This window comes from Sphaerotilus sp. (assembly GCF_034519685.1).
Lineage (GTDB): Bacteria > Pseudomonadota > Gammaproteobacteria > Burkholderiales > Burkholderiaceae_C > Sphaerotilus.
In genome coordinates this window covers 2,108,967-2,166,637 of sequence record NZ_JAXHOF010000006.1, presented here as the reverse complement: position 1 = coordinate 2,166,637, position 57,671 = coordinate 2,108,967, and the positions used below count along the sequence as shown (strand labels likewise).

At 67.7% G+C, this 57,671-nt stretch carries 43 protein-coding genes and 2 tRNA genes (1 of these 45 only partly in view); 22 read left to right on the top strand and 23 right to left on the bottom strand.

What is annotated here, in order from left to right:
* Positions 1 to 96 precede the first annotated feature (96 nt).
* A complete protein-coding gene (gene lexA, locus U5O44_RS20750; RefSeq protein WP_322590279.1) occupies positions 97 to 789 on the top strand; it encodes a transcriptional repressor LexA in 693 nt (230 codons plus the stop codon).
* A 161-nt stretch (positions 790 to 950) separates the two neighbouring features.
* Complete coding sequence (locus tag U5O44_RS20745; protein ID WP_322590278.1) at positions 951 to 1,385, top strand: hypothetical protein; 435 nt, start codon at positions 951 to 953, stop codon at positions 1,383 to 1,385.
* Positions 1,386 to 1,448: 63 nt separating this feature from the next.
* Here U5O44_RS20745 and phbB read toward each other — a convergent pair whose 3' ends face one another.
* From phbB to phaC, 3 genes are all read right to left on the bottom strand, one after another.
* On the bottom strand, positions 1,449 to 2,186 hold the full coding sequence (gene phbB, locus U5O44_RS20740) for an acetoacetyl-CoA reductase (RefSeq protein ID WP_322590277.1): 738 nt from the start codon (positions 2,184 to 2,186) through the stop codon (positions 1,449 to 1,451).
* 89 nt (positions 2,187 to 2,275) lie between these two features.
* A complete protein-coding gene (locus tag U5O44_RS20735; protein WP_322590276.1) occupies positions 2,276 to 3,454 on the bottom strand; it encodes an acetyl-CoA C-acetyltransferase in 1,179 nt (392 codons plus the stop codon).
* 99 nt (positions 3,455 to 3,553) lie between these two features.
* Positions 3,554 to 5,221 (bottom strand): class I poly(R)-hydroxyalkanoic acid synthase, encoded by a 1,668-nt coding sequence (gene phaC / locus U5O44_RS20730; protein ID WP_416222206.1) that lies wholly within the window; start codon positions 5,219 to 5,221, stop codon positions 3,554 to 3,556.
* 113 nt (positions 5,222 to 5,334) lie between these two features.
* Here phaC and U5O44_RS20725 point away from each other — a divergent pair, with 113 nt between their 5' ends.
* Positions 5,335 to 5,571, top strand: coding sequence for a hypothetical protein (locus U5O44_RS20725; RefSeq protein ID WP_322590275.1), 237 nt, complete (start codon positions 5,335 to 5,337; stop codon positions 5,569 to 5,571).
* A 49-nt stretch (positions 5,572 to 5,620) separates the two neighbouring features.
* Here the strand turns inward: U5O44_RS20725 and pgeF are convergent, their stop codons facing one another.
* The gene (gene pgeF, locus U5O44_RS20720; protein ID WP_322590274.1) at positions 5,621 to 6,418 is read right to left on the bottom strand and encodes a peptidoglycan editing factor PgeF; all 798 of its coding nucleotides are present in this window, start codon (positions 6,416 to 6,418) and stop codon (positions 5,621 to 5,623) included.
* Positions 6,405 to 7,046 carry a maleylacetoacetate isomerase gene (maiA, locus tag U5O44_RS20715; protein ID WP_322590273.1) on the bottom strand — a complete coding sequence of 214 codons (642 nt, stop codon included), beginning with the start codon at positions 7,044 to 7,046 and terminating at the stop codon, positions 6,405 to 6,407. The genes pgeF and maiA overlap by 14 nt, the downstream gene beginning before the upstream one ends.
* A gap of 73 nt (positions 7,047 to 7,119) precedes the next feature.
* Here maiA and U5O44_RS20710 point away from each other — a divergent pair, with 73 nt between their 5' ends.
* From U5O44_RS20710 to U5O44_RS20695, 4 genes are all read left to right on the top strand, one after another.
* Positions 7,120 to 7,665 carry an NUDIX hydrolase gene (locus U5O44_RS20710; protein ID WP_322590272.1) on the top strand — a complete coding sequence of 182 codons (546 nt, stop codon included), beginning with the start codon at positions 7,120 to 7,122 and terminating at the stop codon, positions 7,663 to 7,665.
* A gap of 36 nt (positions 7,666 to 7,701) precedes the next feature.
* Entirely contained in the window at positions 7,702 to 9,882 is a 2,181-nt protein-coding gene (locus U5O44_RS20705) for a type I secretion system permease/ATPase (RefSeq protein ID WP_322590271.1), read from the top strand.
* Positions 9,879 to 11,321, top strand: coding sequence for an HlyD family type I secretion periplasmic adaptor subunit (locus U5O44_RS20700; RefSeq protein ID WP_322590270.1), 1,443 nt, complete (start codon positions 9,879 to 9,881; stop codon positions 11,319 to 11,321). The genes U5O44_RS20705 and U5O44_RS20700 overlap by 4 nt, the downstream gene beginning before the upstream one ends.
* A gap of 207 nt (positions 11,322 to 11,528) precedes the next feature.
* The gene (locus tag U5O44_RS20695) at positions 11,529 to 17,738 is read left to right on the top strand and encodes a Calx-beta domain-containing protein (RefSeq protein WP_322590269.1); all 6,210 of its coding nucleotides are present in this window, start codon (positions 11,529 to 11,531) and stop codon (positions 17,736 to 17,738) included.
* A gap of 102 nt (positions 17,739 to 17,840) precedes the next feature.
* Here U5O44_RS20695 and U5O44_RS20690 read toward each other — a convergent pair whose 3' ends face one another.
* Complete coding sequence (locus U5O44_RS20690) at positions 17,841 to 19,742, bottom strand: EAL domain-containing protein (protein WP_322590268.1); 1,902 nt, start codon at positions 19,740 to 19,742, stop codon at positions 17,841 to 17,843.
* A gap of 22 nt (positions 19,743 to 19,764) precedes the next feature.
* The gene (locus tag U5O44_RS20685; RefSeq protein WP_322590267.1) at positions 19,765 to 20,505 is read right to left on the bottom strand and encodes a transglutaminase-like cysteine peptidase; all 741 of its coding nucleotides are present in this window, start codon (positions 20,503 to 20,505) and stop codon (positions 19,765 to 19,767) included.
* A gap of 283 nt (positions 20,506 to 20,788) precedes the next feature.
* Here U5O44_RS20685 and U5O44_RS20680 point away from each other — a divergent pair, with 283 nt between their 5' ends.
* Positions 20,789 to 22,660, top strand: a complete 1,872-nt coding sequence (locus tag U5O44_RS20680) for a TolC family outer membrane protein (protein WP_322590266.1) — start codon at positions 20,789 to 20,791, stop codon at positions 22,658 to 22,660.
* Positions 22,661 to 22,781: 121 nt separating this feature from the next.
* Here the strand turns inward: U5O44_RS20680 and U5O44_RS20675 are convergent.
* A tRNA-Gly gene (locus U5O44_RS20675) sits at positions 22,782 to 22,855 on the bottom strand.
* Positions 22,856 to 22,881: 26 nt separating this feature from the next.
* On the bottom strand, positions 22,882 to 24,396 hold the full coding sequence (gene dacB, locus U5O44_RS20670; protein ID WP_322590265.1) for a D-alanyl-D-alanine carboxypeptidase/D-alanyl-D-alanine endopeptidase: 1,515 nt from the start codon (positions 24,394 to 24,396) through the stop codon (positions 22,882 to 22,884).
* A 195-nt stretch (positions 24,397 to 24,591) separates the two neighbouring features.
* Here dacB and trmB point away from each other — a divergent pair, with 195 nt between their 5' ends.
* The gene (gene trmB / locus U5O44_RS20665) at positions 24,592 to 25,386 is read left to right on the top strand and encodes a tRNA (guanosine(46)-N7)-methyltransferase TrmB (protein ID WP_322590264.1); all 795 of its coding nucleotides are present in this window, start codon (positions 24,592 to 24,594) and stop codon (positions 25,384 to 25,386) included.
* Here the strand turns inward: trmB and U5O44_RS20660 are convergent.
* Positions 25,370 to 26,206 (bottom strand): undecaprenyl-diphosphate phosphatase, encoded by an 837-nt coding sequence (locus tag U5O44_RS20660; protein WP_322590263.1) that lies wholly within the window; start codon positions 26,204 to 26,206, stop codon positions 25,370 to 25,372. The genes trmB and U5O44_RS20660 overlap by 17 nt on opposite strands.
* Positions 26,207 to 26,746: 540 nt before the next feature.
* Between U5O44_RS20660 and U5O44_RS20655 the strand changes: the two genes are divergently transcribed.
* Both U5O44_RS20655 and U5O44_RS20650 read left to right on the top strand, forming a co-directional pair.
* Positions 26,747 to 27,553 (top strand): pseudouridine synthase, encoded by an 807-nt coding sequence (locus U5O44_RS20655; RefSeq protein WP_322590262.1) that lies wholly within the window; start codon positions 26,747 to 26,749, stop codon positions 27,551 to 27,553.
* A 245-nt stretch (positions 27,554 to 27,798) separates the two neighbouring features.
* Positions 27,799 to 28,428, top strand: coding sequence for a TetR/AcrR family transcriptional regulator (locus U5O44_RS20650; RefSeq protein WP_322590261.1), 630 nt, complete (start codon positions 27,799 to 27,801; stop codon positions 28,426 to 28,428).
* Positions 28,429 to 28,536: 108 nt separating this feature from the next.
* Here U5O44_RS20650 and purL read toward each other — a convergent pair whose 3' ends face one another.
* Both purL and U5O44_RS20640 read right to left on the bottom strand, forming a co-directional pair.
* On the bottom strand, positions 28,537 to 32,562 hold the full coding sequence (purL, locus tag U5O44_RS20645) for a phosphoribosylformylglycinamidine synthase (protein ID WP_322590260.1): 4,026 nt from the start codon (positions 32,560 to 32,562) through the stop codon (positions 28,537 to 28,539).
* A 58-nt stretch (positions 32,563 to 32,620) separates the two neighbouring features.
* Positions 32,621 to 33,751: an NAD(P)/FAD-dependent oxidoreductase gene (locus U5O44_RS20640; protein ID WP_322590259.1), complete on the bottom strand. Its 1,131-nt coding sequence runs from the start codon at positions 33,749 to 33,751 to the stop codon at positions 32,621 to 32,623.
* A gap of 40 nt (positions 33,752 to 33,791) precedes the next feature.
* On the opposite strand from U5O44_RS20640, the gene map reads away from it, so the two are divergent.
* On the top strand, positions 33,792 to 34,604 hold the full coding sequence (gene map / locus U5O44_RS20635; protein WP_322590258.1) for a type I methionyl aminopeptidase: 813 nt from the start codon (positions 33,792 to 33,794) through the stop codon (positions 34,602 to 34,604).
* Positions 34,605 to 34,638: 34 nt separating this feature from the next.
* Positions 34,639 to 37,272, top strand: coding sequence for a [protein-PII] uridylyltransferase (locus U5O44_RS20630; RefSeq protein WP_322590257.1), 2,634 nt, complete (start codon positions 34,639 to 34,641; stop codon positions 37,270 to 37,272).
* Between the two features lie 79 nt (positions 37,273 to 37,351).
* Here the strand turns inward: U5O44_RS20630 and U5O44_RS20625 are convergent.
* The 5 genes from U5O44_RS20625 to U5O44_RS20605 all read right to left on the bottom strand — a co-directional run bounded on the left by U5O44_RS20625 (position 37,352) and on the right by U5O44_RS20605 (position 41,046).
* Positions 37,352 to 37,441 (bottom strand) — tRNA-Ser (locus U5O44_RS20625).
* 47 nt (positions 37,442 to 37,488) lie between these two features.
* Positions 37,489 to 38,628 carry a branched-chain amino acid ABC transporter substrate-binding protein gene (locus U5O44_RS20620; protein WP_322590256.1) on the bottom strand — a complete coding sequence of 380 codons (1,140 nt, stop codon included), beginning with the start codon at positions 38,626 to 38,628 and terminating at the stop codon, positions 37,489 to 37,491.
* 181 nt (positions 38,629 to 38,809) lie between these two features.
* Positions 38,810 to 39,145, bottom strand: a complete 336-nt coding sequence (locus tag U5O44_RS20615) for a hypothetical protein (RefSeq protein WP_322590255.1) — start codon at positions 39,143 to 39,145, stop codon at positions 38,810 to 38,812.
* Complete coding sequence (locus U5O44_RS20610; protein ID WP_322590254.1) at positions 39,142 to 39,573, bottom strand: DNA polymerase III subunit chi; 432 nt, start codon at positions 39,571 to 39,573, stop codon at positions 39,142 to 39,144. Before U5O44_RS20610 ends, U5O44_RS20615 begins: the two co-directional genes overlap by 4 nt.
* Positions 39,574 to 39,582: 9 nt before the next feature.
* Positions 39,583 to 41,046 (bottom strand): leucyl aminopeptidase, encoded by a 1,464-nt coding sequence (locus U5O44_RS20605; RefSeq protein WP_322590253.1) that lies wholly within the window; start codon positions 41,044 to 41,046, stop codon positions 39,583 to 39,585.
* Between the two features lie 27 nt (positions 41,047 to 41,073).
* On the opposite strand from U5O44_RS20605, the gene lptF reads away from it, so the two are divergent.
* The 5 genes from lptF (at position 41,074) to U5O44_RS20580 (ending at position 45,862) form a co-directional block, all read left to right on the top strand.
* Positions 41,074 to 42,129 carry an LPS export ABC transporter permease LptF gene (gene lptF, locus U5O44_RS20600; RefSeq protein ID WP_322590252.1) on the top strand — a complete coding sequence of 352 codons (1,056 nt, stop codon included), beginning with the start codon at positions 41,074 to 41,076 and terminating at the stop codon, positions 42,127 to 42,129.
* Positions 42,130 to 42,145: 16 nt separating this feature from the next.
* Positions 42,146 to 43,252: an LPS export ABC transporter permease LptG gene (lptG, locus tag U5O44_RS20595; RefSeq protein ID WP_322590251.1), complete on the top strand. Its 1,107-nt coding sequence runs from the start codon at positions 42,146 to 42,148 to the stop codon at positions 43,250 to 43,252.
* A gap of 17 nt (positions 43,253 to 43,269) precedes the next feature.
* Positions 43,270 to 43,656: a sirohydrochlorin chelatase gene (locus tag U5O44_RS20590; RefSeq protein ID WP_322590250.1), complete on the top strand. Its 387-nt coding sequence runs from the start codon at positions 43,270 to 43,272 to the stop codon at positions 43,654 to 43,656.
* Positions 43,653 to 44,618, top strand: coding sequence for a CysB family HTH-type transcriptional regulator (locus tag U5O44_RS20585; RefSeq protein WP_322590249.1), 966 nt, complete (start codon positions 43,653 to 43,655; stop codon positions 44,616 to 44,618). Before U5O44_RS20590 ends, U5O44_RS20585 begins: the two co-directional genes overlap by 4 nt.
* Before the next feature lie 62 nt (positions 44,619 to 44,680).
* Positions 44,681 to 45,862 carry a pyridoxal phosphate-dependent aminotransferase gene (locus U5O44_RS20580; RefSeq protein ID WP_322590248.1) on the top strand — a complete coding sequence of 394 codons (1,182 nt, stop codon included), beginning with the start codon at positions 44,681 to 44,683 and terminating at the stop codon, positions 45,860 to 45,862.
* Here the strand turns inward: U5O44_RS20580 and U5O44_RS20575 are convergent, their stop codons facing one another.
* Positions 45,863 to 46,489, bottom strand: coding sequence for a GTP-binding protein (locus U5O44_RS20575; protein ID WP_322590247.1), 627 nt, complete (start codon positions 46,487 to 46,489; stop codon positions 45,863 to 45,865). It lies immediately after the preceding gene.
* Positions 46,490 to 46,680: 191 nt separating this feature from the next.
* On the opposite strand from U5O44_RS20575, the gene U5O44_RS20570 reads away from it, so the two are divergent.
* The 4 genes from U5O44_RS20570 to U5O44_RS20555 are packed head-to-tail and all read left to right on the top strand — an operon-like array spanning position 46,681 to position 50,127.
* On the top strand, positions 46,681 to 47,481 hold the full coding sequence (locus tag U5O44_RS20570; protein WP_322590246.1) for an oxepin-CoA hydrolase, alternative type: 801 nt from the start codon (positions 46,681 to 46,683) through the stop codon (positions 47,479 to 47,481).
* A 47-nt stretch (positions 47,482 to 47,528) separates the two neighbouring features.
* Positions 47,529 to 48,236 carry a histidine phosphatase family protein gene (locus U5O44_RS20565; protein ID WP_322590245.1) on the top strand — a complete coding sequence of 236 codons (708 nt, stop codon included), beginning with the start codon at positions 47,529 to 47,531 and terminating at the stop codon, positions 48,234 to 48,236.
* Between the two features lie 35 nt (positions 48,237 to 48,271).
* A complete protein-coding gene (locus tag U5O44_RS20560; protein ID WP_322590244.1) occupies positions 48,272 to 48,976 on the top strand; it encodes a Crp/Fnr family transcriptional regulator in 705 nt (234 codons plus the stop codon).
* 41 nt (positions 48,977 to 49,017) lie between these two features.
* Positions 49,018 to 50,127, top strand: a complete 1,110-nt coding sequence (locus tag U5O44_RS20555) for a phosphotransferase (protein WP_322590243.1) — start codon at positions 49,018 to 49,020, stop codon at positions 50,125 to 50,127.
* Between the two features lie 24 nt (positions 50,128 to 50,151).
* On the opposite strand, the gene U5O44_RS20550 is transcribed toward U5O44_RS20555, so the two are convergent.
* The 5 genes from U5O44_RS20550 to U5O44_RS20530 all read right to left on the bottom strand — a co-directional run.
* Positions 50,152 to 51,000: a hypothetical protein gene (locus U5O44_RS20550; protein WP_322590242.1), complete on the bottom strand. Its 849-nt coding sequence runs from the start codon at positions 50,998 to 51,000 to the stop codon at positions 50,152 to 50,154.
* 43 nt (positions 51,001 to 51,043) lie between these two features.
* Positions 51,044 to 51,841 (bottom strand): transglutaminase family protein, encoded by a 798-nt coding sequence (locus tag U5O44_RS20545; protein ID WP_322590241.1) that lies wholly within the window; start codon positions 51,839 to 51,841, stop codon positions 51,044 to 51,046.
* A gap of 61 nt (positions 51,842 to 51,902) precedes the next feature.
* A complete protein-coding gene (locus tag U5O44_RS20540; protein ID WP_322590240.1) occupies positions 51,903 to 52,934 on the bottom strand; it encodes a transglutaminase family protein in 1,032 nt (343 codons plus the stop codon).
* On the bottom strand, positions 52,925 to 55,576 hold the full coding sequence (locus U5O44_RS20535; RefSeq protein ID WP_416222205.1) for a circularly permuted type 2 ATP-grasp protein: 2,652 nt from the start codon (positions 55,574 to 55,576) through the stop codon (positions 52,925 to 52,927). Before U5O44_RS20535 ends, U5O44_RS20540 begins: the two co-directional genes overlap by 10 nt.
* Before the next feature lie 34 nt (positions 55,577 to 55,610).
* A protein-coding gene (locus tag U5O44_RS20530) for a transglutaminase family protein (protein ID WP_322590238.1) crosses the window boundary here: on the bottom strand, positions 55,611 to 57,671 show its 3' portion. The gene runs 1,554 nt beyond the window's last position; only the last 2,061 of its 3,615 coding nucleotides appear in the window; its start codon lies off the right edge, out of view; its stop codon occupies positions 55,611 to 55,613.

Sequence of the window (57,671 nt, the reverse complement as noted above, 5' to 3'; positions counted from 1 at the left end):
CAGAGCTTGTCATTTGCGAATGGCTGGATAAAAATACAGGTACTGGACGTTTTCTCAGGCACCGTCCAAGCACCGTCACCGTCTAGCGAGGAACCCGTGGACGAAAGCCCCAAGCTCACCACCCGACAGCAGCAGATTCTGGAGCTGATCCAGCGCGCGATCGAACGCACGGGCGCGCCGCCGACACGGGCAGAGATCGCCGCTGAACTGGGCTACCGCTCCCCCAATGCGGCGGAAGAACACCTCAAGGCGCTGGCCCGCAAGGGGGTCATCGACCTCGTCAGCGGCACCTCCCGGGGCATCCGGGTGAAGTCTGACACATTGCGCCGGCTCAATGCCGCGCGCCGGCAGGGGGTCGACGCCATGCCCTTCGAGTCAGCTCCCGCTGGCCTGCTCTCCCTGCAGTTGCCCTTGGTAGGCCGAGTGGCCGCAGGCAGCCCGATCCTGGCGCAGGAGCACATTGAGCGCACCTTCGCAGTCGAGTCCTACCTGTTTGCCCGCAAGCCGGACTACCTGCTCAAGGTCCGCGGCATGAGCATGCGCGACGCGGGCATCCTGGACGGCGACCTGCTGGCGGTCCAGAAGGCCAGCGATGCCAAGAACGGTCAGATCGTCGTGGCCCGACTGGGCGACGAGGTCACCGTGAAACGCTTTCGACGCACCGCTGCAGGCGTCGAACTCATCCCGGAAAACCCGGACTTCAAGACCATCCAGGTCGCCACGGACAGCGCCGACTTCAGCCTCGAAGGGCTGGCGGTCGGCCTGATCCGGAACACGCTGCTGAGCTAGCCAGGCCACCCCGGCCTTTCTCCACACCAGCAGAACAAGCCGTTTCGGGTCGCCAGACCCGGGTGGCTCGGTAGCGCGCGTCAGTGCGCGGTCAAGTCGTTCCCAAGCCGGTCGATAGACCTGGACATGCGCCAGCTCTGCCGACCTCCAGGAGGTCACCCATGCACCCACTGTTTGCCCAGTTGCCCCAGCTGCTGCTGCGGCGACGCGCAGCGCGGCACGAGCCTGTCCCCGTCCACATCCTGCGCACGACGCTGCCACCCTCGCGCGAGATGGGCATCCGGCGCGCGACCGGTGTCAGCCGATCCAGCGGCGGCATGGTGCTGCCCATGAAACCGCCACCACGTCCGCCGCTGTCCACGCCCTGCCCGCCGCCGGCGACGACGACAGCAGCGGCCATCGACATCGTGCTGGATGCGCTGCAAGCGCTGACACCGATCGAGGCATGCGATGCGGGGCCTGTGCCCACCACACGCGCAGCCGAAACCGACGGCGTCCATTTGCGCATCGACCCGCAGGACCACCAGCGCGTGCGCATCAGCGGCAGCATGCGCGAGGTTTGCGCCGCACTGGATGCGCTGATCGCGGTGCAATGAAAAAACCGGGCAAGCCCGGTTTTCTGGATCGGTCGACGCGACTGGCCAGCCGCAGGGGACCGGTCAGCCCATGTGCAGACCGCCGTTGCAGCTGAAGTCTGCGCCGGTCGTGAAGCCCGAGTCCTCGCCCGCCAGCCAAGCGACGATGGAGCCGATTTCTTCGGGCGTGCCCAGACGCTTCACCGGAATGGTGGCCACGATCTTTTCGAGCACTTCCGGCTTGATCGCGCGGACCATGTCGGTGCCGATATAGCCAGGGCTGACGGTGTTGACCGTGACACCCTTGTTGGCCATTTCCTGGGCCAGGGCCATCGTGAAGCCGTGCATGCCGGCCTTGGCAGCCGAGTAGTTGGTCTGGCCCGACTGGCCCTTTTCACCGTTGACCGAGCTTATCTGGATGATCCGGCCCCAGCCCTTGGCCACCATGTCCGCCACCACTTGCTTGGTGACGTTGAACATGCTGTTCAGGTTGGTGTCGATGACGGCGTCCCAATCGTCGCGGGTCATCTTCAGGAACATGCGGTCCTTGGTGATGCCGGCGTTGTTGACCAGCACGTCGATGATGCCGTGCTCGGCCTTGGCCCGCTCGAAAGCTTCGACCGTCGAGTCCCAGCTCGCCACGTTGCCCACCGAGGCGTAGAACGAGTAGCCAGCCGCAGCTTGCTCGTCGAGCCATTTCTGGGCGTCACGGGTCGGGCCGCAGCCGGCGATGACCTTGAAGCCTTCCTTGTGCAGGCGACGGCAGATCGACGTTCCAATGCCGCCCATGCCCCCGGTGACGTACGCAACTTTCTGAGTCATTTGTCTCTCCTTCTCGTTTGAGCCAGTCCCCGATGGACCGGCTTCGGGCCTGAATGTGGCCGCGGGAACAGTTCGTCAGGGATCGCGGATCAGCGCTCGACCGTGAGCGCCACACCCATGCCACCGCCGATGCACAGCGAGGCGATGCCCTTCTTGGCGTCGCGGCGCTGCATCTCGTGCAGCAGCGTCACCAGGATGCGGCAGCCGGACGCACCGATCGGGTGGCCGATGGCGATCGCGCCGCCGTTGACGTTGACCTTGCTGGTGTCCCAGCCCATTTCCTGGTGCACAGCGCAGGCTTGCGCGGCAAAGGCTTCGTTGATTTCGAGCAGGTCGAGGTCGGCGGGCGACCAGCCCGCACGCGCCAGCGCCTTGCGAGCAGCGGGCACCGGTCCCATGCCCATGTAGGCGGGATCGAGACCGGCGCTGGCATAGCTGGCGATGCGGGCCAGCGGGGTCAGGCCGAGGGCTGCCGCCTTGGCTGCCGACATCAGCACGACACCGGCCGCACCATCGTTCAGACCAGACGCATTGCCGGCGGTGACGCTGCCCGCCTTGTCGAAGGCGGGACGCAGGCCGGCCAGCGCATCCGCGTTGGTCTTGCGGTTGATGAACTCGTCGCTGTCGAACACGACTGGGTCACCCTTGCGCTGCGGGATCGACACGGCGGCGATCTCGTCCTTGAACTTGCCGGCTTCCTGCGCCGCTGTAGCCTTCTGCTGCGACGCCAGCGCCAGCGCATCCTGCATCTCGCGGGTGATGCCGTACTTCTTAGCGATGTTCTCGGCGGTCGTGCCCATGTGGTACTGGTTGTACACATCCCACAGGCCGTCCACGATCATGGAGTCGACCATCTTCCAGTCGCCCATGCGCTGGCCGTCGCGCGAGCCGGCCAGCACGTGCGGGCTCATGCTCATGTTTTCCTGGCCGCCGGCGATGATGATTTCGCTGTCGCCGTCGCGGATGGCCTGTGCCCCCAGCATCACGGCTTTCAGGCCGGAGCCGCAGACCTTGTTGATGGTCATGGCCGGCACGCCCTGGGGCAGACCCGACTTGATGACGGTCTGGCGCGCCGGGTTCTGGCCAGAGCCAGCGGTCAGCACCTGCCCGAAGATCAGCTCACCGATCTGCTCACCCGAAAGACCCGAGCGCTGCAGCAGCGCACGCACCACGGTGGCGCCCAGTTCAGGTGCGGCAGTCTTGGCCAGGCTTCCGCCAAATTTGCCAACGGCCGTGCGCGCGGCTGCCACGATGACGATGTCGATCATGCAATTCTCCAAATACAAAAGCTGGTAGTCGATTGAAGTGTCCGGGGACGGCGACACTCTATCGCAGACTGTCGCCGAGCCGACAGTCTCGGCCAACAATCAGACCTTGGCTTTGACGTAACGACCAGGTGCTGGCTCGATCGCCTTGTACTTGCGGCTGCCGTAGGACTTGGGCGCGGCCTTTTTCTTGCCGGCGTGCTGCACCAGCCAGTCGGACCAATCGGTCCACCAGCTGCCTGGATGGCTGGTCGCCGACTCCAGCCAGGCCTCGGCCGCATCAACCTTGGCCTCGTTGGTCCAGTAGTTGCGCTTTTTCTTGGCCGGCGGGTTGACGACACCCGCGATATGGCCGGATGCGCCGAGCACGAAGCGGTACGGGCTCTTGAAGATGCGCGTGCTCATGAACGCCGAGTCCCAGGGGACGATGTGGTCTTCACGCGACGCATAGAGGTAGACCGGCGCCTTGATCGCGCCCAGGTCCACCTTTTCTCCGCACACCGTCAGCGCACCGGGCACCTTGAGCTGGTCCTGCAGGTAGGTGTGCCGCAGGTACCAGCAATACATCGCGCCGGGCAGGTTGGTGCTGTCGGAATTCCAGTACAGCAGGTCGAACGGTGGCGGCGTTTCGCCCTTCAGGTAATTGCCGACCACATAGTTCCAGACCAGATCGTTCGGGCGCAGGAAACTGAAGGTGCTCGCCAGTTCCTTGCCCTTGAGCATGCCGGGGCCCTGTGGTGCATCCGGCCCGATCGTCATCTCGCGCAGGCGCACGGACGCCTCGTCGACGAAGATGTCCAGGATGCCCGTGCTGCTGAAGTCCAGCAGCGTGGTCAACAGGGTCAGGCTGGCCGCGGGATGCTCGCCACGCGCCGCCAGCACGGCCAGCGCGGTGGAGAGGATCGTGCCGCCGACACAGAAGCCCAGCATGTCGAGCGTCTCGGCGCCGGTGAGTTCCTGCGTGACGCTGATGGCCTTGAGGACCGCGTTCTCGATGTAGTCGTCCCACGTCGTGGCCGCCATGTCATCGGTCGGATTGCGCCAGCTCACGACGAACAGGCGGTGCCCCTGCTCGACCGTGTAGCGGATGACCGAGTTGTCGGGCTGCAGGTCGAGGATGTAGAACTTGTTGATGCACGGCGGCACGAACAGCATCGGCTTGTCGTACACCTGCGCCGTCAGCGGCTTGTATTCGATCAGCTGGAACAGCTCGTTCTCGAACACCACGGCGCCTTCGGTGGTGGCCACGTTGCGGCCCACCTCGAACAGCGACTCGTCGGTCTGCGACACATGGCCTTGCTTCAGGTCGCCGAGCAGGTGGTTCATGCCCTGCGTCAGGCTCTCGCCCTTGGTGTCGACGGCCTTCTTCAGCGCTTCGGGATTGAGCGCCAGAAAGTTGGACGGTGCGGCGGCGTCCACCCACTGCTGCACGGCGAAACGGATCCGGGCACGGGTCTTCTCGTCACCCTGCACCGCTTCGGACAGCTCCATCAGCGTGCGCGCGTTGAGCAGATACGTGGCCGCGGCAAACCCTGCCATCGGATTTTCGCTCCACTCGGGTGCGGAAAAGCGCCGGTCCTTGGGCAGCGTGACCTTGCCACCGGCACTGAGGCTGCTGTTCCAGATCTCGCCGGCGCTGCGCAGGTATTCACCCTGGATGCGCGCCAGCTCTGCAGGCGGAATCTGCAACTGGGAAAGGGTCTTGAAGAGACCTGCGACGTCCTGCCCCAGATCGGGTGCATTGAACATGGGATTGCCAAACGGGTTCATTCGTCTCCTCCGGTGCATGGATACTGCATTCCGAGGCATTATGCATGCTGCATCCATACAGCCACCTTGCGATGACGCCGCCAGGGGGATGAAAGAGATAACGGGAAATCCCCATGTACTTGGTCGCAATTGCGTGGCTTTATGTCACTTTGATGATGGCGCTGGCAGAAGCCACCAGCCCCCAGGGCACGGTGCTCGGGGCCATCTTCACCTTCGCGCTGTATGGCGCCTTGCCGCTGGGACTCGTGCTGTACCTGCTGGGCACGCCCATGCGCCGCAGGAAGCGTCTGGCCGAAGAACGGGCGCTGGACGCCGAGACCCGCAGCACCGACCAGCCGCCGGCGGTCTGAGCCTGTCTGGGCCTGATCGGCGGGCTCTGCAGGCCCTTGCAGCGACGGGTCAATCCAGCCAGATCAGCGCGGCCATGCGCCCCGTGCGGCCAGCATGCGCATGCCGGTAGGAAAAATAGCGCTGCGGCTGGCTCAGCGTGCACCACACCTGTGTGCCGTCATTGCCATGGAGGTGCGCGACCCCGGTCGCATGCAGCCGCTGGCGGGCGAGTGCGGGCAGGTCGGCGAGCCATTTGCCAGGCAGATCCGCCTGGAAGCCGCTCCCGGGCGCCTCTGGCGTCGCCCCGAATGCCCGCAGCACGTCAGCCCCCACCTCGAAGCGTGCAGGCCCGATGCACGGACCCAGCCAGCATTCAATGTCGCCCGGGGGGGCATCCGCCAGACGGCAGACATGGGCCAGCGTGGCCTCCAGCACACCACCTGCCAGCCCGCGCCAGCCGGCGTGTGCGGCGCCCACCGCCCGTCCGCCAACATGGGCGAACAGCACCGGCAGGCAATCTGCCACCTGGATCTCGCAGGCGGCACAGGACGCCTCGGTGACCACCGCATCGGCCACGGGCAAGTCCTCGTCCGTGGCCGCAACCCTGTCCAGCACATGGACAGCCACCCCATGGACCTGCACGAGGAGCTGGGTCGGACGGCCGACGATGGCGTGCAGGCGTGCCCGGTTTTCCTGCACCGCGGCAGGCGCATCGCCGAGCCCGGTGCGCAAGTTGAAGCGGTCGAAGGGCGCGGCGCTGACGCCACCGGCGCGGCCGGTCATGAGCGCACGGACACGGGGATGCGAGAACTCCGGTACCCACCAGTCGGCAGGAACGCGGGCGCGCAGGGATTCAGGCGTCGGCATCGGGGCAGGCGGAGGGTTGCGCAGCCTGGAAGGCGGGCAAGGCCATGCAGGTCTCGAAGATGCGCATCACCGTGGGCACATGGTCCAGGCGGCACTCGAAGCGTTGCGCATTGAAGATCTGCGGCACGAGCAGGCAGTCGGCCATCGTCGGCGTGTCGCCATGGCAGAACCTGCCGGTCGCGGACTGGTCGCAGAGCTGCCGCTCCACCGCCTCCAGCCCCACCTCGACCCAGTGCCGGTACCAGGCGTTCTTGGCGTCTTCGCTGGCCCCGAGTTCCTTCACCAGGTAGCGCAGCACCCGCAGGTTGTCGAGCGGGTGGATCTCGCAGGCAATGTCCTGGGACAGCGAGCGCACCCGCGCACGGCCCAGCGGATCGGCGGGCATCAGCGGCGGCTCCGGGTAGACCTCGTCCAGGTACTCGATGATGGCCATCGACTGCGAGACCCTGGCCTCGCCATCCTGCAGCAGCGGCACGAGGCGCTGCGGCGACACCGCCGCATAGTCCGGCCCGCTCTGCTCGTTGCGCACCAGATGCACGGTCCTGTAGTCGTAGGCGAGCGACTTCAGCGCCAGCGCGATGCGCACCCGAAACGAGGCGGACGAACGGAAATAGCTGTAAAGCTCCATGGTGGACGGCTCCTCGGTGTTCGCGGTGTTTGTTTCAGATCATGCCATGCAGTGCAGGCGATACACTGCCACCATGCTATTGCCGCGACGTATCAAGCACTGCCGGGAGTGCGGGGCTCCGGTCCTCTACCAGGTGCCCGCCGACGACAACCGGGAGCGTGCCACCTGCACGGTCTGCGCCACGATCCACTACGAAAACCCGCTCAACGTGGTGGGAACGGTGCCCTTCTGGGAAGATCAGGTGCTGCTGTGCCGACGCAACATCGAGCCCCGACACGGCTTCTGGACCTTGCCGGCGGGCTTCATGGAACTCGGCGAGACACTGGCCGAAGGGGCGGTGCGCGAAACCGTCGAGGAAGCCGGCGCGCACATCGCGCTGGAGGGGCTGTTCTCGGTGCTGAACGTGGTGAAGGTCGGGCAGGTGCATGTCTTCTACCGCGCCGCCTTGCTGGACACCGTGTTCGACCCAGGCCCGGAAACCATCGAGACCCGGCTGTTTCGTGAGCAGGACATCCCCTGGTCCGAATTGGCATTCCGGACCGTGCGGGTGACGCTGGAACGTTACTTCGAAGACCGTGCCCGTGGTCAGTTTGGCCTGCATTGCGCCGATATCGGCTGAACCCATCAGCGCCCTTCGGCGTTCAACCCTGCCACCATGAACCCTCCCCGTCCTGTCGCCGCGGCCCGCGACGCCGCCACCGAGCGCCTGCGCGAAGACCTGCTCCACCCGGATCCGCTGCTCGACTGTCTGCTCGAAGTCTGCCGCCTGCACGGCGTGAACGCATCACGGGCCTCGCTGTCGGCCGGTCTGCCGCTGCAGGACGGCCGTCTCACGCTGAGCCTGGCCGAACGCGCCGCCCAGCGCGCCGGCATGTTCAGCAAGCTGCAGCGCATCAAGCCGAACAAGATTGACGCCGCCACGCTGCCCGCGGTGCTGGTCCTGCGCGGCAACGACGCCTGCGTGCTGCTGGGCTGGACGGCCGAGGGCGATGCCCGGGTGCTGATGCCTGAAACCGGTCAGGGCGCCGTGGTCATGGCGCGCAAGGATCTGGCGCGGCGCTACAGCGGCGTGGTGCTGTATGTGCGCCCGCATTTCCGCTTTGACGAGCGCACGCCCGAGGTCCGCGCCACCACCAAGGGCCACTGGTTCTGGAGCGCCATCGCCAGCCAGCGCGGCGTCTACCGCGATGTGCTGTGGGCGGCGTTCCTCATCAACCTGTTTGCGCTGGCGTTTCCGATCTTCACGATGAACGTCTACGACCGTGTGGTGCCGAACCATGCGGTCGAGACGCTCTGGGTGCTGGCGCTCGGGCTGATGCTGGTGCTGCTGGCGGACTTCTACATGCGCAAGCTGCGCAGCCACTTTGTCGACGAGGCCAGTGCGCGCATCGACGTGCAGCTGTCCTCGGTGCTGATGGAGCGGGTGCTGGGCATGCGGCTGGAGCACCGGCCGCAGTCGGTCGGCTCCTTTGCGTCGAACCTGCGCGGCTTCGAGTCGGTGCGCGACTTCATCGCGTCGTCCACGGTGACGGCGCTGATCGACCTGCCCTTCGCGCTGATCTTTCTGGGTGTGATGGCGTGGATCTCGCCGTGGATGGTGCTGCCGGTGCTGGTGGCCTTCGTGCTGATCCTGGGCATCGGCTATGTGCTGCAGCAGCGGCTGCACGAACTCTCCGAGTCGACTTATCAGGCCAGCGCCCAGCGCAACGCCACCCTCGTCGAAGCCCTGACCGGCATCGAGACCATCAAGACCCAGGCCGCCGAAGGCGTGATCCAGACGCGCTGGGAGCGCGCCAACCAGTTCCTGGCGCAGACCAATGTGAAGATGCGCGCGCTGTCCAGCACCGCCAGCTACGGCACCAACTGGCTGTCGCAGGTCGTCAACCTCAGCATCGTGCTGATCGGCGTCTACCTGATCTCGCAGCGCGAACTGACGATGGGCGCACTGATCGCCTGCACCACGCTGAGTTCACGCGCACTGGCCCCGGCCGGCCAGATCGTCGGCCTGCTGATGCAGTACCAGGGCGCGCGCACCGCGCTGGAGTCGCTCAACAAGGTGATGGCCAACCCGGTGGAGCGCGAAGCCGGCCAGAACTTCCTGCACCGGCGCGAACTGAAGGGCGACATCGAGTTCCGTGATGTGAAGTTTGCCTACCCCGGCCGCGACGACCCGGTGCTGGACGGCATCAGCCTGCGCATCCAGCAGGGGGAGCGCGTGGCGCTGATCGGCCGCGTGGGTTCGGGCAAGACGACGCTGCAGAAGCTGATGCTCGGCCTGTACCAGCCGACCTCGGGCGCCGTGCTGCTCGACGGCATCGACCTGCGCCAGCTCGACCCGGCCGACGTGCGCCGCAACCTGGGCTATGTCTCGCAGGACGTGACGCTGTTCTACGGCTCGCTGCGCGAGAACATCACGATGGGCCTGCCCTACGCCGACGAGACCGCCGTGCTGGCCGCCGCCGAGACGGCCTGCATGACCGAGTTCGTCAACCGCCACCCGCGTGGCTTCGACATGCCGGTGGGCGAGCGCGGCGAGCTGCTCTCGGGCGGCCAGCGCCAGAGCGTGGGACTCGCGCGCGCGGTGCTGCACAACGCGCCGCTGCTGCTGCTGGACGAGCCGACCAGCGCGATGGACTTCTCCACAGAGGCGCAGGTCACCCGCAAGGTCACCGAATTTGCCCAGGGCAAGACGGTCGTGCTTGTCACGCACCGCACCTCGATGCTGGCCCTGGTGGACCGCGTCATCGTGGTCGACCAGGGCAAGGTCGTCGCCGACGGTCCGCGTGACCGCATCCTGGAAGCCCTGCAAGCGGGCCGCATCGCGAGGGCTGCATGAGCACCAACACCCCCAACGCACGCACGCAGACCGCCACCCCGCCCAATGACCCGGAGCAGACCAGCGGCTGGTCAGGCCGGCTCGGTGCCCTGTTCGGCGGCCTGTTCGGCAAGACCGTCGCCGATGGCAGCGGCCCGCAGGGTCTGCGCGACTTCGAGCATGAAGCCGAGGAGATCATGTCGCGCCAGAAGACCGCACGGGCACAGCGCATCGTGCGCGCGGCCGTGGTGGTCGCGGTGCTGCTGATCGTCTGGGCCGGCTTCGCCGAGATCGACGAGGTGACCAAGGGCGAAGGCCGGGTGATCCCCTCGCGGCAGCTGCAGGTGGTGCAGTCGCTCGACGGCGGCGTGGTGTCCGAGATCCTGGTCAAGGAAGGCCAGGAGGTCGAGGCCGGCCAGCTGCTGCTCAAGATCGACGAGACCCGGGCCACTTCGGGTGTCAACGAAAGCGCGGCGACCGTGTTTGCGCTGAAAGTCAAGGAAGCGCGCCTGAAAGCGCTGGCCGAAGGCGGCGCCTTCAAGCCACCCGCAGGCAACGGCGGACCGGACGAGACCCGCATCATCGAGGAAGAGCGCAACCTCTACCTGTCCCGGGTGTCCGAGCTGCAGTCGATGCTGTCGGTCGTGCAGCAGCAAGGCGCGCAGCGCCAGCAGGAAGTCTCCGAAGCGCAGGCGCGGCGTTCGTCCGCCCAGCGCTCGATCGAGATCTCGCAGAACGAACTCCGCCGCACCAAGCCGCTGCTGGCCTCCGGCGCGGTGTCGGAGGTCGAGGTGCTGCGGCTGGAGCGCGAGATCAGCCGCTACCGCGGCGACATGGAACAGGCCGCGGCCAGCATGGGACGTGCACAGGCAGCGATCGGCGAGTCCCGCCGCAAGGCACAGGAGATGGAGCTGACCTTCCGCAACGAGGCACGGCGGGATCTGTCGGACGTGCTGGGCAAGCTCAACGCGCTGAACCAGGGGGCCGCGGCGCTGGTCGACAAGGTGGACAAGTCCAGCGTCAAGTCGCCCGTGCGCGGCCGGGTGCAGCGCCTGCTGGCCAACACGGTGGGGGGCGTGGTGCAGCCGGGCAAGGACATCGTCGAGATCGTGCCGGTCGACGATGCGCTGGTGCTCGAAGCCAAGGTGCTGCCCAAGGACATCGCGTTCCTCCACCCCAACCAGATCGCCACCGTCAAGTTCACCGCCTATGACTTCTCGATCTACGGCGGACTGGAAGCCAAGGTCGAGAACATCAGCCCCGACACCCAGGTCGATGAAAAGGGCAACGCTTTCTACATCGTCAAGGTCCGCACCGCGCAGCCGCGTTTCAGCGAACACCAGCCCATCATCCCGGGCATGACGGCCGAGGTCGACATCCTGACGGGCAAGAAGACCGTGCTGTCCTATCTGCTCAAGCCGGTGCTCAAGGCCAAGGCCTACGCCTTGCGCGAACGCTGACACGATTCGGTACCGACCATTCCACCCGAGCCCCTCATCCGAGGGGCTTTTTCTTGGCCGGAAGGCTGGACGGGCATTGGCTTCGTTATCCTTTGAAGACTGCTCGTTCAAGTGCATCAAATCACATTTTCCGGCGCATTCGCGGCGTTAGCGAAACGGGGTTTGGTCTATTCTGGCGAAGTCGCTCCGTCGAACTGAAAGAACTCCATGGCCACCATCACCGCCACGACCCTGAAATCCGTCCTGCTCACCGGCAAGGCCGGACTGATGCAAAGCCTGCAACGGCTGACGCTGGACCCGAACTACGTGCCGGCGCGCCTGCCCGAAGGCATGGTCGTGGGCATCTGGGGCGAGGCCGTGGTGCGCCTGCCGGATGGCACGGTGCGCGAGCTGAAGGTGGGGGAGATGGTCCGCAAGGGCTACGTGATCCTGACCGCGCAGAACGGCATCGTGCAGCTGCAGGTCGAAGGCGACCGGCTGGCACGCGTGCCCAGCGACCGTGACCTCACGGAAGCACCGGGTGCCGGTCTGGGCGGCGGTGAGGACGGATCGCTCATCAGCGGCGAGCGCGCCACTCGGGTCATCGAGATCGTCAGCCCGAACGGCTTCGACTACAGCACCGTCGCCGCCGATCCGTATGTGCCGCCCGGTCCTTCCGCCAATACCGCAGCCGTGGCACCCGGCCTGCCCGGGCTGGGCGTGAACACGCTGACGGTGGACGAAGGGGCCGGCCACGCCGTCTTCACCGTGCAGCTCAGCCGCGCCTCGGACACCCCCACCACGCTGAACCTGGCCCTCGCCGACGGCACGGCCGCCGGCGCGGGCGTCGACTACGGGGCGACCGGCCCCACCAACCTGCAGGTCTCGCTCGACAACGGCGCCACCTGGGTCGACGCCACCAGCGTGACCATTCCGGCCGGCGTCACCTCGGTGCTGGTGCGCACGCCCATCACCGACGACACCCTGCGCGAGCCGAACGAGACCTTCACCCTGACGGCCACGGTGGTCAGCGGCGACGTCAACGTCACCCAGCCGACCGGCGTGGCCACCATCGTCGACAACGGCGACCCCGCACGCGTGGCCAGCATCACCAGCCCGACGGCCGACGAAGGCAAGCCGCTCGACTTCACGGTCAAGCTGACCCACCCGTCCGACACGCCGCTGGTGCTGGACGTGCTGCCCAAGTCGGGCACGGCGACGCTGGGCGTCGACACCGAAGCGCCGCAGGTCTCCTTCGACGGTGGCAGCACCTGGGTGCCGGTCACCGGCACGACCGTCACCGTGCCACCGGGCATCGACACGGTCATCGTGCGCATCCCGACCGTGGACGATCCGCACAAGGAACCGGCGGAAACCATCACCCTCGACGTGAAGGCACCGGCCGACACGACCCCCACCACCGGCACCGGCACGATCAATCCCGATCCGGCCGACACCGCGGTCGGCGTGTCCATCGCCGGCCCTGCCGAAGTCGCAGAGACCGCGGGCAACGCCAGCTACACCGTCACCCTGAGCGACAAGAGCGACACCGCCGTCACCGTGCAGGTCAGGACCGCCGACGGCGTGGCCAAGGCCGGCAGCGACTACACCGCCGTCGACCAGACCCTGACCTTCGCCCCGGGCGAGACCACGAAGACCGTGCTGGTGCCCATCACCAACGACACGACCTTCGAGGGCAAGGAGGACTACACCATCACCCTGGGCGCACCCAGCGGCGCCACGGTCGTGGCCGCCGCGGCCAGCGTGACGACGACGATTTCCGATGAGGTCAACAAGGACACCGGCGGGAACAACGATGCGCCGACGCTGGCCGTCAGCAGCCTGAGCGTGCCGGAAAGCGCCGGCTTCGCGGTGTTCAACGTGACGCTGAGCGCGGCCTCCGACGTGGCCACCACCGTGTCGCTTGCCCTGGCAGACGGCACGGCCACGGGCGGCGGTGTCGACTACGGCACGGCGGGCGGCGGTGCTGGTCACCTGCAGGTTTCCAGCGACGGCGGCAAGACCTGGGCCGATGCGTCCACCGCCACCTTCGCACCCGGCCAGACCGGTGTGCTGGTGCGCACGCCGCTGGTGGCGGACAAGCTCGACGACTCGGGCGAGACCTTCACGCTCCAGGCCACGACGGTCACGCCCGCGGACGGCACCACCAACGCCAGCGCCACCGGCACCGCCACCATCGTCGACCTGCCAGGCCTGCTGATCGACGACATCACCGTCAACGAAGCCACTGGCACCGCCACCTTCACGGTGACCCTGACGGGCGCAGCCTCGACTCCCGTGACCGTGCGCTACGCCAGCGAAGACGGCACCGCACTGGCCGGCAGCGACTACACCGCCGTCACCGGCACCCTGACCTTTGCCCCGGGCGAGCGGACCAAGACCATCTCGGTGCCGATCAACGACGACACCGTCTTCGAAGGCCCGGAAACCTTCACGATCAACCTCAGCAGCCCGAGCGACAACGCCCTCATCGTCGACGGCCTGGGCCTGGGCACCATCAAGGACGACGGCACCGGCACCGTGCCCGACGGCGTCACGCCCACCGACGACCGCCCGAAAGCCACCATCAACGACGTCATCGTCAACGAAGCGGCGGGCACCGCCACCTTCACCGTCACGCTGGCCGGCACCGCCACCACACCCGTGACGATCGACTTCGCCACCGCCGACGGCACCGCCAAGGCCGGCCTGGACTACACCGCCGTCACCGGCACCGTGACCTTCGCCCCCGGCGAGACCAGCAAGTCGATCACCGTCCCCATCCTCAACGATGCCGTCTACGAAGGCGCGGAAACCTTCACCGTCAACCTGGGCAACCCGAGCGCCAACGCGCTGATCAGCGACCCGCTCGGCCAGGGCACCATCATGGACGACGGCAGTGGCACCGTGCCCGATGGCGTCACCCCGGACGATGACCGCCCGCTGGTCACCATCAACGACGTGCTGGTCAACGAGGCCTCGAAGTCCGCGGTCTTCACCGTGACGCTGTCGAACCCGTCGGACCTGCCGGTCACCGTCAAGTACGGCAGCGTCAACGGCACCGCCGAAGCCGGCTTCGACTACGACGCCGTGCTGGGCACGCTGACCTTCGCGCCGGGCGAGCTGACCAAGACCATCAGCGTCCCGCTGCTGAACGACACGGTCTATGAAGGCGCGGAGACGTTCCAGATCGTCCTGGCCGATCCGACCAACGCCAAGGTGAGCGCGGCCGGCACCGGTGTGGATCCCACGAAGGACGGCACGGGCGTCGGCACCATCGTCGACGATGGCACCGGCCCGGTCTCGCCCGACACGCCCACCGACACACCGCTGGACAACGACAAGCCGGCCATTTCGATCAACGATGTGGTCGTCGACGAAGGCGCCGGCACGGCCACCTTCACGCTCACGCTGAGCAATGCCGCCAAGATGGCCGTGACGGTGGCCTATGCCAGCGCGGACGGCACGGCGCTCGCCGGACTGGACTACACCGCGGTCACCGGCACCGCCACATTCGCCCCTGGCGTCATGACCCAGACGGTCACGGTGCCGATCCTCAACGACACCGTCTTCGAGGGCCCCGAGACCTTCACCCTCAACCTCTCCGCGCCGACCAACGCCACCATCGCCGACGGCCTCGGCCTGGGCACGATCAAGGACGATGGCACCGGCCCCGTCCCGCCCGGTGTGACCCCGGACGACGACACGCCGCGCCTGACGATCGACAGCCCGACGGTGGTGGAAAACCTCGCGGGCGGCCACGCGGTCTTCACGCTCACCCTGAGCAATCCGTCCACGACGGCGACCACGGTCGGACTTGCGCTGAGCGACGGCGTGGCCAAGGGCCTGGGCGTCGACTACGGCAGCACCGGCCCGGACAACCTGCAGGTGTCGGCCGACGGCGGTGCCACCTGGACGAACGCCACCAGCGCCACCTTCGCCCCGAACACCACGACGCTGCTGGTGCGCACGCCGCTGAACAACGACAAGGCGATCGAGCCGTCCGAAGCCTTCACGCTGACGGCCACGACCACGGCCGGCACCACGGCATCCCCCACCGCTTCCGGTACGGGCAGCATCGCAGACGACGACGTCGCTCCCATCGCCAACCCGGACACCGGCAGCGGCGATGAAGACACGCCGATCACCGGCTCGGTGCTGACCAACGACACCGACGCCAACGGCGATCCGCTCGTCGTCACCGGCTTCAATGTCGGCGGCACGCCCTACGCGCCCGGCACGACCGCAACCATCCCCGGCGTCGGCACCATCACCATCGCGCCCACCGGCCTCTACACCTTCACGCCGCTGCCGAACTACGACGGCCTGGTGCCCGCCATCACCTACACCGTCACCGACGGCGCCAACCCGGTGAACGGCACGCTGACACTGGCCATCAACCCGGTCAACGACGCGCCGATCGTGACGGCAGGCGCGGTGACGCCGTTGTCCGAAGAAGGCTTGACGGGCGGTCTCGTCGACACGACCGGCATGGTCGACACCACCAACCTGGTCGTCAACACCGGGCAGGTCGGTCTGCGCGACATCGAAGGCAGCGCGATGACGGTGAACTGGTCGGCCGTGACGGCCAGCTACACCCAGGCCGGCATCCCGATCACCTGGACTGGCGAAGACACCAAGACCCTGATCGGCCGTGCAGACGGAGGACCGGAAATCATCCGCGCCGTCATCGGCGACGACGGCCAGTACACCGTCACCCTGTCCGGCCCGATCGACCACCCGGCCGCCGGCGAAGATGCCCTGCAGCTGGACTTCGGCATCGTCGTCAGCGATGGCGCGCTCAGCAGCCCGGGCACGGTCAGCGTCCGCATCGAGGACGACTCGCCCACGGCGCTGGTCACCCAGACCAGCTCGGTGCGCCTGCAGGACACCAACCTGCTGATCACGCTGGACACGTCCGGCTCGATGAACACCGAAATCGAGACCGGCGCCCTGGCCGGCCAGACCCGCCTGCAAGCCGCCAAGGCGGCCATCACCAGCCTGATGGCCAGCTACAGCGAGTTCGGCACCGTGATGGTCCGGCTGGTGACCTTCGCCAATGCCGCAGCGCCAGAGGACACCACCTGGCTGACCGTCGCGCAAGCCAATGCGGCACTGAACACCATCTCAGCCGCTGGCGGCGCCACCAACTACGACGCCGCCCTCACGGCCACCACCGCTGCGTTCACCGCGACCGGACGACAGGCGTCCGGCCAGAACGTGGCCTACTTCGTCTCCGACGGCAACCCGACGGCACCGGCGGCGAGCATCGGTGTCAACACCACCGAAGAAGGCACCTGGAAGACCTTCCTGAACACCAACAGCATCAACGCCTACGCCATCGGCATCACCACCGACGTCGGCCAGAACGCGCTGAACCCCGTGGCCTGGAACGGCACCACCCAGGCCGAGAGCAGTGCCACCGTGGTCACCGACCTGAACCAGCTCAACAGCGTGCTGCAGAACACGGTGCCGATCCCCTCCGGAGAGCTGAGCACCGGTGGCAGGTTCCGCACTGGTGGTCAGGTCGGCGCCGACAAGGGCAACGTGCAGTCGGTCACCGTCGATGGCGTGACCTACACCTACCTCACCAGCGGCGCGGGCAGCGGCAGCAGCGACCCCATCGCCGTCAGCGGCGGCACCGACCGCCACACCTACGTCTCCAGCACCAAGACCCTGGTGGTGACCACCGCCGCGGGCGGACGCTTCCACATCGACCTGGACGACGGCACCTACGAGTACCGCGTGCCGGGCAGTCTGGCGACCACCACGCAGACGGAGATCCTGTCGTATGTCATCGCCGACAAGGACGGCGACACCCAGCACGCCGACATCGTGGTCACGGTCGGCACCTCGACCTCCTCGGTCCTCAACAGCGAAGTGATCCCCACCGCCACCCACGCCGGCACCAGCGGCGCCGACAGCCTCGTCGGCAGCACGGGTGCGGACTACATGGTGGGCGGCGACGGCGATGACCGGCTCACAGGACTGCTGGGCAACGACACGCTGATCGGCGGCCAAGGCAACGACCTGCTGACCGGCGGCGCGGGCGCGGATGTCTTCGCCTGGTCACTGAGCGAGCAAGGCGCCCTCGGCACCCCGACGGTCGACACCATCACCGACTTCGACACCCGGCTGCCCTCGGCCGGCGGCGACATCATCGACCTGCGCGATCTGCTGGCCGGCGAGACCTCCGGCACGCTGGAGAACTATCTGGAGTTCAGCTTCGCCGGCAGCGGCAGTGCGGCCACCACCACCATCCACGTCAGCTCGACCGGCGCCTTCGCCAGCGGCACCTACAGCGCGGCAGCCGAAGACCAGACCATCGTGCTGTCGGGCGTCGATCTGCGGGACTCGCTGGGGCTGGCCAACACCGCCACCGACAGCCAGATCATCTCCACCCTGCTGACCCAAGGCAAGCTGATCGTGGACAACTGAGCATTCGAGCGTTCCGCACACCCCGCAAGGGGTGTCCTCCAGACGCACCAAAACCGCCTTGGCATTCCACCAAGGCGGTTTTTCATGCCCCGTGCAGTCCGCTCACTTCACGGCCGGCCCCGTCACGCCATCCACCCCGCAGGCCCACAGCTCCGGCAGATCCTCGGCGTCCTGCACACCTTCCACGAACACCTTCAGCCCGACGCCGTGCAGCATCGCCACCGAACTGCGCAGCCACGCGCGCCGGGCCGCATCGTGCCGCACGCCGCTGGCCCAGCTGGACGCGATCTTCACGTAATCCAGCCCCGGCTCCAGCAACAGGCCGATGGACGACAGGCGGTCGCCCGCATGCTCCAGCCCCAGGTGGACACCGTGCGGGCGCAACTGGCGGCACAGCTCGATCAGCGCGTCCGGATGGCGCTCCAGCGCCGACTCGTCCACCTCCACCCAGAGCTGCTTGGCCGAAGCCCCCGAGGCCGCGATGCGTTCGCGCAGACGCGGCAGGAACTGCGGATGCGACAGCGACTGCGGCGACAGGTTGACCCCGCGCGGCCGGCCATCCGACGCAATCGCCGTGACCGCCAGGGCCACTGCGGCCATGTCCACATCGCAGCTCATGCCCGTCCGCAATGCAAAGGGCAACCAGCGCGCCGCCGGCTCGAACGGGCCGTTCTCCTCCAGCTGCAGGCGCATCGGACACTCCAGGTGCACCAGATCGCCCAGCCGGTCGCTCACCGGAAACTGCATCAGCTGGACCCGCGCCGCCAGCAGCGTGGCCTGCAGCGCCTTGCGCCAGGTGTCCTCGCCGCCTTGCATCGGCGCCGGCTCCAGGCCATTGGCGACGTAGGCAAAATCGCCCTTCAGCTCGGCATCGGCCAGCCCCATGTCCGCCTTGGTCAACAGCTCCGGCACCGTGCTGCCCGGACGGCAACCCACCGAGGCCACCACCACGGCCACGCCGGGGTTGTCTGCCAGCCGCAGCCGCAGCCGCTCCAGCAGCTCGACCGCAGGATCGTCGCGCTCGTTGGCATGGGGAAACACGACCGCAAAATCCGAACCGTTCAGTCGACCGTGGCACGTCGCCACCGCCCCGTTGGCGTTGGACTCGCCCAGCGCGTGGGCCAGGGCGCGCAGCAGCTGATCGGTGCGCTGGTGCCCCAGCACACGGTTGACATCGGCCAGCCGCCGCACCCGCACCAGCACCAGCTGCGTCAGGGCAGACGATTCCTCGCGCTCGATCTGCGACTCGAAACTGGCCAGGAAATGCCGCCGGTGCGAGATGCCAGTCAAGGGGTCGCAGCTCGCCTGGACGCGGAGCTGGTCGACCTGTTCCGCCTGCTCGGAGAAGATCTGATTGATGCGGGAGACCATCTGGTTCATCGCCCGGGCCACACGGCGCAGCTCCGGCGTACGCGGCTCCTTGACGCGCACGAAGCGGCGCTGGGTCAGTGCATCGGCCTGCTGCACCACCTCGTCCAGCTGTCGGCGCAGGCGCTGCACGGCAAGGTGGCCCAGCGATGCAGCCACCAGCCCGATCGCGAAGGTCCACAAGGTGATGCTCAGGCACGCCGACCAGAGTCCGGCATAGGCATAGGCGGACTGACTCACCACCTCCAGCGTCCCGATCTGCGTCCAGCCGTTGAGGACCTGGCCGACGCCCGCCGTGGGCCGGATCGGCACCATGCGGACAAACCAGGCCGGTGCCGCCAGACTGACCTCGCCGGCGACCCGGGAGAAGCGCGTCGAGCCATCCGGCGACCGCAGGATGATCGATTGGTAATGCCCGGTATCAAATTGCGCGGAAATCGATATTCCCAGCAGCGCTGCATCCTGGCCCTGGTGCGACAGCGACAGCGCCAGCGATTGGGCGTTGTCGTTGTTTTTCACCGAAAGCTGTGTTTCCAGCGAATTTTTCGCTGTCCAGACCGAAACGAGCACGCTTCCGGCGCAGGACAACAAGATCGTGCCCAGGATCAATATCCAGATCTGTCGAATCAGCGACATGCCGACTCCTTTTCTTGTGTGTTCACAGAAACCCCTGATCTCTTGCTTTGACCAGCACTTCTCGCCAGCGCGACAAGCGCGCCACGGCATCGCCAGCACCCGGACCCTGGGTTCCCTGCCACAGGCCTTCCGAGTTGAAACTGAAGACAGGGATCAGATCCGGGCGCTTGGACGCGGGGCGGATGTCGCCGATGAGGTTGTCCAGGATGAGCGGATCGGCGCCGGAACTCGGGTAGTACGCGAGCACCATGTGTGCCTGCTGGACTGCCGTCTGCCCGCCAAAGATGGCCTTGACGTACACCATGCGCAGCCTGGTCGGCGGTACACCGGAGGCAATCAGCGAGAAGTACTTGCCGATCGCGTAGTCCTCGCAGTCACCCTGACCACGGTCCAGAAACTCCAGCGGACTGGCCCAATAGTCGATCTGGCCCCAGGTCTCGATGTCCTCCCGGAACAACAGGCGCCGGTTGAAGAACTGGTTGATGGTCTGTAGCCGGCTCTCGTCGTCCTGACGGGCCATCTGGCCGATCACATCGGTGAGTGTCTGCGCCAGCGCTGCCGTCTGACCGCCCTGCCGGCCTGCGAGATGGAGCAAGCGCTCGGCTTCCCAGGCCAGCGCAGCCGGCACCACCAGCAGGCCCAGCGCCGCCATCGCCCAGCCCAGCCAGTGCGACAGCAGGCACGTACCGTGGCGACGCGGCTGGTCCGCCTCCCGATTCCGGGGGGTCGTTACAGTTCGTGACACAGGTACAACAGCACGCATGGGGACGTTGTCGGCACCGCAGGGGCAAAACCGTAGCCTTTCATCACGAATCGCGACGGCCGGCACAAGTGGGCGCGATTTAGTGCGCGGATCACTTGGACGTGTCTGGTGCGGTGTGGAATACTCAGTTCAAGGTAACCGCGGGCGGGACAGCAAAATAGCCGTCGGAAGTACACCCTCCATCCACGGGTCTCTCGGGAGCGACAATCGGACATGAACACGGTCAGTGAATGTGGCGACAGATGTGTCAACTCCGAAGTCCAGCGCAAGGATCAATGAAACAATGAATAAGGCAGCCTCTCCTCTTGTCGTCGGCCTGCTCGTCTTGGCGTGTCAGGTGGCGCTTGCGCAATCGACCGATCCGCTCAAGGACACGGTGCAGCGCGCGATTTCCACCAACCCCGAGGTCACCGCCAAACTCAACGCCTTCCGGGCAGCGGTCGATGAGGTCGATGTCGCCCGCGGCGCCTACTACCCGCGCGTCGACCTCAGCGCAGAAGCCAACCGCACGCGCGAGCGCATAGGAACGACCAGCCAGGGCATGACCAGCACCGGCATGGCGCTGTCCGCCACGCAGCTGCTCTGGGACGGCTTCGCCACGATGAACCAGGTCGATCGGCTCGGGCATGCACGTCTGGTGCGCTATTTCGAGTTCATCGACACCAGTGAACAGGTCGCCCAGGAGAGTGTGCGCGCCTACGCGGATGTGCAGCGCGCTCGCCGGCTGGTGAAGCTCGCCGAAGACAACTACGTCCAGCACCGACAGGTCACGGAGCAGAGCCAGTCCCGCGTGCGGGCGGGTGTCGGGCGAGGCGTCGATCTGGAGCAGGCGGCAGCCCGCCTCGCACTGGCGGAGTCGAATCTGTCGACCGAAACCTCCAACCTGCACGATGTCACCGAGCGCTATCGGCGCATCGTCGGCACCCTGCCCCCGGTCGAGATGCCTGCTGTCGCCAGCCTCGAAAAAGGTCTGCCTTCCACGCCGACTGCGCTGCTGGATCAGACAGCGAAGCGCAGCGCATCGATTGCTGCGGCAGTGGAAAATCTGCGCGCAGCCCAGGCACAGTCACGCGAGCGCGAAGGCAACCTGTACCAGCCGCGGGTGGAAGCGCGGGTGCGCGCCGCCGCCGGCAGCAATCTGGACGGTGTGCCGGACCAGAAACGTGACACCACAGCCGGCCTGGCCCTGAACTGGAACCTGTACAACGGCGGATCGGACAAGGCACGGGTACGTCAGGCGGCCAACCTGCTCAACCAAGCCACCGATGTGCGCGACAAGGCTTGCCGCGACGCTCGTCAGACCGCCGCCATCGCCTACCACGACATCCAGAAACTCACCGACCAACTGAGTTATTTGGACCGGCACGTGCTGTCAAGCGAGAAAGTGCGCGATGCCTACCGCCAGCAATTCGACATCGGTCAGCGCACACTGCTGGACCTGCTGAACTCCGAAAACGAGCTGTACAGCGCTCGGCGCGCCTACACCAATGCCGAACTGGATCTGGTGATCGCCAAGGCCCGCACCCATGCAGCGGCCAGCAGCCTGGTTGCTGCGCTAGGGCTGACACGGGCAGGGGCAGGCGAGAACGACCTCCCGGAAGGCCGCTACTGGCAAGCGGGCGACGATGCGGCCACCCGCTGCCCGCTGAGCGCAACCGATCTGGCCGTGACACCGAAAGCGGATCTGGACGCGCGTGCTCGCCAGCAAAGCGCAACCATGGCCCCCATCGCCGCTGCCGCCGCACCCGCCGTGAGCGCGCTCCCAGGCTCGCGCACCATGGCGCCAGCCACCGCAGCGGCCCCCACAGCGGATGCATCGATGGCGACCCCGGTGTCGCAGCGTCTGCTCGACTGGGTCGGCGCCTGGACGGCCAAGGATGTCACCCGCTACCTGAGCTTCTATGATCCCAAGTTCCAGCCAACCGGCGTTGCCCGGTCGGTGTGGTTCGCCAACCGAACCAAGCTCCTCAAGAAGGACGGCGCGGTCGACCTGAAGATTGCGAATGTGCAGCGCCGCACCATTTCGGCCGACACCGTGGAAACCAGGTTCGAGCAGCACTACGCCTCGAAGGATTTCAACGACAAGAGCCAGAAGTCGCTGATCTGGAAGCGCCGCGGCAGCGAGTGGTACATCGTCAAGGAAAGCAACCGCTGAGCCTCTTGCGCGCAGTCTTCACGGCCTCGCGCAGATCGAAGCATCGACAAAAAAGCCCTTGAGGATCAACACTCAAGGGCTTTCTGGTTTTGAACTCTGCGGAACCTGTCGCGGTCTATTCTGGAGCGGGTGATGGGAATCGAACCCACGTATGAAGCTTGGGAAGCTGCCGTTCTACCATTGAACTACACCCGCACGCTGCCAGAAACTGCAGGCCGCGATTATGCCAGACGCGCCGCCCATTCGACACAGGCATCGAGTGCAGGCGTTGCGGCTGCGACATTCTCGGCGTGGTTGGCGAGCAGACACACCCCCAGCATGCGTCCGCTGCGGGTGCGCACATAACCGGCCAGGCCACGGGTGTCGAGCAAGGTGCCGGTCTTCAGCCAGGCCTGTCCTTCCGCTGCTCCCCCGCGCAGGCGCCCCTCCAGCGTGCCATCAACCCCGGCGATCGGCAGGGACTTCAGCAGCAATTTCCCCTGCGGACCACGCGCCGCACGGCTCAGCAGGTGCACCATCGCCTGCGGCGTCGCTTTTTCCTGGCGCGACAGGCCTGAGCCGGTATCCAGTCCGGCCCATTCCTTGCGAATCCCCTTGCGGGTCAGCCAATCGCGCACACGCGCCTGGGCCGCGGTGGCCGTGGCGGGACGATTGGGGAAGTCCGGTGCCAGGCTGAGCATCAGGTGGCGCGCGACCAGATTGTCACTGCGCTTGTTCATGTCGATCAGGAGCGTAGACAAGGGGTCGGAGACATGCTCGGAAAAGGGTGCGCCGGCACCGGACTGCGGATCGGCCACCTGCCAGGGCACGGGAGAAAACGCGGTGTGCTCCACCACCCGTCCACGCAGCACACCGCCCGCCTGCAGCCACAATCCTTCGATGCCCCGCAGCCCCAGATCCCTCATGCTGACAGGCGAGAAGCGGATCTGCTGCGCCCCACACCTGGCCGACCACTGGCCATTGACCTGCAGTTGCGGCTGTGGCGTCCCCTCGACATCCCGGTAGACGGCGCTGGCCACACAGGCGCCGCCGCGACCCAATGCGTTGATCAACTTGACGTCCCGCATCGGCGGCGTCACATGGATGTTGGCCCGCCCACCGCCGTCCGACTGCACGGCAACGCTCACCACACCGGCGTCCAGTGCCAGCGCGTCCGGGCGGACATGGTGCGGCCGATCGGGCGAAGGCTCCGGGGTCGATGCCATGTCTTGCGGACGCAGACTGAAGGCTTCCCGGTTGAGGATGATGTCGCCCCAGATTTCCTGCAGCCCCTGTTCACGCAACTGCTGGAACCAGGCCAGAAGATCCTGTGAGGTCAGACTCGCGTCACCGCCACCCCGGATCACCAGATCGCCCAGCAGGCGCCCATTGCTGAGCGGACCGCTGAGGTAGGCCCGCGTACGCCACCGGTAGCCCGGACCGAGCAGGTCCAGCGCCGCCATCGACGTGATCAGCTTGGACGTCGATGCCAGCACGAATGGCCGTGTCGCCTGCCAGGACAGCACAGCCGGCGCACCGTCCAGCGCCTGGATGTGCAGCCCGAACCCGTCGACCGCGAGTCCTGTGTCGTGGAGGCGGTCCTGCAGCACAGGCGGCAGCAGGTCACCCGGCGCCGCCAACGCCGTCGCAGGCGCAGTCGGTACCGCCTTGCGGGTTCGGGCCAGAACGGGATCAACTGCCAGTCCAGCGGAGGTCGCAGCGGCCAGCGCCAGCCAATGCCGCCGGGAAGGACACATGGGAGAACCGTCGACCACGTCGCTTGATGCAAAATCACTCATGGCCTGAGCCTAGGCCTGCATCACACAAGCGCATAGGCCAAATAGCCCGGACTCGCCACCGCAATAACGCGACCACCGGTTTCAGGGATTCCATTCTGAAATATTCGTACCGACTGCACACCAGCGGTAACCCGTTGCCATCGTCCATTGTCCATGACCGCCACAGATCCGACCCCCGACCAGCCTGAACCGCTCGCGCCGACCTTGCCCGAGACTGCCACGCCCTCCGAACAGCCGGGTCTACCCGCCACCCACCACCGCTCGATCCGCAGCTTCGTGGTACGGGCCGGCCGCATGGGCACGGGGCAATTGCGTGCACTGGAGGTGCTTGGACCGCGCTTCGTGCTGCCGTGGTCTGACCGCTTGCTGGATCCACCGACTGTCTGGGGCCGCTCGGCCCCATTGGTGCTGGAAATTGGCTTCGGCATGGGTGGTGCGACCGCCGAGATTGCCGCACGGCAGCCCGAGGTGGACTTCCTCGGTGTCGAGGTGCACACGCCCGGTGTCGGCGCACTGCTCAAGCTGATCGACGAGCAGGGACTGACCAATCTGCGCATCGTCCAGCACGATGCCGTGGAGGTGCTGGAACAGATGCTCGCCCCCGCATCGCTTTCCGGTGTGCACATCTTCTTTCCGGATCCCTGGCACAAGAAGAAGCACAACAAGCGCCGCCTCATCCAGGCCGAGTTCGTGGCCCGTCTGGTCACGCGGTTGGCGCCCGGCGGCTACCTGCACTGCGCAACCGACTGGCAACCCTATGCCGAACAGATGCTGGAGGTCCTGTCAGCCGAGTCAGACCTGTGCAACACGGCAGACGGCTATGCCCCTCGCCCCGACTACCGCCCGCTGACCAAGTTCGAGAATCGCGGCCTGAAGCTGGGGCATGGCGTCTGGGATCTGGTGTTCCGACGCCGCAGCAGCGAAGCCGGACCTACTCCTGCCAGCTGACCAGCCCGGTGTAGGACGTCACCAGGATCAGCAAGCCGAAGGCGATGCGGTACCAGGCAAAAGGCACAAAATTGTGCGTCGCCACATAGCGCAACAACCAGCGCACGCACAGCCAGGCGGACAAGAAGGAGAACACCAGACCGACGATGAACATCGGCGCATCGGCCACCGACAGGTGTTCACGCTCCTTGAGCAGGCTGTAGGCGCCAGCGCCAATCAGCGTCGGGATGCCCAGAAAGAAGCTGAAATCGGTCGCGGCTTGACGCGACAGGCCCATCAGCATGCCGCCGATGATGGTGGAGCCAGAGCGGCTTGTGCCTGGAATCATCGCAAAACACTGCACAGCACCGACCTTCAGTGCATCCAGCGCCGTCATGTCATCCACCGAATGCACGCGCACGGCGCTGGCCGGCCGGCGTTCGGCCCACAGGATGATCAGGCCGCCGACGATGAACGCCGAGGCCACGATGACCGGAGTGAACAGGTGCTCCTTGACCATCTTGCCGATCAACAAGCCGAGGATGACGGCCGGGAGAAAGCCGATCAGCACATTCAACGCAAAGCGCCGCGCATCACGGCTGCTGCCCAGGTGGGTGACGGTGCTCGACAGCCGCTGCCAGTAGACCAGGATGACCGCGAAGATCGCACCGGTCTGGATCGAGATGTCGAAGACCTTGAGCGTGGCCTCGGTCATGTGTGCTTTCATGTCCAGCAGCTGCCCGGCCAGGATCAGATGCCCGGTACTCGAGATGGGCAGGAATTCGGTCAAGCCCTCGACGATGCCCATCACCGCGGCCTTCAACAAGATCACAACATCCACGACACTACCCTTCGATTCGACTCTGACAAGCTCGGACAAGAAAACGCCCCGATTGACGGGGCCTGATACTGGTGTTCAATACTGCAAAACAAGATAGCACAGGCGCAGTGGTGTTCCGTTCCGGAAGCCTTGGGCCGGTGCTCACATGACGACATGGTCACACTCACTTTGAAAAAAAAGCCCACCCCGTCCCTTGATCATGGGAGACCCGCAGGGCGAGGCCCGCTGCGAGGCCAGGGGGCACGTGGGCGTCCGACCCTTGCCGAGGCACAGGCGCAGCGCATGGAGCAACAGCAGTTCCGGGACCGGGACCGGGACGCTGCTCCTGCCCGCGAAGAGCGCCGCCCGCAGCCGCCGCGCAGAGAGGGCAACGTCCCCTTAAGCGTCAACAACCAGCGCTTCGCCCAGAATCTGGCCGACCGCAACGGCCCCCGCAGGGACGTCCCAGCACCGACCCGGCAACAGCTTCCAGAGCCCCCTCGCCAGCCCGCTGCGTCGAGGCCACTGAAAAGCGTCGTCAATCCTCAGGCCGCTCGCCAGATGGGCCTGGAGCGGGCAACTCCTCCCGCAGCACAGCCAGTGCGGGCCTCCAGCCCGGCGTCGGCCGAGGGCGACCGCCTCTCCAAGCGCATGACGGCCCTGGGACTGGCCTCGCGCCGGGAGGCCGACGAGTGGATCGAGGCTGGCTGGGTGCGCGTGAATGGCCGTCTGGCCGTGCTGGGACAGCGGGTTCGTCCGGATGACAAGATCGTCGTTGATCCCGCCGCACACCGCGAGCAGGCGCAGCGTGTCACCATCCTCCTCAACAAGCCGATCGGCTATGTCAGTGGCCAGGCAGAGGATGGCTATGAGCCAGCCTCCGTGCTGCTTCGCCCCGAGAACCAGTGGAAAGAGGACCAGTCCGGTCTGCGCTGGCATCCCGGCCACATGCGCAGCCTGGCGCCTGCCGGCCGTCTGGACATCGACTCGGTGGGGTTGCTGGTGCTGACCCAGGACGGCCGGGTCGCCCGGCAGTTGATAGGAGAAGACTCGAACGTCGAGAAGGAATACCTCGTCCGTGTCGAATACCACCATGGCCCCCGCCTGCCCGATGCCGACCTCGCCTTGCTCAACCACGGGCTCACGCTGGATGACCACGTGCTGCGACCCTGCAAGGTCAGCTGGCAGAACGAGGACCAGCTGCGTTTCGTGCTGCGCGAGGGCCGCAAGCGCCAGATCCGCCGCATGTGCGAAGCCGTCGGGCTCAAGGTGGTCGGACTGAAACGGGTGCGCATCGGCAGCGTGTCACTGGGCCATCTGCCCCCGGGTCAATGGCGATATCTGCGGCGCGATGAATATTTTGCGTGAATCGTTCACCGATTTACGGATACATGCAGTCAATAAACGGGGCAGAACCGTACCACTTTCTCGCATCCCAAACGAACGCTTTCGCTGACACTGACGCGGCTGATGTCAAGTCGATCCTCAGGTCGTCAACGCCTATCGAACTGCCGTCATTGTTAGCACAACGGTAATAAAAAGTACCCATTTTTATCACTTTTGCTGCTTTTAGGAATAAAAGCTAAAGTACGATTGGGATGTGGGGAAGCCTCATGATCGAACAAACAGCCATAATTTCTTCTTCGCTAGACCACCGCACCCGGCTTCTTGAAGGCATGGCTCGCTGCGTGGCCACCAAAGGGTATGCCGATACCACGATCGCCGACATCGCCACGGCGGCACGTGTTTCAAAGCGTACGTTCTATGAACACTTCAGAACCAAGCAAGAATGCCTGATCTCCTTGTATGAAAACGCCAGCCAGCGCGGCCTGAACAGCCTCGCAAAGGCCATCGAACCAGAACAGCAATGGCCTGCTCGCGTCGACCACGCCGTGAAGGCCTATTTCAGCCATCTGGCCGCCAACCCGCTGCTGATGCGCACGCTGTTCATCGATGTGCTCGCCGTCGGCCCCGAAGGCCTGCAGGCGCGGCGCAAGGTGCACCAGCAGCTCGCGGAGCTGATCGCCAGCACCGCCGAGCAGCCGGACAGCGAACTCAACGTCTGGCAGGCCAACGCGATCATCGGATCTCTCACCGAAATCGTGCTGCAAGCCATCGAACAGGATCGGGTCGAACAACTGCCCGAATGTGCGGACGAAGCGGCGCAGGTCATCCGCGCCGCCATGCAGTCCACGCTAGCGCACCCGATCGTGCCGCCGGCATCCGACGCCGATCCGACCTGACTCTCACCGAGTCTGTCTGAACGGCACCGATTCCGGTGCCGTTGCATTTCCAGGACCGGCAAGCGCTTTCCCCACACATGCGCTTGCCAGGAGATGCCCTCCCCCGCTTCAGCCCACCCACTTTCGTGCGTTGCCGAACATGCGCAGCCACGGGCTCTGCTCGGACACCGCGCCCGAGGTCCAGCTCATCTGCACATTGCGGAACACCCGCTCCGGGTGCGGCATCAGCACCGTGAACCGGCCATCCGCCGTCGTCACCGAGGTCAGGCCGTCCGGACTGCCGTTCGGGTTGAGCGGATAGGCTTCGGTCGGGCGACCCGCGTGGTCGACGAACCGCATGGCGCGCTGCACCTTGGCCGCGTCACCCCGCTGCGAGAAGTCGGCAAAGCCTTCGCCGTGTGCGACCGCGATCGGCAGGCGGCTGCCGGCCATGCCCTGGAAGAAGATCGACGGGCTCTCCAGCACCTCGACCAGGCTCAGCCGCGCCTCGAACTGCTCGCTCTTGTTGCGGGTGAACTTCGGCCAGTCCTGCGCGCCGGGGATGATTGGTGACAGCGCGGCCATCATCTGGCAGCCGTTGCACACGCCCAGCGCGAAGGTATCGGTGCGCCCAAAGAAAGCGGCGAACTGCTCGGCCAGCGCTGGGTTGAACAGCACCGAGCGCGCCCAGCCCTCGCCTGCGCCCAGCGTGTCGCCATAGCTGAAGCCGCCGCAGGCCACGAAACCCTGGAACTGGTCCAGCCGCGCGCGGCCGCGCTGCAGGTCGGTCATGTGGACATCGAAGGTATCGAAGCCGGCCTTGGCCATCGCGTAGGACATCTCGACGTGCGAGTTCACGCCCTGCTCGCGCAGGATCGCCACCTTCGGCCGCGCCTTGCCGATGAACGGCGCGGCCACGTCCTCCCGTGGATCGAAGCTCAGCGCGACGTGCAGCCCAGTGTCGTCGGGCGCGCCCACCGCCGCGTGTTCGCTGTCCGCGCAGACCGGGTTGTCGCGCTGCGCGGCGATGCGCCAGCTCACGTCGTCCCACGCCTGCTGCAACTTCTGCAGCGGCGCCGTGAACACCGTCTTGGCGTCGCGCCAGACCTCGACCGCCGCGCGGTCATTGGTCTTGCCGATGACGTGGCTGTGCTTGCTCAGGCCGTGGGCGCGCAGCGTCTGCATCACCTCGTTGCGCACGCTGGTCGGCACCTGGATCACGGCGCCAAGTTCCTCGTTGAACAGCGCCTTCAGCGTCAGCTCGTTGCGGCGCTCGCCGACCTGGGTGGCCCAGTTCTTCGAGTCGCCGGTGTCGGCGCGGCTGTCGGTGATGCCGTCGCCTTCGGTGACCAGCATGTCCACGTTCAGGCTCACGCCGACATGGCCGGCAAACGCCATCTCGCACGCCGCCGCCCACAGCCCGCCGTCGCTGCGGTCGTGGTAGGCCAGCAGCTTGCCCTCGGTGCGCAACTGGTTGATGACGGTGACCAGCGCCTTGAGCTGCGCCGGGTCGTCCACGTCCGGGACTTCATGGCCGAACTGGCCGATCACCTGCGCCAGCATCGAGCCGCCCATGCGGTTCTTGCCGTTGCCGAGGTCGATCAGGATCAGCGAGGTGTCGAGGCCCGCGGGCGTGTCAGTCTTCAGTTGCGGCGTCAGCGTGCCGCGCACGTCGTCCAGCGTGACGAACGCGGTGACGATCAGCGACACGGGAGCGACGACCTGCTTCTGAACCTGCCCATTCAGCCCGTCGTCACTCCACTTGGTGCGCATCGACAGCGAATCCTTGCCGACCGGAATGCCCACGCCGAGCGCAGGGCAGAGTTCCATCCCGACCGCCTTGACCGTCTCGTACAGCGCGGCGTCCTCGCCCGGCTCGCCGCACGCGGCCATCCAGTTCGCCGACAGCTTCACGCGCGACAGCTCGAATGGCGCGGCCAGCAGGTTGGTGATGGACTCGGCCACCGCCATGCGGCCCGAGGCGGGCGCGTCCAGCGCGGCCAGCGGCGTGCGCTCGCCCATCGCCATCGCCTCGCCGCGGAAGCCGCTGTAGTCGGCCAGCGTCACGGCGCAGTCCGCCACCGGCACCTGCCACGGCCCGACCATCTGGTCGCGGTGGCTCAGGCCGCCCACGGTGCGGTCGCCGATGGTGATGAGGAAACGCTTGGACGCCACCGTCGGGTGGCGCAGCACGCTGAAGGCCACCTCGTCGAGCTGCACGCCCGTCAGGTTCAGGGGCGCCTCGGTGCGCTGCAAGCGGGTCACGTCGCGGTGGACCTTCGGTGGTTTTCCGAGCAGCACGTCCATCGGCATGTCGATTGGGCGCTCGCCACCGGGGCCGTCTTCGAGCACCAGCTCGCGGTCATCGGTGGCGATGCCCACCACCGCATACGGCGCGCGCTCGCGGCGACACATCTCGTCGAACAGCGGCAGCGCCTCCGGCGTCACCGCCATCACGTAGCGCTCCTGGCTCTCGTTGCACCAGATTTCCTTGGGCGCCAGACCGGTCTCTTCCAGCGGCACCTTGCGGATGTCGAAGGTCGCGCCCTTGCCCGCGCCATCCACCAGCTCGGGGAACGCATTGCTGATGCCGCCCGCGCCCACGTCGTGGATCGCCACGATCGGGTTGCTCGCGCCGAGGGCGTAGCAGTGGCTGATGACCTCCTGCGCGCGGCGCTGGATCTCGGGGTTACCGCGCTGGACCGAGTCGAAGTCGAGCGACGCGGTGTTGGTGCCGGCCGCCATCGACGACGCGGCGCCGCCGCCCATGCCGATGCGCATGCCCGGCCCGCCGAGCTGGATCAGCAGCGTGCCGGCGCCGAACGGCAGCTTGTGCGTCTGGCTGTCGGCGATGGTGCCCAGGCCGCCGGCGATCATGATCGGCTTGTGGTAGCCGCGCCGCACGCCGGCCACGTCCTGCTCGAACACGCGGAAGTAACCCGCCAGGTTGGGCCGGCCGAACTCGTTGTTGAACGCGGCGCCGCCTAGCGGGCCGTCGGTCATGATCTGCAGCGGGCTGGCGATGTGCGCCGGCTTGCCGATGGGGTCGCTCTCCCACGGCTCGTTGGTGCCGGGCAGGTTCAGGTTCGACACGCTGAAGCCGGTCAGGCCCGCCTTGGGCTTGGAGCCCCGGCCGGTCGCGCCTTCGTCGCGGATCTCGCCGCCCGCACCAGTCGCCGCACCAGGGAACGGGGAAATCGCCGTCGGGTGGTTGTGCGTCTCGACCTTCATCAGCACATGCACCAGCTCTTCGCGGGCACCGTACTGCGGCGCGTTGGTGTAGCCCTGCGGCATCCAGCGCTCGATCACGCCGCCCTGCATCACCGAGGCGTTGTCGCTGTAGGCGACCACGGTGGACTGCGGCGACATCTTCTCGGTGTTGCGGATCATGCCGAACATGCTCATCGGCTGACGCTCGCCGTCGAGGGTGAAGTCGGCGTTGAAGATCTTGTGGCGGCAGTGCTCGGAGTTCGCCTGCGCGAACATCATCAGCTCGACATCGCTCGGGTTGCGGCCCAGGCCGGTGAAAGCGTTCACCAGGTAGTCGATCTCGTCCTCGGACAGCGCCAGCCCGAAGTCCTTGTTCGCCACGACCAGCGCCGCGCGGCCCTGCCCCAGCACATCGACGTGCGCCAGCGGCTCGGCCGGCTGCTCGTCGAACAGGTGGCGGGCAGCCTCCCGCTCGAAGGCGGCCGACTCGGTCATGCGGTCGTGCAGCACCAGCGCGCAGGCCTGCAGCTCCTCGGCCGTCAGCGGCTTGGCGCCGCCCTTGAACGTGTCCAGCAGGCCGGACTTCAGCACCAGCCGGTACTCGGTGACCCGCTCGACGCGGTGCAGCGTGGCGCCGCAGTTGCGGGCGATGTCGGTGGCCTTCGAGGCCCAGGGCGACAGCGTGCCCAGCCGGGGCATCACGACGATCAGCGCACCCTCCGGCTTCGCGGTGTACGCGTCACCGTAGGTCAGCAGCGCCGAGAGCTTGTCGAGGTTCTCGCGGTCCAGCGCCGCGTCGCTCCACACCCAATGCACATGGCGCGCCGTGACATCGACGATGCGGGCGCTGACGGCCTGCAGGCGGGGCAGCAGCGCCTGGGCGCGGAACGCGGAAAGGGCGTTGCCGCCCTCGAAATGCTGGAGGTGCTTGGAGGATGAAGACACGCGGTGAGTCCCGAAGGGCTGGAAAGCGTGCGATTTTAGGGGAGCTTGGTGTTCTCGCTCAGGACAAGGCTTGCACCACCTCGTCCGCGATCGCCAGACACGAGGTCAATCCCGGCGATTCGATGCCCAGCAACTGCACCAGCCCCGGCACGCCGTGGACCGCCGGCCCGTCGATGCGGAAGTCCGCCGCGGCCACGTCCGGCCCACCCAGCTTGGGCCGCACGCCCGAATAGCTCGGGCTCAGCGCCCCGTCCGGCAGCCCCGGCCAGTAGCGGCGGATCGCCTCGGCCATGCCCTGCACCCGCTCCGGGCGCACGGCGTAGTCGATCTGCGCCGCGTCGGTGATGTCGAGCCACTCCACGTCGGGACCGAAGCGCATCTGCCCGCCCAGGTCGAGCGTGACGTGCACACCCAGCCCCGCCGCCTCCGGGATCGGGTACACCAGCCGCGAGAACGCCGGCCGACCGCTGCAGGCGAAGTAGTTGCCCTTGCAGAAATGCGCCACCGGCTGCTGCGCCACGGCCTCCGGCGTCGCCGACCAGCCGCGCAGGCCGCGGGCGACGGCCGGCGCGCTCAGGCCCGCCGCGTTGACCACCTCGCGGGCGAGGATCTGCATCGGCTGCGCGCCGCCCACGTCGAGCACGATCCCGTCCGCCGTGATCTCGCCACCCGTCACCGGCGAACACAGCGCCAGCGACGCCCCCGCCGCCTCGGCGTCACCGAGCAGCGCCAGCATCAGCCCGTGGCTGTCGATGATGCCGGTCGAGGGCGACCACAGCGCCGCCACGCAGGCCAGCGCTGGCTCCATCGCGCGGGCCTCGTCGCCGCTCAGGCGCTGCAGATCGTGGACGCCGTTGGCGCGGGCCTGGGCGTGCAGCGCGTCGAGCTGGTCGCGCTGCGCGTCGCGGGTGGCCACGATGAGCTTGCCGCAGCGGCGGTGCGCGATGCCGCGCTCGGCGCAGTAGGCGTAGAGCCGGGCATTGCCCGCAACGCACAGCCGCGCCTTCAGCGATCCCGTGGGGTAGTAGAGGCCGGCGTGGACCACCTCGCTGTTGCGGGCGCTGGTGACCGTGCCGAAGGCATCCGCCGCTTCGAGCACGATGACGTCCCGGCCGGTCTGCGCCAGAGCCCGGGCCGCGGCCAGTCCGACCACGCCGGCGCCGATGACGATGGTGTCGATCTTGTCCATGCACAAGCTTAGCCGACCCCCGGTGCGATAATCCGCGCCCATGTCGATCACGATCAAAACCGCCGCGGACATTGCCGCCATGCGCGTGGCCTGCCGCCTCGCCTCCGAAGTCCTGGACATCCTCACGCCGCATGTCCGGGTGGGCGTGACCACCAACGAGCTGGACCGCATCGCCCACGACCACATCGTGAACGTGCAGCAGGCCATCCCCGCGCCGCTGAACTACCAGCCGCCCGGCTACACGCCCTATCCGAAGTCGATCTGCACCTCGGTCAACAACGTCATCTGCCACGGCATCCCGAGCGACAAGCCGCTGAAGAACGGCGACATCGTCAACCTCGACATCACCGTCATCAAGGACGGCTGGCACGGCGACACCAGCCGCATGTTCATCGTCGGCGAAGGCTCGATCGCGGCCAAGCGGCTGTGCAACCTGACCTACGAAGCCATGTGGAAGGGCATCCTGAAGGTCAAGCCGGGCGCGCGCCTGGGCGACATCGGCCACGCCATCCAGACCTTCGTCGAAGGCCAGGGCCTGTCGGTGGTGCGCGAGTTCTGCGGCCACGGCATCGGCCAGAAGTTCCATGAAGAGCCGCAGATCCTGCACTACGGCCGCCCCGGCACGCTCGACGTGCTGGTGCCGGGCATGGTGTTCACCATCGAGCCGATGGTCAACGCCGGCCGGCGCGAGCTGAAGGAAGCCGGCGACGGCTGGACCATCGTCACCAAGGACCGCTCGCTGTCGGCCCAGTGGGAGCACACGCTGGTCGTCACCGAGACCGGCTTCGAGGTCATGACGCTGTCGGCGGGCAGTCCGCCGCTGCCGGCGTTTGTCACGACCACCGCCTGCTGACCCTTTCCTGCCTGCCAAGACCGAGCCGATGCCGATGTCTGACACCACCGGCGCCGACGCCGACCGCCGCACCACCCTGCCTGCGCTGCCGCTGCCCGAACTGCGCCGCCAGTTGCGCGAGGGCAAACAGGCGCTGATCGCGCAGTTCCGCGTCGGCAAGGCCACCGTACCGGCTGCAGACCGGCTGGTGCGGCAGTTGACCCACCATGTGGACACGGTGCTGGCGCAGCTTTGGCACCAGTCCGATCTGCCACGCGGCGCCGCCCTGGTGGCGGTGGGCGGCTACGGACGCGGTGAGCTGTTCCCGCATTCCGACGTGGATGTCCTGCTGCTGCTGCCCGAAGAGCTGGCGCAGACCCACGAGCAAGAGGCGGCTGATCCGCGCCGCGCCGGCATCGAAGCCTTCATCACCGCCTGCTGGGACATCGGCCTGGAGATCGGCTCCAGCGTGCGCACGGTCGAGGAATGTGTCTTCGAGGCGCAGGCGGACGTCACGGTGCAGACGGCGATGCTGGAGGCACGCTACCTCTGCGGCGCACGGCGGCTGTACGACCAGTTCCGGCGCTGGACGCAGGACGTGCTCGACCCGGCCACCTTTCTGCGCGCCAAGTCGCTGGAGATGCAGCAGCGCCACGTCAAGTACGAGAACACGCCGTTCTCGCTGGAGCCGAACTGCAAGGAAAGCCCTGGCGGTCTGCGCGACCTGCAGGTGGTGCGCTGGATCGCGCTGGGCGCCGACCTCGGCCGCTCCTGGCGCGAGCTGGCCAGCAAGGGGCTCATCACCCGCTTCGAGGCGACCCAGTTGCAGCGCAACGAGGGTCTGCTCAAGCTGATCCGCGCCCGGCTGCACACCATCGCCGGCCGGCGCGAGGACCGGCTCGTGTTCGACCTGCAGACCGCCGTGGCCGAGAGCTTCGGCTACACCTCCACGCCCGAGCGCCGCGCCAGCGAAGCGCTGATGCGCCGCTACTACTGGGCGGCCAAGGCGGTGGTGCAGCTCAACCAGATCCTGATGCTCGGCATCGAGGAACACGTCTCCGGCTCGGGCCACGCGCCGATGCGGCCGATCGACGACCGCTTCTTCGACCGCGGCGGCATGCTCGAAGTCGCCAGCGACGACCTGTACCGGCGCGACCCGCACGCCATCCTGCAGACCTTCCTCGTTTTCCAGCAGACCATCGGCATCAAGGGCCTGTCGGCGCGCACGCTGCGCGCGCTCTACAACGCCCGCGAGCTGATGGACGGTGCTTTCCGCCGCGACCCCGAGAACCACCGTACCTTCATGGAGATCATGCGCGAGTCGCAGGGCCACACGCACGCCTTCCGGCTGATGAACGACACCTCGGTGCTCGGGCGCTATCTGTGGGTGTTCCGGCGCATCGTCGGACAGATGCAGCACGACCTGTTCCACGTCTACACCGTCGATCAGCACATCATGATGGTGCTGCGCAACGTGCGGCGCTTCTTCATCGTCGAGCACACGCACGAGTACCCGTTCTGCTCGCAGCTCGCGGCGCACTGGGACAAGCCGTGGCTGCTGTACGTGGCCGCGCTGTTCCACGACGTGGCCAAGGGGCGCGGCGGGGACCATTCGGACCTGGGCGCGGTCGAGGTGCGGCGTTTCTGCCGCGACCACGGCATCGACAAGGACGACGCGCGGCTGATCGAGTTCCTGGTCAAGGAACACCTGACGATGTCGCGGGTCGCGCAGAAGGAAGACCTGTCCGACCCGGACGTGATCGAGGCGTTCGCGCAGCATGTGAAGGATCCGCGCCGGCTCACGGCGCTGTACCTGCTGACGGTGGCCGACATCCGCGGCACCAGTCCGAAGGTATGGAACGCCTGGAAGGGCAAGCTGCTGGAAGACCTGTTCCGCGCGACGCTGCGGGCGCTGGGCGGGGCCAAGCCGCAACTGGACGCCGAGATCGAGCTGCGCAAGCAGGAGGCGCGGCAGATGCTGGCGCTGCACTCGATGCTACCGGGCGCGGAAGAGGCACTGTGGAAGACGCTGGACCTGAACTACTTCGCCCGCCACGACAGCGGCGAGATCGCTTGGCACGCCCGGGCGCTGAACCGCAAGGTCGAGGTTACCCGACCGCTGGTGAGCGCCCGCCTGTCACCGCTGGGCGAAGGGCTGCAGGTGCTGGTGTACTCACCCGACCGGCCAGACCTGTTCGCGCGCATCTGCGGCTATTTCGACTCAGCGCAGTTCAGCATCCTGGACGCACGGGTCCACACGACGCGCGCCGGTTATGCACTGGACACGTTCCAGGTGATCACGCCGTTCTTCGATCAGGCCTACCGCGACCTGATCGCGCTGGTGGAGAACCAGCTGGGGCTGGCGCTGCAGGCGGACGGGCCGCTGCCGCAACCCGGTCGGGGCCGGCTGTCGCGGCGGGTCAAGTCCTTCCCGGTGACGCCGCGGGTGCAGCTGCGCCCGGACGAGCGGGCACAGCGCTGGGTGCTGTCGGTGTCGGCCAGCGACCGCTCGGGGCTGCTCTATAGCGTCGCCCGGGTGCTGGCCAAGCACGACATCAACCTGCAGCTCGCCAAGATCAGCACGCTGGGCGAGCGGGTCGAGGACACATTCCTGGTCGATGGTGCGGCGTTGCAGCACAACCGGAGCCAGATCGAGTTCGAGACGGAGTTGCTGGATGCGTTGAGCTGAACTCAGCTGAGACCTGAGTTCAGCTTGAGCGAACAGGCAAGAAAAAACCCCAAGTGAATCAACGACTTGGGGTTAGATCTGGCGGAGAGGGCGGGATTCGAACCCGCGGTGGGGATTAACCCACACACGCTTTCCAGGCGTGCGACTTAAACCGCTCATCCACCTCTCCGGAAAGACAGCCACTATAGCAGCTTTCAGGAGAGATGAGAATACCTGTCAGCGCACGACGGCGATCTGCTCGCGGTTGCCACCCTTGTAGGTGAACATCGTCAGCGCGCCGTTCTTCACGTCGCCCTTCTCGTCGAAGCTGATGTTGCCCGTCACGCCCTTGTAGCCCGACGTCTTGGCCAGCACCGGCAGGTACTTCGCCGGGTCGCTCGACCCCGCCTTCTCCATCGCCGCCACCATCACGTTCAGCGCGTCGTACACATACGGCGCGTAGATCTGCACGTCCGCGTTGAACTTCGTCTTGAAGCGCGCCTTGAAGTCCTCCATGCCCTTCTTCTGCTCGCCTTCGACACCACCGGCCTCGGCGCACACCACCTGACCGTCGTCCATCGCGCCGCCCGACAGCTTGGGCAGCTCGCCCGAGCAGATGCCGTCGCCGCCCATGAACTTCGCCTTGATGCCCAGCTGCTTCATCTGCCGGATCATCGGGCCCGCCACCGCGTCCATCCCGCCGAAGAACACGATGTCCGGCTTCTTCGCCTTCAGGTTGGTCAAGATCGCCGTGAAGTCCGTCGCCTTGTCGTTCGTGAACTCGCGCGCCACCGTCTTGCCGCCCGCACCCTTCACGCCCTTCTCGAACTCGTCAGCCACGCCCTGCCCATACGCCGTGCGGTCATCGATCACCGCGATCGACTTGCCCTTCAGCTCCTTGGCGGCGTAGCGGCCCAGCGTGCCGCCCAGGTGCACGTCATCCGCCACCACGCGGAACGTCGTCTTGAAGCCCTGGCGCGTGAACTTCGGGTTCGTCGCCGACGGCGAGATCTGCGGGATCCCTGCGTCGCTGTAGATCTTCGAGGCCGGGATCGACGTGCCCGAGTTCAGGTGGCCCACCACGCCGGCGACCTTCGAGTCCACCAGCTTCTGCGCGGCGGCCGTGCCCTGCTTCGGGTCACCGCCGTCGTCTTCGGCCAGCAGCTCGAACTTCACCTTCTTGCCGCCGATCGACACGCCCTTGGCGTTGAGTTCGTCGATCGCCATGCGCGCGCCGTTCTCGTTGTCCTTGCCCAGGTGGGCAATGCCACCGCTGGTCGGGCCCACGTGACCGATCTTGACGACTTCCTGTGCGCTGACCTGCGTGGCCGCTGCAAAAGCCACTGCGGCAATGACGACGTTGAGCTTGTGATTCATGGATTGAAACTCCAGTTTCTGGAACACGGTAGATGTGGGCCGCCGATGACCGGCCTGAACGACACAGCCGGCGAACTTACCCGAATTTCTCAGGCACCTCCAGCGGCGGTACCCGAATCGGGAAAGCCCTCACTCAACGCCTGAAGCGCGAAACAGGTGCACAGCGCACCGCGAACAGCGCTCAACGGCTGCGGGAGCGCTCGATTTCCTGGGCGATGGCCTCTCGCACGGCATCGGCCAGGCCCGACGACAGCTCGGCGCGCAGCACCGGAAGCAACTGCTCCACCAGTTGCTCCAGCATCGGCGGCAGGTGGGTGCGCAAGCCGGATTCGAGCAATGCATCCGCACGGGCGCCCACATTCCAGAGGATCTGCAAGGTCAGACGCTCTTCGTCGATCGTGGCATGGCCCGCATGAACCGGCTGGGGCACCTCCAGGGAATCGACGAGTTCCGATGGCCGCACCACTTCCGTCAGGGTCGGCACATCGTCCGGTGGCGCCCGCAATGGTGCGTTCACCCCGCCACCTCGTGCCGTTCGATGGGGCAGCCCTCGGCGCTGTACTGGCGCCAGCGACCGCGGGCGCCGTCCCGATCGAGATCGTCGCGGCCGACGACCTCGATGACCCGCGTGTATTGCGTGTAGGCCTGCGGAACATCCCGCCCGAGGTTGACCAGCACGTCGTGGCCAAAGCGGGCACTGTGGCCCGCGCACAGCAGGACCGGGGTGGCCTGCAGACGCGCGGGCAATCCGTCCACGGCAGCACCACGCCAGTGCGGAATGAACTCCAGCGCCTCGAAAGTCCAGAGCAGCCGGTCGAGTTCCGCCAGCTGTGCGGACTCGCCCGTGACCACCACCCGCGCGCCAGATCGGTAGGCCTTGCGCAGCAAGCGGCAGGCGTAGGCCCGCCGGTCTGGCACATTGAAATGGAAGGCAACCGCCGTCATGCCGCTCGGTCAGCCAGCCTGACCCAGAAGGTAGTGCGTCAGCAGCGGCACCGGCCGTCCGGTGCCGCCCTTGGCCGCGCCGGAGCGGAAGGCCACTCCCGCCACGTCCAGGTGCGCCCAGCGGTAGGCGCTGGTGAAACGCTGCAGGAACTTGGCGGCCGTGATGGCCCCACCCGCCCGGGCGCCGATGTTCGGGATGTCGGCGAAATGGCTCTTCAGCCCCTCGTCGTATTCCTCGTCCAGCGGCATGCGCCAGGCCGTGTCGTGGGATGCGGTGCCCGCCTTCAGCAGGGCCTCGGCCAGCGTGTCGTCCGGACTGAACAGGCCCGCGTGCTGAAACCCCAGGCCGATGATGATCGCGCCGGTCAGCGTGGCGATGTCGATGACGGCTGCCGGCTTGAAGCGCTCGGCATAGGTCAGCGCGTCGCACAGGATCAGGCGCCCTTCCGCATCGGTGTTGAGGATCTCGATGGTCTTGCCGGACATGGAGGTCACCACATCGCCCGGCTTGATGGCGCGTCCATCGGGCATGTTCTCGCAGGTCGGGATCAGGCCGACCACGTTGATCTTCGGCTGGAGTTCGGCGATGGCGCGGAAGGTGCCCAGCACGCTGGCGGCGCCGCCCATGTCGAACTTCATCTCGTCCATCTCGGCCGACGGCTTGATCGAGATGCCGCCGGTGTCGAAGGTGATGCCCTTGCCGACCAGCACGGTCGGCGCGTCCTTCTTGCCCGCGCCCTGGTAGCGCAGCACGATGAAGCGCGGCGGCTCCTCCGAACCCTGCGCGACCGCCAGGAAGGCGCCCATGCCGAGCTTCTCGATGTCCTTGCGGTCCAGCACCTCGACCTTCAGCCCCGGCTGTTCCTTGGCCAATGTGCGGGCATGGTCGGCCAGCATCGACGGCGTGCAATGGTTGCCGGGGCGGTTGGCGACTTCACGGGCCAGTGTGCTGCCCGCCGCGATGGCGCGGCCGCGGGCCAGGCCAGCGTCGGCATCCGCCCGGGCCGCCTCGCCGCAGACGAGGTCCAGCCGCACCCACTTCGGCGCCTCGGCGGCGCTCGGCTTGGTGTGGCGGTAGACGTAGACCGCCTCCTGCGCCAGACACGCGGCCGATTCAGCCATCGCCGCGTCAGGCTCGCCCGCGCCGGCCCAGACCAGCGCGGCACGCTCGGCGCCGCTGCTCTTCAGGTGCCCGAATGCGGTGCCCAGCGCCTTGCGCCAGGCCTTGCCGCTGCCGTCCGCGGCCACGGCGACCACCAGCCGCGGGGCCTTGAGACCTGCGGGCCGGTGCAGATAGAGGCTGCGTCCGGCCTTGAGGGCCAGATCGCCCTGCGCGACCGCATCGTCGACCAGCTTGCGCACCGCAGCCGGCAGCCGCCAGCCGCCAGCCTCTGCCGGCACGATGACGACGAGTGCATCGGTCACCAGCTTCGAATAATCCTGCGTTGCTGCCGTGAGTGTTTGAACGTCCATAATTCCGCGCTGCTCCTGTTCGCACTGATGTTATTCGATTCCACCCTACGCAAAGAGTTGTCCCGCAGCTTCGGCGGCACGCTTGTGGTCATCCTGACCATCGTGCTGACGATGATGCTGATCCGCATGCTGGGCCTGGCCGCGGGGGGAAAGGTGTCGCCGCAGGATGTTGTCCTGCTGATGGGCTACACCGCGCTCGGGCATCTGCCGACGATGCTGAGCCTGTCGCTGTTCATCGCGGTCGTCTCCACGCTGACGCGGCTCTACCGGGACAGCGAGATGGTGGTCTGGTTCAGCAGCGGCCTGTCGATCGTGCGCTTCGTGCGGCCGGTGCTGCGCTTCGCGGCGCCGGTGCTGGTGGCGGTGGCGGCCCTGATGCTGGTGGTGTGGCCCTGGGCCAACCGCAACACCGTCGACCTGCGTGACCGCTACGAGCAGCGCTCCGACCTGTCCCGGGTGGCGCCGGGCCAGTTCCAGTCCTCCCGCGACGGCAGCCGCGTGTTCTTTCTGGACAAGCAGACCGCCGACAGCGCAACCGGTCAGCACATCTTCATCCTCGACCAGCGCGAGGGCCGCGAGTCCGTCACCACGGCGCAAGCCGGCCGCATCGAGCCGGGCGACGACGCCGCACGCCGGCTGGTGCTGACCCACGGCGCCCGCACCGATCTGGACCTCACCGGCGGCACCCGCACGATCGCCCGCTTCGAGCACTACACGGTCCGCATCGGCGAGAAGGCGCTGTCGGCCGAGCAGGAGCGCCCGCCCAAGGCCCTGGACACCCTCGACCTGCTCCGGTCGCCCGGTCTGCCGGCGCAGGGCGAGCTGGTCTGGCGGGCCGGCATGGTGCTGGCCGCCTTCAACCTGCTGCTCTGGGGCATCGGGCTCGCCTCGGGCGGACCACGAGGCGGCAACACCTGGGTGCTGCTGGTGGCGCTGCTGGGCTTCGTCGTCTATTTCAACCTGATCAACCTCAGCCAGGCCTGGGTCGGCACCGGCAAGGCCGGCGCGGCGGCGGCCCTCATCGCACTGCACGGTGGCCTGCTGCTGGGTGCGCTCGGCCTGCTGCGCTGGCGCATGCGCTGAACCGGGAACGCTGTCCATGCGCACCATCCGCCGCCTCCTGTACCGCGAGATCCTCGGCGCCATCGGCTTCGTGATGCTCGCCTTCCTCGGCCTGTTCCTGTTCATCGACCTGGTCGGCGAACTCGACAACGTCGGCAAGGGCGGCTACACGCTCGGTCAGGCCTTGCTGGTCTGCGCCCTGCTGGTGCCGGGCCATGTCTATGAACTGGCCCCCATCGCGGTGCTGATCGGCGCCATCTATGCGCTGGCTCGGCTGGCGCAGTCGAGCGAGTTCACCATCCTGCGCACTGGCGGACTCGGCCCGGGCCTCGCGCTGAAGCTGCTGGCCCAGCTTGGGCTGGCGCTGGCCGCCGTCACCTTCGTTGTCGGCGACTTCATCGCGCCCTGGTGCGACACACAGGCCACGCTGCTCGAATCGGCCCGCAAGGGCCAGCTCGACACCGACTATGGCGGCGTCTGGCTGCGCGACAGCCGCCAGACCCCCGAGGGCGAGCACCGCATCACCCTGAACGTCGGGCTGGCGCGTGACAATGGCTCGGTCGAGAAGGTGCGCATCTTCGAGTTCGGGCCGCGGGGTGAGCTGCGCACGCGCACCACCGCCGCCCGCGCCACCATCGACACGGACGGTGTCTGGCTGCTGGACGACGTGCGCATCTCGCAGTGGGCGGCCGACAGCACGCCGTCGCTGGCCCCGGACCAGACGCTGAAACAGCTGCGCTGGCCCTCGGCGCTCACGCGGCAGGTGGTGTCGTCGGCCGTGTTGCCGCTGAACACGATGTCCACGATGGCGCTCTACACCTACATGACCCACTTGGCCGAGAACGACCAGTCGGCCCAGCGCTACGAGATCAAGTTCTGGAAGAAGGCGCTCTACCCGCTCGCCTGCCTGGTGATGATGGCGCTGGCGCTGCCCTTCGCCTACCTGCATGCCCGCTCCGGCGGCGTCTCGCTCAAGGTCTTCGGTGGCATCCTGCTGGGCATCAGCTTCGTGCTGCTCAACAACGTCACCAGCCACCTCGGGCTGCTCCACCAATGGACGCCGTGGCTGGCGGCCAGTCTTCCCAGCGTGCTCTACCTGCTGATGTCGCTCGGCGCCTTCAGCTGGCTGGTGCGCTACCGCTGAACCAGGAACCCTCCCCCATGCACGGCATCCTTCTCTTCGCCCACGGCGCCCGCGACCCCGCCTGGGCCACACCCTTCCGCACCATCACCGACCACATGCGCCGGGAGTCCGGCGGCCGTCCCGTCACCCTCGCCTTCCTGGAGCTGATGACGCCCGGCCTGGAAACCGGCGTGGCCGATCTGGTCGAGCAGGGCTGCACCGCCGTCACGGTGGTGCCGCTGTTCCTCGGCGCAGGGGGCCATGTGCGGCGCGATCTGCCGCTGCTGCTCGACAACGCGCGGGCGCATTTCCCCGGCGTGGAGATCGCCACAACCGCCGCGATCGGCGAGCTGGAAGCCGTGACGCTGGCCATCGCGCGGGCGGCGCTGTCGCTGCTGCCGCTGCCCGCGGACCCGTCGGCATGAACCTGCACCAGTTCCGCTTCGTGCAGGAGGCGGCGCGCCGCAACCTCAACCTCACCGAGACCGCCAAGGCCCTGCACACCTCGCAGCCCGGCATCTCCAAAGCCATCCTGGAGCTGGAGGAAGAGCTTGGCGTGGACATCTTCGCCCGCCACGGCAAGCGGCTGCGCCGCGTCACCGAGCCGGGCCGGCAGGTGCTGACCTCGATCGAGATCATCATGCGCGAGGTCGCCAACCTCAAGCGCATCGGCGAGGACTACTCGCGCCAGGAGGCCGGCACGCTCTCCATCGCCGCGACCCACACCCAGGCGCGCTACGTGCTGCCCACGCCCGTGGCCGCCCTGCGCACCCGCTACCCCAAGGTCGCGGTCAGCCTGCACCAGGGCACGCCCGAGCAGGTTGCGCAGATGATCCTCGACGACTCGGCCGAGATCGGCATGGCCACCGAGCGCCTGACGCAGTACGACGATCTGGTCACGCTGCCCTGCTACGAGTGGCGCCACGTCGTCGTCGTGCCGACCGCGCACCCGCTGGCGCGCACCGAGCGGCTGACGCTGGAGCAGATCGCCGCCGAGCCGCTGATCAGCTACCACCCGTCGTTCACCGGCCGCTCCAAGATCGACGCCGCCTTCGAGCAGCGCCAGCTCAAGCCGAACTTCGTGCTGGAGGCCATCGACTCGGACGTCATCAAGACCTATGTGCGGCTCGGGCTGGGCGTGGGCATCGTGGCCGAGATGGCGGTGGCGGACGACCCGCTGTGCGCACCGGGCGGTGACCTGATCGCCCGTCCGGTCGGGCACCTGTTCGGGCCGAACGTGGCGCGCATCGCCTTCAAGCGCGGCGCCTACCTGCGCAACTTCGTCTACACCTTCGCCGAACTGCTGTCCGACCAGCTCACCCGCCCGCTGATCGAGCGCGCCATGCTCGGCCTGGCCGCCGACCGCCCCGCCAGCGACGGCCTCTGACCCCCTCCGACCCCCTCCCACCGTCATGCCCGCGCAGGCGGGCACCCACGCCAGCCACCACCATGACGCCTACCACCCGCACCCCCGCCGTCACCAGCCGCCTGCCCCATGTCGGCACCACGATTTTCACGACCATGTCGGCGCTGGCGACGCAGTGCGGCGCGGTCAACCTCGGCCAGGGCTTCCCCGACTTCGACGGCGACCCGCGCCTGATGCAGGCGGTCAAGGACGCGCTCGACGCCGGCCACAACCAGTACCCGCCGATGACCGGCATCCCCGCGCTGCGTGAGGCCATCGCCGCCAAGGTCGAAGCGCTCTACGGCCACCGCTACGACCCCGCCACCGACATCACCGTCACCGCGGGCGCCACGCAGGCCATCCTCACCGCCGTGCTGGCGCTCGTGCATCCGGGCGACGAGGTCATCGTGCTCGACCCGTGCTACGACAGCTACGCGCCGAGCATCGTGCTGGCGGGTGCGACCGCCGTGCATGTGCCGCTGACGGCCGGCACCTTCCGCCCCGACTTCGCCGCGCTCGCCGCCGCGATCACGCCGAAGACCCGCGCCCTGCTCGTCAACACGCCGCACAACCCGACCGGCACTGTCTGGACCGCCGCCGAGCAGCAGCAGCTCGCCGAGCTGCTGCGCCCGACCGACATCCTGCTGCTGTCCGACGAGGTCTACGAGCACATGGTCTACGACGGCGCCGCGCACCTCAGCGTCGCCAGCCACCCCGAACTGGCAGCCCGCAGCGTGCTCATCTCCAGCTTCGGCAAGACCTACCACGTCACCGGCTGGAAGGTCGGCTTCGTCGCCGCGCCCGCGCCGCTGATGGCCGAGTTCCGCAAGGTCCACCAGTTCAACGTCTTCACGGTCAACACGCCGATGCAGCACGCACTGGCCGCCTACATGGCCGATCCAGCGCCTTACCTGGAGCTTGGCGCCTTCTACCAGCGCAAGCGCGACCTGTTCCGCGCCGGGCTGGCCGGCACCGGGCTGCGCCTGCTGCCGTGCGAGGGCACGTATTTCCAGAGCGTGGACTACAGCGGCCTCGCCCCCGAGATCGCCGGGCTGGGCGAGGCGGCGTTCTGCGAATGGCTCACGCGCGAGGTCGGCGTGGCGGCGATCCCGCTGTCGGCCTTCTACCCGGACGGCCGCGACCAGCAGATCGCGCGGCTGTGCTTCGCCAAGCGCGACGAGACGCTGGCGCTGGCGCTGGAGCGGCTGCGCCAGCGCCTGGGCTGATCACTGCCGCGACCGAGCAACCAGCTCTACCTCGCCGGCCAGCTCAATGAGCTTGGCCTGCCACTCCCGGTCGCCCTGAAGCGCACCTAGCGCGGAACCTCGGATGCTGGCGCAGTCGTCCCCGGGATAGCCATATTGCGTCAGCAACTCGCGCGACTCCATTTCCTTCAATTCCAGCAGCTCTTCGTCATCGACCCGATCGCAACCGTTCAAGAACAGCACGACACCCCGCACACCGGCTTGCTGGCAGCGCTCAATCTGCTCGCGGGTCTGCTCGGTGGAGTCATCGACAACCGAGACCACCACAAGGGCCACCTCCATCGGCGCACCTGCACGCAGCGCCTCTGTCAAGTCGCCCGACTGGCGATAGTCGGTGTGGAGGAACTTGCAACCACCGCTGTGGTACTCGACCGTGGCTGAACCGAAGGTGATGCCATCCATCGTGGTGTCGGTCGTCATCCGCGCCAGTTGGTCAAGGTCGAGCGGATGGCCTCCATAGGTTTCCGCCATGACGTTGTTAAGGGCCACCGTCAGGGTGGACTTGCCATGGCCATCTTGACCCACGACCCCGACATGAATCGAGGGCTTTTCAGTGTTGAAACGCTGTTCGGAAAGGGATGCACTCATGAGAGTTCCTTGTTGAAATCTTGTGAACGAGAAGACTTTTCATTCTCTTGCATTCGCCCAAATTGATAAAAATTATCATCATTTCAATGTATGTGACTGTAAGAAGTCAGGGTAACCCCCACCCAAACAAACACGTTTGGAGTCAATAAAAAGAACGGTCGTTCTTTTTTTCCATGCCAGAATCTTTGGCCATGCCTACCGCACCCGTACCTGCAGCCTTTGCCGAACTGATCCTCTCCCGCCACGACCGCACGCTGGTGCTGACGCTGCGTGATCCCGCCTCGCGCAACGCGCTGTCGCCGGCGGTCTACGCCGCAGCGATCGCCGCCCTTGACGACGCAGCCCGCGACCCGACGCTGCGCGCCATCGTGCTGACGGGCGCGGACGGCCATTTCAGCGGCGGCGGCAACCTGAACCAGCTCGCCGCCGTGCGTGGCCAGCCCGACGTGCAGGCGGCCCGTGTGGACGCGCTGCACGGCTGGATCGCCGCGATGCGTGCCCATCCGCTGCCCGTGATCGCCGCCGTCGAAGGCGCGGCGGCGGGCGCGGGGTGTTCCCTGGCGCTGGCCTGCGACCTGCTGGTGGCCTCGACGACCGCCCGCTTCGGGCTGGCCTATGGCCGCATCGGCGCCTCGCCGGATGGCGGCGCGGTGCAGGCGCTGATGCAGTTGCTGCCGCGGCAGCAGGCGCTGGAGTGGCTCTGGCTGGCGCAGGTGCGCAGTGCCGCCGACCTGGAACGCGCCGGGCTGGTCAACCGGCTGACGGATCCAGGGCGCGCCCTCGACGAGGCGCTGACGCTGGCCGCCTCGCTGGCGCACTTCGCGCCGAACGTGATCGCCTCGGTCAAGCGCATGGCGCAGGAGGCCGCCACCCTGCCGCTGGCCACCCACCTCGACCGCGAGCGCGACGCCTTCATCGCCAACATCAACCACGACAACGGTGGCGAAGGCCTGGCCGCGTGGCGCGAGAAGCGCGCGCCGCAGTTCCGCTGACCGATCACGGACCTGGACCTGGACCTGGACCTGACCCCGGACCCGACATGACGCAGACCCTGCCCGCCCGCCGACGCCTCTACCTGATGCGCCACGGCTCTGTCGACTACTTCCTCGACGACGGCACCCCGGTCCCGCCCGACACCGTGCCGCTCAACGCCACCGGCCGTGCGCAGGCCGATGCTGCGGGCGCGCTGTTCGCGGCGTCGGCGGTCACGTTCGACCGCGTGCTGGTCAGCGGCCTGCCGCGCACGCTCGAGACCGCGCAGCGTGTGCTCGCCGCTGCCAGCTCGGCGACGGCCATCGAGACCGAGCCGGCGCTGCAGGAGATCCGGCCGGGCCGCCTGTCCGACCTGCCCCGCGACCAGGTGCGCACCGCCTTCCTCGGGGCCTTCGAGGGCGGCACATCGCAGGCGGACGTGGAGTCGCACCGCTTCCTGGGCGGCGAAAGCGTGGGCGAACTGCTCGACCGCAGCCTGCCCGCCTGGGCGCAGTTCCTGATGCGCGACGACTGGGACTGCGCGCTGGTGGTGCTGCACGGCGGCGTGAACCGGGCGCTGCTGTCGAGCGCGCTGGCCGGCACGCGGGCCTTCTTCGGTCGGATCGAGCAGGCGCCGGCCTGCATCAATGTGCTCGACATCGGCGCCGACCATGTGGTCGTGCGCGCGATGAACCTGTCCCCCTCGCAGTGGCTCCACCACCGCGAGCGCCAGACGACGATGGAAAAGCTGCTCGCGCAGTACCTGCGCACGTGAACACCTGAGCACCTGAGAACTGGAACCCTGCCCGCATGACGACGCCCGTCCTGACCCCCGAAGAACGCCAGAACATCGAGTCCGGCTCCTGGTACGCGAAGCTCTCGCCCGCATTGCGCCAGGACATCCTGAACCGCACCATCATCCGCCGCTACCCGGACGGCGTGCAGGTCGCCACACGCGGCGCGCCGCCGGTGGACTGGGTGGGCGTGGCCAGCGGCGCCGTGCGGGTGAGTTCGGTGTCGCTGTCGGGCAAGCAGATCACGCTGACCTATGTCGAGCCGGGCACCTGGTTCGGCGACATCGCCCTGTTCGACGGCCTGCCGCGCACCCACGACGCCACCACCCACGGCCCGACCACGCTGCTGATCGTCCGCAAGCACGACTTCTTCGACCTGCTGTCGCGCCACGCCGAACTGGCCGAGGCGCTGCTGCGGCTGAACTGCCGGCGCATGCGGCTGATGTTCGCGTCCTTCGAGGATCTGAACACCAAGCCGCTGGCGGCCCGGCTCGCCAAGCAGGTGCTGACGCTGGCCCGCGCCTACGGCGTGCCGCACGGCGAGGAGACCCGCATCGGCCTGCAGCTCGCGCAGGAAGATCTGGCCCAGCTGGTCGGCGCCTCACGCCAGCGCGTCAACCAGGAGCTGAAGGGCTTCGAGCGCGAAGGCGCCGTGCGGGTCGAGCCGACACGGCTGGTCGTGCTCTCGCGCGACAAGCTGCTGGCGATCTCGGAACGCTGAACACCGCGCGCCGCGCCACCCCTTCCCAGGAGCACGCAGACATGGACCACCACGCCGCCGCCCAGTCCGGCACCCGCCCGGTCGCCGACGGGCAAGCCTTCGACGTCGCCGCCCTGGAGCGCTGGCTGGCCGAGCGCCTGCCGGGCTTCGCCGGGCCGCTGAGCGTCCGCCAGTTCAAGGGCGGACAGTCGAACCCGACCTACCAGCTCGAAACACCCGGCGCTCTCTACGTGATGCGCGCCAAGCCGGGGCCGGCGGCGAAGCTGCTGCCGTCCGCGCACGCCATCGAGCGCGAGTTCCGCGTGATGAATGCGCTGGCCGCAACCGACGTGTCCGTGGCGCGCATGCACCTGCTGTGCGAGGACGAGGGCGTCATCGGCCGGGCCTTCTACGTGATGGAGCATGTGGCCGGCCGGGTGCTGTGGGACCAGACGCTGCCGGACATGGACCGTGCCGAGCGTGGTGCGATCTACGACGAGATGAACCGCGTGATGGCCGCCCTGCACCGGGTCGATCCGGCGGCGATCGGGCTGGGCGACTACGGCCGGCCGGGCAGCTACTTCGAGCGCCAGACCGCACGCTGGAGCAAGCAGTATCTCGCCTCGGTCACCGAGCCGATCCCCGAGATGGACCGGCTGATCGGCTGGCTGCCCGCGCACCTGCCCGCCTACGCCCGCGACGACACGCAGGTCGCGATCGCCCACGGCGACTACCGGCTCGACAACCTGATGTTCCACCCGACCGAGCCGCGGGTGCTGGCCGTGCTGGACTGGGAGCTGTCGACGCTCGGCCACCCGATCGCCGATTTCAGCTACCACTGCATGGCCTGGCACATCCCGCCGGGCGTGTTCCGCGGCATCGGCGGGGCCGATCTGGACGCGCTGGGCATCCCGTCCGAGGAGGTCTACATCCGGCGCTACCTGGCCCGGGTCAACGCGGAGCGGACCGGCGGCCTGGATTTCGAGGCGCTGGCACCCGACTGGGACTACTACCTCGCCTACAACATGTTCCGCATCGCCGCGATCCTGCAAGGCATCGCGCGGCGGGTGGTGGACGGCACCGCGTCCAGCGCGCAGGCGCGGCAGGCCGGCGCCGGGGCACGGCCCATGGCGGAACTGGCCTGGAAACACGCCCGCAAGGCCGGGGCCTGAGGCGAGCGCCGACGTGCGGCGTCCTCAGACCGGGATGTCCGTGCGCGGACCGACACGCGACGGCATGCCCAGCGCCATCATGTCCGAGTCCATGGGGATCTCCATCACCGAGGGCTCGTCCAGCCGGGAGGTGTGCACCAGCCGGCCACTGGAAACCTCGCGCGCCACGGGCGTCGTCTTCGACATGAGCAGCCGAGCCGAAGCTGCTGCGGCATTGGCGAGGTTGCAGGCACCGTCCAGCATGGCCACCTCGGTCACCAGCGCCTCCGTGCGCAGGTAGACCCGCCCGCGCAGGGTCATCAGCACCAGCGGCGCATCGTCGCCCAGCCAGTTGTGGGCAGCGCGACTGACGCGGCTGAGCAGATCACCCTCCAGCCAGCGCTGGGCATGCGGGGGCGACGAGGACAGCATCACATAGCCCGCCACGGTCGACGGCACGGGCACACGCTCCAGCATCGACAGCCAGCGCACCTCCTCGGGCAGCGTCGTGTCGATGCCGGTCTGGTGGTCCTGCACCAGGGTCTGGTAGGCCTGGGAATCGAGGCGCTGGGCCAGCGAGCGCGACATCAGCAGCATCTCCAGCTGCTGCGGCAAGCCCGCCTCGATGCACACCCGCAACTCCTGGCCCGCGATATAGGCCCGCTTGGACGGACCCCATTCGAGCCGACCGCGGCGACCTTCCCATTCGAACTCGACCACACGCCCCTCGCCTCGCCGCACCCGCTTCAGCCGGTGCCCGCGGGCCTCGGCCCACCCGTCGAGCGCTTGCGGGTCGGAGTCTGTCGTCTCAGTGCGCGACCCCAGCAGTCGCTGAAGACGTTGCAGGGTTTTCATCATGGCGTTGACGTTGTCGTTGGGGCGGCGAAGACTCACCGATGCACCCATATCGACGACAGGCCGGAAAAACTGTAGCTGTTCACGCTACCAGCGTGATCTCCACCGACACCGTGAGCTGCTCCTGGCCCCCGCCGCTGCGCACCCCCCGCACCGGGGCACACGCCGCATAGTCGGGGCCGACGGCGATCTGGATGTGGCGCTCGTCCACCACGCAGCCATGCGTCACATCCAGCCCCAGCCAGCACCGCTCGGCCGGATCGAGACAGACCTGGGCCCAAGCGTGGCTGGCCAGCTCTGGCGCACCGGGGGCATGGAAATAGCCGCTCACATAGCGGGCCGGCAGGCCCACCGCCCGGCAGGCCGCGACCAGCACATGCGCCTGGTCCTGGCACACCCCGGCGCGGCCCTGCCACGCCTCGGCAGCGGTGGTGCTGGCCGAGGTGTGCCCAGGCCGGTAGAGCACCCGCTCCGCCACCATCGCCGCCAGCGCCAGCGCTTGCGCCCGGCGGTTGTCCGCACCACGGACGACCGTCTGCGCACTGCGGTGCAAGGCCTCGTCCGCGCGGGCCAGCCCCGAGGGCATGAGGTAGAGCCGCGGATCGGGCCCCAGCGGATCGGCCTGCAAGGGCGTCCCCAGCGTCTCGACAAGGCCCGTCGCCTCGCACTGGAGCCTGCGCGCACCGGCCCCCAGGGCCAGCACATGGCTGTGGTTGCCCCAGGCATCGGTCTGCGACTGCAGCGGTGTCGGGGAATGGAGCTGCCAGTGGTGGACGTGCTGGGTGTCGGTGTGGCGCGGCGTCAGGCACAGCGTCTGCACGGCGCTGCGCAGCGGCTGGGTGTAGCGGTAATGGGTGCGGTGGCGGATCTGATACTTCACACCCGCATCTTGCAAGACGCGCGCCAAACCGTCCGGCCTTCCGGACGGAAACCCGAGCACTTCACGCTGGATCAGAGGCCTGCGCCAACGGCTCCACCGTCACCGCCACCCGCGGCTCCGCACGGCCACCGCCACGGATCACGCCCCGCAATGGTGCGACATCGGCGTAATCGCGGCCCCAGGCCAGCGTCACATGGTCGGTGCCCGCGGGCACGGCGTTGGTCGGATCCAGCGCCACCCAGCCGTGCACCGGGCACCATACCGACACCCAGGCATGCGAGGCATCCGCGCCGATCAGCCGCGGCTGCCCCGGTGGGGGCCGGGTCAGCAGATAGCCGCTGACATAGCGTGCCGCCAGCCCGATCGAGCGCATTGCCCCGATCATCACGTGCGCAAAATCCTGGCAGACCCCCTGGCGCTGTGCCAAGGCCTCCGGCGCACGGGTATTGACCGAGGTCGCCAGCGGCTTGTAGGCGAAGTGCCGGAAGATGAGGTGCATCATCGCCAGCGCCCCGGCGATCAGCGGCGTGCCCGGCCGGAACACCAGCGCCGCGAAGCGCGCCAGCGAGGCCTCGCGCGGCGCATAGGCCGAGCCCAGCGTGAACTCCACCGCCTCGTCGAAGCCGGCACCCGGCCGGTAGCGCAGCCGCTCCGCGACGGCTTCCCAGGGCGGGCTGCGCTCCGGCTGCAGCACCGGCCGCGGCGCGATCTCCACCACGAAGCTGGACATCACCACCAGCCGGTCATGGACCCGCGAATGGGAAAAGCTCGCCCGGTGGTTGCCCCAGGGGTCGACGCTCTGGTGCACGCCCTGCGTCACCATGACCCGGGGATCGAAGGCGTCGGCATCAGCCTCCGCCTCGGCGTCCGCGACATCGGGCTGCGGCGCCACGGACAGCTGCCATTCGCAGACACGCTGCAGCGGGGTGTCGCGCGGCCGGAGGTGACCCAGGTGGTGGGCCAGTTCCACCGGCGCGTCGTAGGCGTAGCTGGTTTCATGCAGCACGCGCAGCGTGACTGCAGACCGGCGTGCAGGATCTGCGGTGTCAGTGTCAGTGTCAGTGTCGGTATCGGTGTCGATGTCTATTGCCATACGGTGCGATCGCCCGGTCCCACATGGGAGAACAGGTGGCGGCTGATTTCATTGGACAGGCCGAGCACGGCCGTGGAACAGCTCTGGAGTGCGGCCAGCAGCGCGGTGTAGCGCCCGGCGGCATCGCGGGAACTCAGGACTTCCAGTGACCAGTCCTCCGGCCGCGGCAGGGCCTGCACGATCTGTTCGGCCCACACGGGGTCGTGGCGCGCCAGCTTGCGCAGCCGCTCGCGCAGCGTGCGCGCGACCCAGGCCAGCGAGCGGGGGTTGTCCGTGTCCAGCACGACCAGGTGCAGCAGCGGCGGCACCTCGCGCCGGGCCTGGAACTGCGCCCGGTAGGTGATGGTCGAGTCGAACAGCCCGAGCAGCAGGGCAAAACCGTCGTCGCTCTCCGTCAGACCCGCCTTGAACCCGGTGGCCAGACCGTTGGCGAGCATGTCGAGCCGCTCGATCTGGCGCGCCACGCTCAGCAGGCGCCAGCCATCGTCGCGGGTCATGCGGTCGGTCTGGGCGCCGGTGATGGCCGCCAGATGCAATGCCGCCTGGTTCAGCACGCCCAGCACATCACTGAGCGGCTCATGCCCTTCGCGGGCCTCGATGGCGGTGAGCTGGCGCGGAAACAGCTCGCTCAGGTGCTTGATCAAGCCCCAGTGCTCGGTGGACAGCCGCTCGCGCAAGGCCTCGGCGCAACCGCGCAGCGCCTGCAGGTTGAAGGCCACGCTGGCGCCGGCCCGCGGGTCACCCATGGCGTGGATCAGCGTGCGCTCGAAGACACGCGCCGCCTGGCCGGAGGGATGCGCCGGCAGCGGCACGGCCGCCGGAATCATGCCGTGGCGCACCAGCAGCCCGTGCATGACCTGCAGCACGGCCGTGCTGCCGGCCGGCAGGGCCTCCAACGTCAGGCGCGCCAGGCGGACGGAGTTTTCGGCCCGCTCGGTGTAGCGGCCGAGCCAGAACAGGTTCTCCGCGGCACGGCTGGTGATGACGCGCCGCCAGTCCGCCAGCTCGGCCGGCTCCAGCGGCCGGGGCAGCAAGGTGGTGGCATCGACCTTGCCCTCGGTGAGCACCCAGGTGTCGGTGCTGGCGGAGCCGGACTGCATGGACAGGTAGGCATCGGTGCCACCGGCACCGGGCCCGTCCCCGTCACGCCGCTTGGCCACACGCGTCAGGCCGCCCGGCAGCACGCACCAGCCGCCCTCGCCGTCGGACATCGCATAGACCCGCACGACGACTGGCCGTGGCTCCAGCCGCCCGGCCCGCCACACGGGCAGCTCGGAGGGCCGGGCTGGCGCCATCAGCGTGTAGGCGGCCGGATCGGCGTCGATGCGGGCTTCCCACTGGCGCAGCGCCTCGCCGTCCAGCTCACTGGCCATCACGGGCGCGAAGCTCGTCGTCACCGCGCCGGGAGAGAAGGTCGGCACGATCACGAACTCGCGCAGCTTGCGCCGGTTGGCCGCCCAGACGCTGGCCTCGCCGCACCACCAGCTGGTGTGGGCCGGCAGCAGCAGCTCCTCGTCCAGCACCCGCCGGGCTACGCCCGGCCAGAACGCGCTCAGGCCCGGGCTTTCGAGCACACCCGCCCCCGGCGCATTCGCCACGACCACCTCACCCGCGCGCACCGCCTGCACCAGCCCGGGCACGCCCAGCGCCGAGTCGCCGCGCAGCTCCAGCGGATCGAGCCACTCGTCGTCCACCCGGCGCAGCAGCACGTGCACACGCTCCAGCCCGTGCAGCGTCTTCAGGTAGACCTTCTGGTGGCGCACGGTCAGGTCCGACCCTTCCACCAGCGTCACGCCAAGGTAGCGCGCCAGGAAGACATGCTCGAAGTAGGTCTCGTTGCGCGGACCCGGTGTCAGCAAGGCCACGCGCGAACGCTCTCCACCCGGACTGACACGCAGCAGCCCGTCCATCAAGGCGCGGAAGGCCGAAGCGATCCGCTGCACCTTGAGTTCCCGGAACGCCTCGGGAAACTGCTGGCCGATGATCAGCCGGTTCTCCAGCAGATAGCCCAAACCGGACGGCGCCTGCGAACGGTGGCCGACCACGCGCCACTGTCCGTCGGGCCGGCGTGCCAGATCGAAGGCCACCATCTGCAGCCAGTGCCCGCCCGCGGGCTTGACGCCATGCATCGGCCGCAGGTATTGCGGATGGGCCAGCACCAGCGAGGGCGGCAGGAAGCCGTCGTGCAGCAGATCCTGCGCGCCGTAGATGTCCGACAGCACGGCGTCCAGCAACCGTGCGCGCTGCTTCACGCCGGCCTCGATGCGGGTCCACTCCTGCGGGGTGATCAGCAGCGGCAGCAGCTCCAGCGGCCACGACCGCGCGCTGTCGCCACCCTCGGCGTAGACGTTGTAGGTCGCCCCGTCTTCGCGCACACGGCGCTGCACACGGGCCAGACGGGCCGCCAGATCCAGCCAGCCCTCGGTGCCGTTGACATTGAAAAAGCGTTTCCAGACCGGCGCCAGGTCGAGCGGACCGGCAGCGCCCGGGGAGCCGGTCAGGAAACCGCGCAGCTCGTCACGGTGCCCAGTAGTACCGTGCAAGGCAGAAGAGGCCGCCAACACGGCGGCCTCGGGCACTTCATCGGGGAGAAGACTCGATTGCATCGGTGCATCATGCACCGATGCCGGCTTTTCTGACATGCGGGACAGCCACAGTGGCGGACCCTGACCCGGATCAGCTCCGGCGCAGGTCCAGCGTGAAGGGGAACTCCAGACTGCGCTGCGCCACGCCCGGCACGACCTTGCCCGGGGTGTGGCCCATCGCGAAGAAGCGCGCCAGACGGCGGCTCTCGGCCTCGAACGAATTCACCGGGAAGGTGTCGTGGTTGCGTCCACCCGGATGCGCCACATGGTACTGGCAGCCGCCCAGCGAGCGGTTGTTCCAGGTGTCGACCAGGTCGAAGGTCAGCGGCGCGTGGACGCCGATGGTCGGGTGCAGCGCGGCCGGCGGCTGCCAGGCGCGGTAGCGCACCCCCGCCACGTACTCGCCCACCCGGCCGGTCGGCTGCAATGCCAGTGGCTCGCCGTTGACGGTGACCACATGGCGCGGATCGACCAGCCCGGTGACCAGCACCTCGATCCGCTCCAGCGACGAATCGACATAACGCACCGTGCCGCCGATCGCGCCCTCCTCGCCCATGACGTGCCACGGCTCCAGCGCGTTGCGCAGCGTCAGGTGCACACCGCGGGCCGACATCTCGCCCACCTTCGGGAAGCGGAACTCGAAGTGCGGCGCGAACCACTGTGCGTCGAAGGCATAGCCGTCCTGCTGCAGGTCGGCCATCACGTCGTCGAGGTCCATCTTCACGAACGTCGGCAGCAGGAAGCGGTCGTGCAGCTCGGTGCCCCAGCGCACCAGCGGCGCGCGGTACGGCTCCTTCCAGAAGCGGGCGATCAGCGTGCGCAGCAGCAACTGCTGCACGATCGACATGCGCGCATGCGGCGGCATCTCGAAGGCCCGCAGCTCCAGCAAGCCCAGCCGCCCCGTGGACGAGTCCGGCGAGTACAGCTTGTCGATGCAGAACTCGCTGCGGTGCGTGTTGCCGGTGACGTCGATCAGCACATTGCGCAGCGTGCGGTCCACCAGCCACGGCGGCATGTCCGTGCCGTAGATGGCCTTGTTGCGCTCGATCTCGGCCAGCGCGATTTCCAACTCATAGATCTGGTCGTTGCGGGCCTCGTCGACACGCGGCGCCTGGCTGGTCGGGCCGATGAACATGCCCGAGAACAGGTAGCTCAGGGACGGGTGGTTGTGCCAGTAGGTCAGCAGCGAGGCCAGCAGGTCCGGCCGGCGCAGGAACGGCGAGTCCGCCGGCGTGGCGCCGCCCATGACCATGTGGTTGCCGCCGCCGGTGCCGGTGTGGCGGCCGTCGAGCATGAACTTCTCGGTCGACAGGCGGGTCTTCCAGGCTGCGTCGTAGAGGAACTCGGTCTGCGCGACCAGATCGCGCCAGCTGTGGGCCGGGTGGATGTTAACCTCAATGACCCCCGGGTCCGGCGTGACCTGTAGCACCGTCAGGCGCGGGTCACGCGGTGGCGGGTAGCCTTCGAGGACGATCTGTACGCCCAGGTCTTCGGCGGTCGCCTCGACGGCGGCGAGCAGATCCAAGTAGTCGGCCAGATGCGCCAGCGGCGGCATGAAGACATAGAGCACGCCGGTCGCCTGGCCCACACCTTCGGCCTTCGGGCCATTGGCGCGGCGCGGGTCGCGTGCCTCGACGCACAGCGCGGTGCGCGTGATCCAGTGTGCGGACTCGAAGCGCTGCGGGTGGCGGGCCAGTTCCTCCGCGCTCAGTGCGGACAGCGGCGACAGCGCAGCAGCACGCGGCGCCACACCCGGACCGGTGCCTGTGTCGGCTACGAGGCTGGTGCCAGTGCCAGCACCACCGCCAATCCCCGACCCCGACCCGGAGCCGGAGCCCGAGCCGATATCACCGCCAACCCGTGCCCCGGCTCCATCCGCCCCGAACACATCACCGAAGGCATAGTCCCCTTCCGAGGGACCACCGCGCTGCAGCGCGACCGTGCCGCCTTCGGCAAAACCACCGCCGATGACGTGCGCGGCGTACTGGCTGCGCATCTGGGACGACGCCGGCAGCGCATCGCGCTGGGCGAACGGATCGTGGTCGATCTGGTACGGATAGTCCTTCTTGGCGACCCAGGGCAGCGAGTCCAGCGGCAGCCGGTAGCCCATCGGCGAGTCGCCGGGGATCAGGTACATGCGCTCGTCGCGGAA

Excerpts from the sequence above, each read along its gene's own strand:
- U5O44_RS20610 (WP_322590254.1), bottom strand. The coding sequence starts at position 39,573 with ATGACGGCGGTTGCCTTCCATTTCAATGTGCCAGACCGGCGGGCCTAC.
- trmB (WP_322590264.1), top strand. The coding sequence starts at position 24,592 with ATGACCGCCACAGATCCGACCCCCGACCAGCCTGAACCGCTCGCGCCG.
- U5O44_RS20735 (WP_322590276.1), bottom strand. The coding sequence starts at position 3,454 with ATGATCGACATCGTCATCGTGGCAGCCGCGCGCACGGCCGTTGGCAAA.
- U5O44_RS20685 (WP_322590267.1), bottom strand. The coding sequence starts at position 20,505 with ATGCGTGCTGTTGTACCTGTGTCACGAACTGTAACGACCCCCCGGAAT.
- U5O44_RS20605 (WP_322590253.1), bottom strand. The coding sequence starts at position 41,046 with ATGGACGTTCAAACACTCACGGCAGCAACGCAGGATTATTCGAAGCTG.
- maiA (WP_322590273.1), bottom strand. The coding sequence starts at position 7,046 with ATGGAGCTTTACAGCTATTTCCGTTCGTCCGCCTCGTTTCGGGTGCGC.
- U5O44_RS20555 (WP_322590243.1), top strand. The coding sequence starts at position 49,018 with ATGGACCACCACGCCGCCGCCCAGTCCGGCACCCGCCCGGTCGCCGAC.
- U5O44_RS20585 (WP_322590249.1), top strand. The coding sequence starts at position 43,653 with ATGAACCTGCACCAGTTCCGCTTCGTGCAGGAGGCGGCGCGCCGCAAC.
- U5O44_RS20535 (WP_416222205.1), bottom strand. The coding sequence starts at position 55,576 with ATGTCAGAAAAGCCGGCATCGGTGCATGATGCACCGATGCAATCGAGT.
- U5O44_RS20745 (WP_322590278.1), top strand. The coding sequence starts at position 951 with ATGCACCCACTGTTTGCCCAGTTGCCCCAGCTGCTGCTGCGGCGACGC.
- U5O44_RS20705 (WP_322590271.1), top strand. The coding sequence starts at position 7,702 with ATGAACCCTCCCCGTCCTGTCGCCGCGGCCCGCGACGCCGCCACCGAG.
- map (WP_322590258.1), top strand. The coding sequence starts at position 33,792 with ATGTCGATCACGATCAAAACCGCCGCGGACATTGCCGCCATGCGCGTG.
- U5O44_RS20575 (WP_322590247.1), bottom strand. The coding sequence starts at position 46,489 with ATGAGTGCATCCCTTTCCGAACAGCGTTTCAACACTGAAAAGCCCTCG.
- U5O44_RS20650 (WP_322590261.1), top strand. The coding sequence starts at position 27,799 with ATGATCGAACAAACAGCCATAATTTCTTCTTCGCTAGACCACCGCACC.
- U5O44_RS20710 (WP_322590272.1), top strand. The coding sequence starts at position 7,120 with ATGCTATTGCCGCGACGTATCAAGCACTGCCGGGAGTGCGGGGCTCCG.
- U5O44_RS20630 (WP_322590257.1), top strand. The coding sequence starts at position 34,639 with ATGTCTGACACCACCGGCGCCGACGCCGACCGCCGCACCACCCTGCCT.
- U5O44_RS20590 (WP_322590250.1), top strand. The coding sequence starts at position 43,270 with ATGCACGGCATCCTTCTCTTCGCCCACGGCGCCCGCGACCCCGCCTGG.
- U5O44_RS20695 (WP_322590269.1), top strand. The coding sequence starts at position 11,529 with ATGGCCACCATCACCGCCACGACCCTGAAATCCGTCCTGCTCACCGGC.
- lptF (WP_322590252.1), top strand. The coding sequence starts at position 41,074 with ATGTTATTCGATTCCACCCTACGCAAAGAGTTGTCCCGCAGCTTCGGC.
- U5O44_RS20540 (WP_322590240.1), bottom strand. The coding sequence starts at position 52,934 with ATGGCAATAGACATCGACACCGATACCGACACTGACACTGACACTGAC.
- U5O44_RS20580 (WP_322590248.1), top strand. The coding sequence starts at position 44,681 with ATGACGCCTACCACCCGCACCCCCGCCGTCACCAGCCGCCTGCCCCAT.
- U5O44_RS20620 (WP_322590256.1), bottom strand. The coding sequence starts at position 38,628 with ATGAATCACAAGCTCAACGTCGTCATTGCCGCAGTGGCTTTTGCAGCG.
- phbB (WP_322590277.1), bottom strand. The coding sequence starts at position 2,186 with ATGACTCAGAAAGTTGCGTACGTCACCGGGGGCATGGGCGGCATTGGA.
- lptG (WP_322590251.1), top strand. The coding sequence starts at position 42,146 with ATGCGCACCATCCGCCGCCTCCTGTACCGCGAGATCCTCGGCGCCATC.
- dacB (WP_322590265.1), bottom strand. The coding sequence starts at position 24,396 with ATGTGTCCTTCCCGGCGGCATTGGCTGGCGCTGGCCGCTGCGACCTCC.
- pgeF (WP_322590274.1), bottom strand. The coding sequence starts at position 6,418 with ATGCCGACGCCTGAATCCCTGCGCGCCCGCGTTCCTGCCGACTGGTGG.
- U5O44_RS20560 (WP_322590244.1), top strand. The coding sequence starts at position 48,272 with ATGACGACGCCCGTCCTGACCCCCGAAGAACGCCAGAACATCGAGTCC.
- U5O44_RS20640 (WP_322590259.1), bottom strand. The coding sequence starts at position 33,751 with ATGGACAAGATCGACACCATCGTCATCGGCGCCGGCGTGGTCGGACTG.
- U5O44_RS20725 (WP_322590275.1), top strand. The coding sequence starts at position 5,335 with ATGTACTTGGTCGCAATTGCGTGGCTTTATGTCACTTTGATGATGGCG.
- U5O44_RS20655 (WP_322590262.1), top strand. The coding sequence starts at position 26,747 with ATGGGCCTGGAGCGGGCAACTCCTCCCGCAGCACAGCCAGTGCGGGCC.
- U5O44_RS20700 (WP_322590270.1), top strand. The coding sequence starts at position 9,879 with ATGAGCACCAACACCCCCAACGCACGCACGCAGACCGCCACCCCGCCC.
- U5O44_RS20565 (WP_322590245.1), top strand. The coding sequence starts at position 47,529 with ATGACGCAGACCCTGCCCGCCCGCCGACGCCTCTACCTGATGCGCCAC.
- U5O44_RS20690 (WP_322590268.1), bottom strand. The coding sequence starts at position 19,742 with ATGTCGCTGATTCGACAGATCTGGATATTGATCCTGGGCACGATCTTG.
- phaC (WP_416222206.1), bottom strand. The coding sequence starts at position 5,221 with ATGAACCCGTTTGGCAATCCCATGTTCAATGCACCCGATCTGGGGCAG.
- U5O44_RS20680 (WP_322590266.1), top strand. The coding sequence starts at position 20,789 with ATGAATAAGGCAGCCTCTCCTCTTGTCGTCGGCCTGCTCGTCTTGGCG.
- U5O44_RS20570 (WP_322590246.1), top strand. The coding sequence starts at position 46,681 with ATGCCTACCGCACCCGTACCTGCAGCCTTTGCCGAACTGATCCTCTCC.